This is a genomic window from Rhodococcus sp. NPDC057297, from assembly GCF_042667435.1.
GTDB lineage: Bacteria > Actinomycetota > Actinomycetes > Mycobacteriales > Mycobacteriaceae > Rhodococcoides.
On the sequence record NZ_JBHUZE010000001.1, the window covers coordinates 227,028 to 284,698 of the forward strand.

The following is a 57,671-nucleotide window of genomic DNA, read 5'->3' on the forward strand; positions in this document are numbered from 1 at the left end:
AGTGCACCGACGGTCACCACGACCACCGTTCGACGCGGCCACCTGCGTACGAACGTCATCAACGGCATCGTCATCACTGCGACTCCGTAGGCATAGAACGTCAGCAGCAGGCCGACGCTCGATTCGCTGACCCCCATGTCCGACGAGATCTCCGGGAGCAGCCCGACGGGCAGAGTCTCGGCGGTCACGTAGACGAAGGCCGCGGCCGCGAGAACCAGAAGCTTGACGAGAGATCTACCGTCACCCATGTTGTGTATCGTTACACATGCCGTCGAGGAACGCTAGGGTGAACCCATGCAACCCCGCCCGACCATGGCCGACGTCGCCGCCGCCGCGGGCGTGTCCACGATGAGCGTCTCCTACACCTACAACCAACCCACTCGCGTCTCAGACACCACCAGGACGCGAGTCCTCGCCGCCGCGGAGCGCCTCGGATACACCGGCCCGCACACGGGCGCACGGTCGCTGCGCAGCGGCAAGACCAACAACGTGGGCGTCGTCCTCACCGAGAAACTGACGTACTCGTTCGAGAACCCCCAGGCCCGCGCTTTCCTGACCGGAATCGCCGAGGCCTGCCTCGACACCGACTCCGGACTCGTGCTGTTACCCAATGGAGGCCGCTCCCAGCCGAATTCGCCGGCGAAGGCCGATCTGGAGCGCATACGCGGCGCTCAGATCGACGGGTACGTGTTGTGGACCACGGTGTCCGACGACCCGATGCTGGACGTCGTGATCGGCACCGGCAAGCCCGTCTGCATCCAGGGCGGGCCTATCGTCCCGGGTGCGGCAATCATCGGAATCGACGACTCCGCAGCAGCGTTCGCCGTCGGGAAAGAGGGACTGCGACAGTCGACTGCGCCTGCGGTGATCAGCTTTCCGCGCAATCGCGACCGCGTCGTCGAGATCGTTCACGGCCCCGATCCGGCCGACGCCACCTTCCCGGTCACCGCCGCACGCCTCGCCGGCTTCCGCCGGGCCGTCGTCGACGCGGGTTTCCAGTGGGAATCCACTCCCGTTGCCTTCGTCGGGACGAACGCGTCCGCCGACGGCGCCGACGCCGCACGCCGACTCGTCGGCGCCGACGCACTTCTTTGTTGCAGTGACGATCTCGCGCTCGGAGCGTTCGATGTCGTCGGCCCGCTCGACGGCGGCAACGGCGTCGCGATCACCGGCTGGGACGATTCCGATGCGGCCAGAGCAACCGGTCTGACGACCGTCGCGCAATCACTCTTCGATCAGGGCTGCAACGCTGCGCGCTGGGTGCTCGGCTCCCTCGACCGCATCCCCGAAAGCCCATGGTCGGTGCAGGTCCGGAGTTCGACGAGACCCTCGCGTCCGTGCTAACCGGGCAATTCACACTCGTTCTCGCGCCAAAACGGGGAAGACGACCTGTTTGTAGCGGATAAGCAAACTTCGGGTTATGGTGAATCGCGGCCGACCGGCCACGGGGGGGAAGTATGAACCGAGAGACACCCATGCCCCGCCCTGCCGTCGAGAATCCTTTTGCCGTTCCTCGGGCGGAGCTGGATCTGCTGTCCGACCCCCTCGTGCTGGTCGATCGAGACTTCGTCGTCACCTACGCCAATCCCGCCGCCGCGGCGCTGCTCACGGCACCATTGGACACCCTCGTCGGACGCTGCATCGACGCCTGGTTCTCCGATCCCGCCTGGACCGCGTTCGTCTCCTCCTGCAACGGACCGGGAGTGTACGAGGACTTCTCGTACACCCTGCAGAAATGGCTGTCCTACCGCACCGTCAAGGGCACTTCCGGGCACGCGATCTGGGCAACGGACATCACCAGCGAGCGACTCGGGGACACCCGCGTCGAATGGACCGACGACCTCGCGCGCACCATGCTCGACGCCGTTCCGTCCGGCGTCGTCGTCCTGGACGTCGACGGCATGATCGTCCTGGTCAACAGCGTGTGGTCCGCGTTCTGGGCGGATCGACCACACACCGACGGGTGCCTTCCCGGAGCCAGCTACTTCGACCTGTGGGCTCCGGCGATCGCCCGAGGTAACGACGCGGCAATCTCACTGGTCGACGGCCTGCGCGCACTGATCTCCGGATCCGGGCAGGTCTTCTCCTCCAACCACAGATTCGGGTCGGTGGTCTACCGAATCCGAGCCACCCGCCTCGCCGACGGCGGCATCTACCTCACCCATACCGACATCACCGCGCAGGCCGCGGAGGCTCCCGTCCGCCAGGATCCCCTGACCGGTCTGGCGAACCGCGACGAGATCGAGGCGCTCCTCGCCACCGAACTCGCGGTGCGCTCCGACGAGAACGAAGTAAGCATCCTCCTCGTCGACATCGACGGTTTCCGCGAATTCAACGACGCACTCGGCCCCGTCCACGGCGACGAGCTTCTCCAGCAGGTCGCGAACAGAATCGCCGCCTCCACCCGGCCCAACGACACCCTCGGCAGGCTCACCGGCGACGAGTTCGTCGTCATCGCCCGAGGCTGCCAGTCGATCGCCGCTCGCGCCCTCGCCGCCGGATTTTCCAGCGTCCTCGAGCCTGCATTCACCATCGACGACCGTCAGCTGACCGTGACCGCGAGCGTCGGCGTCGCCACCTCGGGGCCGGACTCCGACGACCCGGTCCAACTCATCCACGACGCCACCACCGCCATGCACGCGGCCAAGAACTTCGGCCGCAGCAGCCACCAGGTGTTCTCGGAGGATCTGCGCGACAGCAATCGCACACGCCTCGAACTCGTCGAACGCCTTCGCGGAGTCGCGATGGCCGAACACGAGCTGCAAATGGTCTACCAACCCATCGTCGAACTCGCGTCCGGCGCAGTCATCGGCGCCGAAGCACTGATCCGGTGGAACCACCCGGAACTGGGCCTGCTGATGCCGGACAGCTTCATCGGTCTCGCCGAGGACGCAGACCTGATCATTCCGCTCAGCAACTGGATCCTCTCGCAGGTCTGCCGCACCCTCGCGGCTTGGCAGTGCAAAGGCCTGAACATTCAGGTCGGCGTCAATGTGAGTCCACTCCACTTCGCCGCAGGCACACTAGCCACCGACGTCAACAGCATCATCGACTCCCTCGGAATCGAGCCGGGGCGGCTGGTCCTCGAACTCGCAGAGTCGAAATCGCTGCACGACCTCGACGCAGTGCACTACCAACTGATGGACGTCCGACGCCACGGCTCCCTCATCGCCATCGACGATTTCGGCTCCGGCTTCTCCTCCCTCGAACGCCTCGCCACCCTGCCCGTCGACATCCTCAAGATCGACAAATCACTCACCCAACACCTCGACAGTCGCGACCTACAGCGCAGACGAGCCATGACCTCGCTCTGCAAAGCCGTCGTCGACGTCACACACGATCTCGGACGCGACACCGTCGTCGAAGGCATCGAAACCAAAGACCAACTCGCCAGCTGCGTCGACATGGGCGTCACATTCGGGCAGGGTCATCTATTGGGCAAGCCCATGACCGCCACTCAGCTCGAAACGATCCTGCTGCCGAACGACGCACACAGCGCGTCGGCCTGACACGAGGAAACGACGCACCGTGAAGATCGACGACGAAATAGGACGCTTCAGCGAAGCCCGACGCGCCATCCTCTCCAGCGTCAACGCCGACGGCACCCCGCACCTCGTGCCGATCGTCTTCGCTCGCGTGGACGACACCCTCGTCACCGCCATCGACTGGAAACCCAAAAGCACCCAGAAACTCAAACGACTCGAGAACATCCGCGCCGACCCGGCCGTCAGCCTCATCGTCGACAACTACTCCGAGAACTGGAAAGACCTCTGGTGGATCCGCGCCGGCGGTTCGGCCGAAGTCATCGACGCCGACACCGATCGCGGCCGCACCGCCATCGCCGCCCTGGTGAAGAAATACGAGCACTACACCCCCACACCTCCCGACGGCCCCGTCATCGTCATCAGCAAACTCACCTGGCGATCCTGGCAAGCGTCCTAGAATTCAGCAGCCCCCTTCCGTCCCGTTCTGGCCCCCCTTCTTCCCCCTTCGACCCCGTTCTACCCCCTTTCTGGAGCGAACGTCCCGTTCGGTCAGTCTGACTGACCGAACGGCACTTTCGCTCACGGGTTGACGAAAAATGACTCGCAATGAATCAGCAACTGATGCAAACTGCACGAATGCAACCGATCCCCCCGGAACTGATCGAGTTCGACGACTTCGTACTTCGTCGGGAAACGCTTGCCGACGCTGCACCGGTGGCCGAGGCGATAAAGTCGAACATCCCGCGGCTTGCGCCGTGGATGGAGTGGGCCGTCGAGGACGCCACACCCGTCGCAACCCAGGAAAGTCGAATTGCCGACTCTCTCGCACAATGGGATTCGGGTTCTATGTTCGACTACATGATCGCCGGTCTTGCCAGCGATGAATTCTTCGGCAAAGCGGGGATTCGATTAGCGGGACCGGATCACGCGACCATCGGTTATTGGGTCACTGAAGATGCGGAGGGACGAGGAATCGTCACTCGTGTCGCGCGAGCCCTGACGGCCCTCGCCGCAGAGCTCGACGGCATCGTTCGAGTCGAAATCCATTGCGATGCTGCGAACGACCGCAGTCGGGCGGTACCCGAGCGCCTCGGATACCGCCTCGACCGCGTGATCGATCACCCGATCACGACGTCGCATCAGACCGGCCGTCAAATGATCTGGATCTACGACGCGTCCTGACGCCACTCCGATCGTGGGATTGCAACTACCCTCGGCCGCGGGCGGTTCCGGGCTCTGTCGTAAGCGTGTCGCAGGTCGTCGATTACTGTATTGGGTTGAGAACGAATCGCTTTGGGAGTATGCGCGACGAGGACGACATCATGGCTTTCGATGTATGCGCGTCGTTCCAGCGTCTTCTCGAACGCCTCAGGAGAAGAGTGGTGTTTGAAGGATTCGATTTCCTGAGCCATTCCTACCGCATCCCACCAGTTGTCGACGATTGCAATGAAATCACCGTGGGCAGTCAAGAGCACCTGGTTGGACACCACCGGAGGCAGGCCACTACTTCTGCAGAGTGCCTGAGCGTCGACTTCCGCCACCGAATGCGCGCCGTCTCCGAGTTCGTACAGCACCCTCCTCGGCATGGACGTTCCCCGTGATGACCCGTCGTCGAGTTCTTTCATCAACGCGCCGACGTCAGCTGCGCCGCGCTGCACCACCTCGGCGACGAGGGCCGTGCATTGCTTGCGATCGGACATTCGGCGGGCTGCATCGAGCAAACACCGATCGACCGGTGCGACGGGCAATCCTGCTTTCCTCACCGCCAGCGGTAGACGCGTCGTACGCTCGACACTCACAAATCCGGTAGCTTGACGATTTCGGGCATTCGGTATCAGGAGTACGCAGTCCGTCGGTTGCGTCGAAGACCCGAACCCATGCAACGCCAGACCAGCACGACCGGACAGCATGGAATCCTGCCCGCCGTACATCACCGCCGCCGTGTTTCTTTGTTGCCTGGTTGGCTGACCATTGTGCAAAAGCACCAATCCGGGCAGGATCCGCTGCCACGGCCCACCGGCGGTTCTGTCCACTACCGTTTGCGCCCCCACTCCGAGCCTCCTCAAATCTGCCGTACGGATCACGCCATTCCGTGCATGACGCATCAGTAGTTCCCGGTCGTCCGCCCACTCGCCCCGTTTCATGCTGAGCATCGAATACCAAGGGTCGGACAATCTGCACCGCAAGTTCGCCTGCCTGTGGATAACTGCCCGATGCTGTGGATAAGTGTCCGAAGTACAGGTTGACCGAACCCCACGTTCGCTCCGAAACGAGCGCGCACGAACACAGCACGAGGCCGCACCCACCCGAGCGAAAGTGCCATCCAGTCCGTCAGACTGACCGAACCCCACGTTCGCTCCGGAACGCCGGGGCAAACTCCGCCGGAAACAGGCGGAAACTGGGGGGTAACGGACACCGGTCGACGGCTGGGCCGGGGGTACGTAGGGTCGGGGTGGTGACCGGGGACACTCGGGTTCGCATGTGGAGGGGAATCATGGCGATATCGGATATTCAGGAATATGCCCATTTGACCGAGGCGGATATCGAGGCGCTCGGTGCGGAGTTGGATGCGATCCGGCGTGATGTCGAGGATTCTCGTGGTGAGCGGGATGCCAGGTATGTCCAGCGGACCATCGCGTTTCAGCGGTCGTTGATGGTTGCGGGCCGGGCTGTGTTGTTCGCGAGCAAGAAGAGGCCTGCGTGGTTGCTCGGGACTGCGTTGCTCGGTGCGGGGAAGATCATCGAGAACATGGAGTTGGGGCACAACGTCATTCACGGTCAGTGGGATTGGATGAACGATCCCGAGATCCATTCCAGTAACTGGGAGTGGGACAACACGTGTCCGTCTTCGGGGTGGAAGCATTCGCACAACTTCACGCATCACAAGTACACCAACATCGTCGGCTTGGACAACGATGTCGGGTACGGGATTCTGCGCATCACTCGCGATCAGGAATGGCATCCGAAGTATGTTGCGCAGCCGCTGGTGAATGCGTTGCTGGCGACGTTCTTCGAGTGGGGCGTGGCGCTGCATCACCTCGAGACCGACAAGCTTCGGACCGGCGAGGTGAAGTGGGAGGACAAGAGGGAGATGGCGGTCGACGTCGTCCGCAAGATCGGAAAGCAGGTGGGCAAGGATTACGTTCTTTTCCCGCTGCTGACCGGTCCTGCGTGGAAGTCGACGCTCACGGCGAATGTCGTCGCCAATCTCATTCGCAATTACTGGTCGTACGCGGTTATTTTCTGCGGCCATTTTCCGGATGGTGCGGAGAAGTTCACGCTGGAGGAATACGAGACCGAGTCGCAGCCGGAATGGTATCTGCGACAGATGTTGGGCAGCGCCAATTTCGAGGCCGGCAACACGTTGGCGTTCATGAGCGGCAACCTCTGCTATCAGATCGAGCATCACCTGTTCCCGGATCTGCCGAGCAATCGCTACGCGGAGATCGCTCCCAGAATTCGCCAGTTGTGCGACAAGTACGACCTTCCGTACACGACGGGTTCGCTTGCCCACCAGTACGGGCAGACGCTGCGCACCATTCTGAAACTGTCGTTGCCGAATCGGTTGCTCTCTGCGACGTCGGACAACGCTCCGGAGACGTCGTCCGAGCTGAAGTTCCGCATTCGCGGCGGGATCAAGGAAGTGTTCGGCGTGGATCCGGCGACGGGTCGGCGTCGTGGCCTGAAAACTGCATTGGGAATGCTGAAGGAGCACACACCGGTCCGTTCCGCCTGATCCGCGGCGGGTGATTACCGCGCCGCGAGGCGCCGAATGATCACTCGAAGTCGGTCCTCGGCGCTACCGTTACCTCGGCTGTTTTCGAAGCAGTCGACAGTGACGGCAAGTGCCGAGGGCAGGAGCGGATCGTGACGAGCACACCGGTGGCATCGGAGTCGACGAAGAATTCAGAACACCGAACTCCGCGGGCATTCACGCCGCCGGAGCACGGGCGCCTGCGCGAGGTGCCGCACATCTCCGGGCTCGTCCTCGGGGTGTTCGCGGTACTGGTGTTTCTCTGGAGTCTGTCGCCGGCGCTGCGGGCCGTCATCCGTGTGCCGCGAGAGTACATCGACAACTACTACATCGACGCACCGGACACCTCGCTCGCGTGGGCTCTGGTGCTCGGGCTCACCGCAGCCGCCCTGGCGAGTCGCAAACGCATCGCCTGGTGGTTCCTGACGCTGTATCTCGTGCTCGTCGCGGTCAGCAACCTGGCGGATGTGATCGACGGCAACAACGTCAGTGCGTGGATCGCGCTGGGCGTGCACATCGTGATCATCGGTGTGCTCATCGCGGCTCGCAAGGAGTTCTACACCCGTGTTCGGCGCGGTGCGGCGTGGAAGGCTCTGGGTGTACTGATCCTCGGCGCGGTGGTCGGAACGCTCGTCGGCTGGGCACTGGTCGCTCTGTTCCCCGGTACGCTCCCGGAGAACCAGACGTTCCTGTGGGCGTTCAACCGAGTCACCGCCCTCGCGACCGTCGACAACGAGCAGTTCGACGGCCGCACACACGTTTTCGTCAACACGCTCCTCGGCTTGTTCGGGGCGCTCGCGTTGTTGGCGGCCGTCGTCACGTTGTTCCGTTCGCAGCGCTCGTCCAACGCACTGACCGGTAGCGACGAGTCCGCGCTTCGCGGCCTGCTGGACAAGTGGGGTGCCGAGGACTCGCTCGGGTACTTCGCGACCCGCCGCGACAAGGCCGTCGTGTTCGCACCGAGTGGCAAAGCCGCCGTGACCTACCGTGTCGAGATCGGAGTGTGCCTCGCCAGCGGCGATCCCATCGGCAACCCGGAGGCATGGCCGCACGCGATCGATGCCTGGCTGGACCTGGCGGAGAAATACGGGTGGACGCCTGCGGTCATGGGCGCGAGCGAGACGGGCGCCACGGCGTTCAAGCGGGCCGGGCTCAGCGTCCTCGAACTCGGCGACGAGGCCATCCTGGACACCAAGAAGTTCAATCTCGCCGGCCGGGAGATGCGGCCGGTCAGGCAGGCGGTCAACCGCGCCCGCAAGGCGGGCGTCACAGTGCAGATACGACGCCACCGCGACATCCCGGCTCAGGAGATGGCCGACATCATCCGGTGCGCCGACGAGTGGCGTGACACCGAGACCGAGCGTGGGTTCTCGATGGCGTTGGGGCGCCTCGGCGATCCTCTCGACGGCGACTGCCTTCTGGTTCAGGCCCGCGAGGGCGAGAAGACCGTCGCGGTGCTCTCGCTCGCTCCGTGGGGCCGTACCGGTGTGTCGCTGGACCTGATGCGCCGCGATCCGCAGGCACCGAACGGCGTGATCGAGCTTCTGGTCACCGAATTGGCGACCGGCGGGGATCAATTCGGAATCAGCAGGATTTCGTTGAACTTCGCTGTGTTCCGTGCGGTCTTCGAGGAGGGCAGCCGCATCGGCGCGGGGCCCGTTCTACGGATCTGGCGTTCGGTACTGGTGTTCTTCTCCCGCTGGTGGCAGCTGGAGGCTCTGTATCGCTCCAATCTGAAGTACTTACCGGACTGGGAGCCGCGGTACCTGTGCTTCGCGGACAACCGTGAGCTTCCCAAGGTCGGCATCGCGTCGGCCATCGCCGAAGGGTTCTTGACGCTTCCCAGCTTCCGGCGCGCCCACAAGCACACCGGTTCTCACACGGCGGTCCCGGCGGCGCTGGCGGACACCGCGGACATCCACGCGGACGGCAGCGGTCCCGATCAGGTCGACGAGGACGACGAGCCCCAGCGGGGCCCCAAGCGTCCCGACCAGGTGCGCGTGCGGCTGGCGAAGCTCCAGCGGTTGAACGACGAGGGCACCGAGGGATATCCCGTCGCCTATCCTCCGACGCATTCCGTCGCCGAAGCACTGGCCGCCCCACAGGGGACGACGGTTCGCATCGCCGGCCGTATCCTGCGCAACCGCGATTACGGCGGCGTCGCGTTCGCGGTCGTGCGGGACTGGACGGACGACATCCAGGTGCTGTTCGACCGCGAACGGGTCGGCGACCGGTTGGACAGTTTCGACTCCGACTTCGACCTCGGCGACCTCATCGAGGTCAGTGGCATCATCGGTCGCAGCAAGAAGGGTGAACTCTCGCTCCTGGCCGCGGAGTGGCGGATGAACGCCAAATGCCTGCACCCGCTGCCGGACAAGTGGAAAGGACTGCAGGACCCGGAGTCGCGCGTGCGTCAGCGTTACGTCGACCTCGCGATCAACCGCAGTGCCCGTGACCTGATGATCGCGCGCAGCAACGTCGTGAAGTCTCTGCGGGATTCACTGTCCGACCGCGGCTACATGGAAGTCGAGACGCCGATCCTGCAGCAGGTGCACGGAGGTGCCAACGCAGCGCCGTTCATCACCCACATAAACGCGTACAACCTCGACCTCTATCTCCGTATCGCACCGGAGCTGTACCTGAAGCGTCTGTGCGTCGGCGGCATGGACAAGGTGTTCGAGATCGGTCGGGTCTTCCGCAACGAAGGCGCGGACTTCAAGCACAATCCGGAGTTCACGATCCTCGAAGCGTACGAGGCACACAGCGACTACGAGCGCGCAATGGTGCTGTGCCGCGAACTGATTCAGAAAGCAGCCGTCGCGGCACACGGGCGCGAGATCATCCTGCGTCCCGACGGTCCGAACGGCGAGATGATCGAGATCGACATCTCCGGGGAGTGGCCCGTCAAGACACTGCACGGGGCCGTCGCGGAGAAGCTCGGCGTCGACGTCGCACCCGGTACGCCGCTCGCTGAACTGCAGCGACTCTGCGACGAGAACGACATTCCCTACGAGAAGGACTGGGACGCAGGTGCCGTCGCGCAGGGAATGTACGAGCACCTGGTGGAGGACTACACCGAGTTCCCGACGTTCTACAAGGACTTCCCGACGTCGATGTCGCCGCTGACCCGGCCGCACCGGTCCATACCGGGCGTTGCGGAGAAGTGGGACCTCGTCGCCTGGGGCGTGGAGTTGGGTACCGCGTACAGCGAACTCACCGACCCGGTCGATCAACGTCAACGTCTCACCGAGCAGTCGTTGCTCGCAGCAGGCGGCGACGAGGAGGCGATGAGTCTCGACGAAGACTTCCTGCAGGCCCTCGAGTACGGCATGCCGCCCACCGGTGGACTCGGCATGGGCGTCGACCGCGTCGTCATGCTCATCACCGGTGGCTCCATCCGCGAGACCCTCGCGTTCCCGCTCGCCAAACCCCGGCAGTGATTGTTTCAACGTGAAACAATGTGCGCCCGGGCAGTTCGTGACCGTCGACGACCTGACAACGCACGTCGTCCTGTCTCACACGCGGGGCGAGGACGGATTCGGAGCCGCGCCGACGGTGGTGCTGTGCGGCGGCCTGGCGAGCAATTGGTTCGACTGGGACGACTGCGTCCGAATTCTGTCCCCGTTCCATACCGTCGTGGTGTTCGATCGGCCGGGCTTCGGGCTGAGTGAACCGCTTCCCGACGACCGGGTCCCGACGGTTGCCGACGAGGCCGCCCGCATTCTCGCCGTCCTCGACACGCTGGAGCTGACGAGCCCAGCGGTGATCGTCGGGCACTCGATCGCCGGTTTCTACGCCGAGGCCTTCGCGAGGCTGTATCCGCAGCGAACCGCCGGTGTGCTGTTGCTGGACTCCAGTGCCGAACGCGACCCGTGGGTCGTCCTCCCGAAGCCCTGGCGAGTTGCCGGGGCCCACCTGCTCGCGGCGGTGGCGTCGGGCAGCGGTCTTCAATTCGTCCTGGGACCGACCGTCCGAAGGATTCTGAACCACGCCGTCCCACCCGACGGCATTCCGCTCGAGACGCTGGACTGGACCCGGCGGATCTACCGGAGGCGGTCGTACCTGAAAGCCGCCCTGATCGAGGACTTCGTCTACCCGGACATGGCTGCGGAGTTGAACGAGATCCGGCGTCGAACACGGTTCGAGACCGCGGCGATCGTCGCGGCCGCGCACACCGGCAGGCAAACGCCGTGGGGTCGCTGGTGGCTGCGCAAGCAGGCCAGGCTCGCGAGATATCTGGGTGCCGAGTTCGCAGTGGTGGACGACGCACATCATCACGCGATGATCGATCAGCCCGCCGATGTCTCCGCACTCATCGTGAGGTTGGTGTCACATCACAGGAGCATCGACACGTAACGTGTTCTGTCGAGCCCGTTGCCCAAGACCCGAGCCGAAGCCCGGCGATGGCACGGTAGCCACCGAGAGGAACTGAAGATGGGTGCGATCAGCACAACGCAAGGCCGGCAGACCAAGCTCCTCGGCTTGGGAGTCCACCGACCCGAGCGGGTGGTGACCAACGACGAGATCTGCGAGTTCATCGACTCGAGCGACGAGTGGATCCAGACTCGATCGGGCATCAAGAACCGCCGGTTCGCAGAGCCCGAGGAGAACGTCGTCCAGATGTCGATCTCCGCAGGTAAGAAGGCGCTCGAAGCCAGCGGCATCGCCGCCGAGCAGATCGACACCGTCATCGTCGCGACGTCGACGCACCTCGAGTTGACGCCTCAGGCTGCCGCGAAGGTCGCACACGGCCTCGGCACCAAGGGCCCCGCCGCGTTCGACATCTGCGCCGGATGCGCAGGCTTCTGCTATGCGCTCGCTGTCGCATCGGACCTGGTGAAGGCCGGAACGGCACAGTACGTCCTCGTCATCGGCGCCGAGCAGCTCAGCCTGACCACAGACCCGTACGACCGCACGACGCGCTTCATCTTCGCGGACGGCGCAGGCGCGGTAGTCGTCGGACAGAGCGACGAGACCGAGATCGGCCCCGTCGTCTGGGGTTCGGATGGATCGCAGTCCGACGCCATCGTCCAGACCATCGACTGGTACGACTACATCACCGGCGAAGACGTCGAACGTCCGTGGATCAAGATGAACGGCATCTCCGTCTTCCGTTGGGCCGCGTTCGAGATGGGCAAGGCAGCACAGAAGGTCCTCGACGTCGCCGGCATCAAGGCCGACGAACTGCACGCCTTCGTCCCGCACCAGGCCAACAGCCGCATCACCGAACTCCTCGCCAAAAGCCTGAACCTGAACGACGAGACCCCTGTCGCCAACGACATCGCCGAGACCGGCAACACGTCGGCCGCGTCGATCCCCCTGGCCATGGAGGAACTCCTCCGCACCGGCAAGGCCAAGGAAGGTGACACCGCGCTGCTGCTCGCATTCGGTGCAGGCCTCTCCTACGCCGGGCAGGTCGTCAAACTCCCCAAGCTGTAGCAGGCTCCACTGCCGCCCAACTGGGTCATTCCGCAGGCTCCACTCCCGCCCAACTGGGTCATTCCGCAGGCTCCACTCCCGCCCAACCGGGTCATTCCGCAGGCTCCACTCCCGCCCGAGGTTGTGGACGAGATTCTGCTGATTCTCGTCCACAACCTCGACCTCGTCGGCGGTTAGGCTGGGCGTCATGCCGAAGCCACCGTTGCCTGCAGATGCCATCGAACTTCTGAAGAAGCCCAATCCCGCTGTCATGGCGGTTGTTCGTGCCGACGGAACGCCCATCACGGCGCCGACGTGGTACCTCTGGGAGGACGACAAGATCGTTCTGAACTTCCAGGCGGACCGCAAGCGTCTCGAGCACATCCGGGCGAATCCGAAGGTGTCCCTTTCCGTGCTGGACGAGGCGAGCTGGTACACGCACGTCACCGTCCACGGCACCATCACGCTGCAGGACGATCCGGGCCGGGTCGACATCGACCGCATCGCCACTCATTACACCGGCAAGCCGTATCCGGTCCGGGACCAGGAGCGCGTCACCGGTCTTCTCGAGATCGACGCCTACGTCGGTTGGGGCAAGATCAGCTCCTGACGCCCGGTTGGATTGCCCGATTTGTCCGACAGTGCAACACTCGGGCATGACCTATCCGCAGGGCACCCCGTACGGGCACTATGCGGGGCCTGTGTCCGGCCCGCCCAGGACCAACTCCACCGCTGTCGCGGCGCTGATCTGCGGCCTGGTGGGGTTGTTCACCGGGCTCGTCGGTTTCGTCGCCATCGTTCTCGGCCATATCGCTCGGAGTCAGATCAAGCGGACGGGCGAGGACGGCGCCGGAATCGCGCTCGCCGGGTTGATCCTCGGTTACGTCAGTGTGGTGCTTCTGTTCGTCGTGATCGCCGTCTTCTTCTGGATCGCGGTCCTGTTCGTCAACGCGTGATGCGAGGCCGCCGCGATCAGGGCCAGTAGCGCGAGGCCCATGACGAACAGTGCCATCGCGGTCCACCCGAACTGCTGGTACACCACGCCGCCGAGCCACCCGACGACGGACGAGCCGCCGTAGTAGAAGAGGTTGTACAGCGACGTCGCCTGCGCACGCCCGACGGTCGCGCGTTGACCGGTCCAGCCCGACGCGATGGCGTGGGCCGCGAAGAACCCGATGGTCAGTATCACCAGGCCGACGAGGATGACGATCAGGTTGCTGCTGATCGTCAGGCCGATGCCCGCGATCATCAGCAGCGTGGACCCGGCGAGAACCCCGACCCGACCGTGACGGACCGCCAGCTGACCAGCGACACGTGAGGACACCGTGCCACTGAGGTACGCGAGGAAGATCAGGCTGATCAGCGACTGCGGCAGGCCGAACCCGGATCCTTCGAGGCGGAACCCGAGGAAGTTGTAGATCGCGACGAATCCGCCCATCAGTAGAAACGCCTGCGCGTACAGCACGAGCATCCCCGGTTCTTTCAGGTTGGCCCACAGGCGGGTGCCGAGCGACGGTCCGGCCGAGTCACCGGCCCGGAAGCGTCGGGGCGCCGGTGCGAGGACCAGGAACAACGTCGCGGCGACGGCGGCGAGGATCGACACCGTGAGGGTGCCGATGCGCCAGTTGGTCACCTCCGCGACCGGTCCGGCGACGATGCGGCCGAGCAGACCCCCGAGTGTCGTGCCCGAGACATAGGTGGCTGCGGCGAGTGCCGTGTGGTTGCGATGGACTTCCTCGCTCAAGTACGCGATCGCGATGGCGGGGAGTCCACCGAGCGCCGCACCCTCGAAGAAGCGGATCGACAGCAGCAGAGGCAGCGACGACGACAACGGCACCACCAGACCGAGGATCGTCGCGACGACGATCGAGATGCTCATCGCCTTGACCCGGCCGATTCGATCGGCCACGACGGACCACGGCAGTACCGAGACCGCGACTCCGACGGTCGCCAATCCGACGGCCAACGAGGACTGCGACGGGGTGACGTCGAGACCCGAGGCGATCAGAGGCAAGATTCCCTGGACCGAGTAGAGCTGAGCGAACGTGGCGATACCCGCGAACAACAGGGCCGCCACCAGGCGCTTGTACTCGCGCGATCCACGAGGGTGGCCTTCCCATTCCAGTCTCACGTCGGTCGTCGCAGTCATGACGACAACGTTAGGCCGGGAAACTATCACGGTCCAATGCATGATCGGGTTCGAATTCATGCATCAGCGTTATGATTTGCTCATGCGCGACGAGGCCCGTCACCTGCTTCCACTGATTCCGGCACTCCTCGCGGTCGCGGAGACCGAACACATGACCGAGGCGTCCGACCTCCTCGGCATGCCGCAACCGACCGTCAGCCGACAGATCGCCCGGGCGTCGAGCATCCTCGGGGTACGCCTCGTCGAACGAAGCGGACGCGGTATCGCGCTGACCACCGCGGGCCGAATCCTCGTCCCGTACCTTCAACGCGTCGCCGTGGACCTCGAAGCCGGCCTCGACGCCGCGGGCGAACACGACGCGAACGCCCGGGGCCGCATCGCCATCAGCTTCCAGAACACTCTCGGTGAGGACATCGTCCCCGCGCTGATCAAGCAATTTCGCGGTGACCATCCGGCGGTGACGTTCGACCTGGATCAAGGCGCTCGGGCCCGGTGCCTGGACCGCCTCGACGACGGCGTGGCCGATCTCGCGTTCGTCTCGCTCAGCGCCGAACACACCGAGGACAACTCGTTCCAGCTCTACGACGAGCGACTCGTTCTCGTCGTACCCGCCGACCACCGTCTGGCACGTGCGCGATCGGTCCACGTCCGGGACACCGCAGGCGACAGCTACATCGCGATGGGTCACGGCTACGGCATGCGGTCGATCTGCGAAGACCTGTGGGCCGACGCCGGGATAGCGCCGGACATCGAATTCGAAGGCAGAGACATCCACACCGTGCGGGGCCTGGTCGGGGCGGGCCTGGGCATCTCGATCCTGCCTCGATCCCGTGGCCTGGGTCCCGAGGTCGTCGAGGTGAAGATCTCCGATCCCGCGGCCAGACGACGGATCGGCATGGTGTGGTCCGGCAGGACGGCAGCCGGGCAGGTGCATGCTTTCCGGACGATGGTGATCCGCAGCGGTAGATCGCTCGTGGTTAGGTGATCGTGTGCAGCTGATCCTGATTCGACACGCGCTCCCCCTGCGATCCGACGAATCCGCCGATCCGCCCCTCGCCGAACTCGGCCGCGAGCAGGCCGGTCGCCTGCCCGATGCCCTGTCCCGCTTCCCCATCACCCGGACGGTCGCGAGCACTCAGCTCAGGGCAGTGCAGACCGGTACCCCGGTGGCGGCCGAACTGGGACTGGACCTGGGCACCGACGACAGAATCACCGAATACGACCGCGACTTCGGCGGCTACATCCCCATCGAAGATGCGCGCACCGAGCTCCGCGACGCGTTCGACCGCATCAAGGCGGGCCATCTGCCCGAGCAGGTCGACGAGGCCGCCTTCCGCGCCCGAGTCCTCGGCGGTATCGCGGCCGCGGTCGACGGAATCGAACACACCGACACCGTCGCCCTGTTCGCGCACGGCGGGGTCATCAACATTTTCCTCCAGGACATCCTCGGCACTCCGAAAGCTCTCGGTTTCCCCATCGACTACTGCTCCATCACCCGAGTGCTGTTCTCGCGCAACGGCACCAGATCCGTGTCGTCGGTCAACGAAACCCACCACGTCTGGGACCTGCTTCCACGCAACCGGTAGCGCGCTGGAATCCTCATAGACCTCTTAAACAGGCAGTTCAGAGACGGTTTCGACGCCGTTTCCGCTCGTCGGCTGGTCAGCCGGCCCGCGGAAGGCAGTTAGCCTCAGGATCACTATGGGTAAATTCAGTCTCGCTCGTCGGCCGTCCGTCGCACTTCTCGCCATCGCTTTTCCGCTGGTGGCTGCCGGTTCGTTCGCGCTCGGCGCCGGCGTCGACCTGACTGCGGACACCCAGCCGACCACGGTCGCGTCGACGGCCGAGGCCCCGACCGACACTCCCACCGGTGATCCGCTGGCCACCTCGCGGAAGAACCTGCAGGAAGCCGGACTGCCCGTGAGCTTCCTGTCTGCAGGCGTCAGCCAGCTCACCGACGGCGGCAACCAACTCAACGACGGGGTCGTGCAGCTCACCGACGGCATCACCCAGGCACACGACGGCACCGTCCAACTCGCCGACGGGTTCGTGGAGTACCGCGCAGGCATCGGCCAACTCGGTGACGGCGCGTCGCAGATCAGCGGAGGCGTCGACGAGGTCGTCGACACCCTCGCCGGATTCGGTGCCCAGCAGGCTCAGTTCACCGCGTCACTCGAAGCCGCTGCGCAGCAGGTCGACGCGTTCCCCCACCCCGGATCCGACGGCATCTCCGGCCAGATTCGCGGGGTCATCGACACTCTGAACACCCAGGGTTTCGGCCCCGACACTCTGGATCAGTTGCAGACACTCAAGGCGGGAGCGCGCCAGCTTTCTGGTGAGCTCAACGACCCGTCGAGCCAATTCCTCTCGGCCACAAGCCAAATCGGCGACGCCACAGTTCAGCTCCGGGACGGGCTGGGACAGCTCGACGACGGCGGTGGCCAACTGCGTGCCGGCACCGATCAACTCGTGACCGCGGTGGAACCGGTCTCCGGCATCGTCAGCGGCATCCAGACCAACGTCCAGGAAGCAACAGCCGGCCTCCCAACCGCCAAGCAGTTGAACAGCGGGGAATTGAACAGCGGGAACGCTGTCGCCACCGGCGATTCGACCGACGTGGCAGCAGCCTCCGGCACTTCCGGCTCCACGACCTCGGTCGCTCCGTACCTCATCGCCGCACTCGTCGCCGTCGGCGCGGTCGGTGCCGTCAGCCTCGTACGAGTCCTGAGCCGCGACTCCCGTCTGCGGTCGGTTGCCGCCGCCGTCGCAGTGGCAGCCGTGGGCGCGTGCGCAGCCCTCGCGTTCGCCTTCACCGCACCCGACGCCTCGATCGGTGCCCTGATCGGAGCAGGAGCGTTCCTCGTCGTCTCGGCAGGCGCCTACCTCGCAGCTGCGGGTGCCATCCAACGGGTACTGGGACCGGCCGTCGGGCAGGCGGTGAACGTGGTGCTGCTCGTCGTCCAGGTCGTCGTCTGCGGCGCCGCCTCGGCCAGTAGCGCGGCGATCTGGGGACACCTGTCGGCCTTCATGCCGATGGCGTACACCGCGGCGGGTGCTCGCGAGATCGGTTACTCGTCGATGACGTCGACCGGCTGGCTGGCGTTGGTGCTGACCGCCGCGCTGCTCGTCGTCTCCGGCGTCGTGTATCGGGCGTCGACGCGCACCGAGGGAAGAACTGCGGAGCTACCGAACCACGCGTAGCGGATGGATGGCGGGCGGGGCTGCCAAGTGCTCGCCGAATTCGCTCAGCGCCTTCTGTAGGTGCGGGGTCTTCATGTGCGCGTCCAGATCGTCCTCGGACCGCCACACCTCGATGGTCACGAACGTTCCCGGTTCGGCGGCGGATTCGAACAGTTCGTAGGACACGTTGCCGTCCTCGTGCAGTGACTCCGCCGCGAGTTCGGCCAAGCCTGCGCGGACGACGTCCACCGATTCGGGTTTCGCGGTGATCGTTGCGACGACCTTCAGATCACTGAGCACAATTCTCCCTTTCGCCAGTGGTGGGGTGTACGGCAACCACCGAGTCCGACGGTACCGTCATGAACGCATCCGCATCGGCTGAAACAGATCAAAGGGGAATCGTGAGCGACGTGCACGAGAAGGCGACGCGGAAGGACTGGCTGGGGCTCGCTGTCCTCGTCGTACCCATTCTGCTCGTCTCGATGGACATCTCGGTGCTCTACCTCGCGTTGCCCGCGGTGACCGCCGACCTGGAGCCGAGCAGCAACCAGACTCTCTGGATTCTGGACCTCTACGGGTTCTTCCTCGCCGGACTTCTCATCACGATGGGGTCGGTAGGTGACCGGATCGGCCGACGGCGACTGTTGATGGTCGGCGCCCTCGTGTTCGGTGCCGCCTCGGTACTGGCCGCGTTCTCCACCTCACCGGAAATGCTCCTGATCGCCCGCGCTCTTCTCGGTGTCGGCGGTGCCACCATCGCGCCGAGCACACTGTCCCTGATTCGCAACATGTTTCGCGACGCGGCGCAACGCAAGGAAGCAATCGGGTTGTGGACGGCCGGTTTCGCCGGCGGCGGGGCGATCGGGCCCGTCATCGGCGGTTTCCTGCTGGAGCACTTCTGGTGGGGATCGGTCTTCCTCGTCAACATCCCGGTGATGATCGTGATCCTGGTCGCGGCGCCCCTGCTGGTTCCCGAGTTCAAGGACCCCGAGCCAGGCAAGTTCGACCCCATCAGTGTCGCCCTGTCCATCGTCGCGATGCTCGGCATCGTCTACGCGATCAAACACGGTGCACAGGAAGGTTTCGACGTCGCCACCGTCTCCACCGCGGCAGGTGGGCTGGTGCTCGGCTTCCTGTTCGTCCTCCGGCAACGCAAGGCCAAGGACCCGCTGATCGACGTGACACTCTTCGGCGAACGCGCGTTCAGCGCAGCCGTCCTGGTGCAATTCCTGGTGATCTTCGCACTGACCGGCTTCAGCCTGTTCGCCTCGCAGTACCTCCAACTCCTCGTCGGCCTCGGCCCGCTGGCTGCCGGACTGTGGTTGCTGATCCCCGCTGCGGCAGCGGCAGTCGGTGCCGTCTTCTCCCCGACGCTGAGCAAGATCATCCCGACGGGCACCATCATCGCCGGTGGATTGGTGCTCATCGCCGTGGGTTCGCTGGCTCTCCACTTCGTCGGTTCGAACTCCGGCATCCCGCTGCTGATCACCGGAATGTCCCTGATCACCCTCGGTGTCGGTGCCGCGTCCACCCTCAACTCCGACATCGTCCTGACCGCCGCCGCACCCGAAAAGGCCGGTGCCGCATCGGCACTGTCCGAGACCGGAGCCGAGCTCGGAGGTGCCGTCGGAATCGCCATCCTCGGCACCATCGGATCCACCGTCTACCGCAACGGCGTCTCCGCCCAGGTACCTCCGGAAACACCCGCGGACATCGCCGGACCCGCCACCGAAACCGTCGGCGGCGGAATGGCAGTGGCCGAGCTACTGCCACCCCCACTGAACGACATGCTGCGCGAACTCGCCGCGCAGAGCTTCGTCGACGGCCTGAACCTGGCCGCCGTGTGGAGCGCAGGCCTCATGGCCGTCTCGGCCGTCGTGGTCTACGGCCTCCTCCGTCGCACCTGATTCATACAGGTGCAGGGGTGCGCTCGCGGTACGCCCGCCAGCCACCGAATTTCGTGATGTCCACACCCGCGCCGGCCGCCTCGTACGAGCAGCAGAATCCCGTGACCCACCGGCCGTCGGACAGTTCCACCGACGTCAGACCCATCGGAACCGGAAGACCGGCCAGGAACGTGCCCACACCCGCCGCGGACATCCGATACAACTCCCCGGCAATCGCAGCCCCGGCGCCGGAGGTATGCCGCACCAGACCGGGTTTCGGCGGCGTCGTCCCCAGATCGACCAGGCGATACGCGTCGGACGTCAGGACATCGCCGAGGAAGCGCGCCCCGCGATCGGTCAGCTGGTGGTGCACCGGAAAGCCCTTCAGATGCGCTCCCACGACGAGAACATCGATGCCGTCGGCGACGAGGACGGGTGCCGGGGCCGAGGTGAGCGCAGCAGCGAGGTCCACGGCTACCTGATCGTGGAAGCCCGGTACGACGACCATGACTCCGAACGGGTCGCCGGCACCGGTCGATTCTCCGGGAACCGCGACGGCCGCCATGTCCAGTAGGTTGCAGAAGTTGGTGAACGTCCCCATTCGCCTGTTGACGGCAAGCGGATCCGCTTGTACTGCAGCGATCGTCGGGTGCTCGGTAGTCGTCGGCAGCAAAAGCCCGTCGTACCCGTCCAGCAGGCCCACGGCGATGCGCTTGCCTGCGGCAATCGTCGACAGATCGTCGACGTACCGGTGCGCCGACGGCTCGGCGGCCCCGGAGACGATGCGCGCCACCGTGGCGTCCGCTGACGCAGGATTCGAGTCCAGGAACTCTCCCACCGCCGAATACCTCTGCGCAACAATCGCTCCGTCGTACAGCAACGTCGCGATGTCCAGAAGCGACGAGATGTCCACGGTGTCGTACTCGATCCCCCGTACCCGCAGGCCGGCCACCGTTCTGTCGAACGCATCGCGGTACTCGGGACTCAGTGCGGCGAGATCCTCGGCTCGGGGCACCGCCACCCTCGGGCTCGGCGACGCAGCCAGTCTCACGTCCGCCGGCCACGACCGGCTGCGTGGATCGGCGTCGTCGAACCCGGCCATGACGCGGGTGGCCAGGGTCGCCGTGTCGAGGTCGGTCGCCATCACCGTCACGCAGTCGTAGTCGACGCATGCCGGGACCACACCGGTCGTCGGAACGATCCCGAGAGTCGTCTTGATCCCGACGAGACCGTGGAACGACGCCGGTACGCGCCCCGAACCTGCAGTGTCCGTCCCGATTCCGATATCCGCGATTCCCAGCGCGACCGCGACGGCGGAGCCGGAACTGGAACCGCCCGACACTCGCTCGGGATCCCACGCGCATCGCACTGCCCCGTACGGGCTCCGCGTCCCGACGAGACCGGTGGCGAACTGGTCGAGATTGGTCTTGCCGAGCACCAGAGCACCTTGCTCGACGAGGCGGGCCACCGCCGTCGCGGACACCTCGGGCACGTACGAGAACTCGGGGCACGCAGCCGTCGTCGGCAGCCCGGCTACGTCGACGTTGTCCTTCACCGCGACGAGCATTCCCGCGAGGGGCAACGATGCGTCGACGAGGTCCGCATCGGCAAGAACGTCGGCCTCACTGCGCAGCGTGATCCACACCTCGGGACGATCGACCTCGGCAATTCGCTCGTACGCCTGACGAATCCTGTCATGCAGCTGCATCGGACCCCTCCTTCTTGCTGAACTCGCCCGCTGCCGACCATGCAGCACGCTCGGCATCGAACGCTGCCGCCTGAATCGTGCGGAACTGCTCGATCGACTCGTGTTCGGCGGCGAGGAACTTGTCGTGCTCGGCAAGGGAGAATTCACCGTCGGTGATCTCCACTCCCCCGTTACCCCGCCCGGCTGCCGTGTCCGCGCGCAGATCCATCAGTTCCTCGGGCTCGACCGGATACCAGGAAATCCGGTCGAAAAACCTGAGTAGCCAGGGGCTTTCGGGTTGGAACTGGCTCGAAGAGGCAGGAGCGGAGCCTGCGGAGTGACCCGGTTGGGCGAGTGAGGAGTCTGCGGAGTGGTGTGTTTCGCCAGAAAAGCGGTGGTTCCAGACTTGCGTGGTGCGGCCGACGAACTGGTAGCCACCGGGGCCTTCCATTCCGTAGATGCAGAGGTATGCCCCGCCGATTCCGACGGCGTTCTCGGGGGTCCAGGTACGTGCGGGATTGTATTTGGTGGTGACGAGCCTGTGCCGCGGATCGAGTGGGGTGGCGACGGGTGCCCCGAGGTAGACGTCACCCAGTCCGAGAACCATGTAGTCGGCTGCGAAGACGGTGTCGAACACGTCTGCGACGGAATCCAATCCGTTCATGCGCCGGATGAATTCGATGTTCCACGGGCACCACGGTGCGTCGGACCGGACGCCGTGCATGTAGCGGGCGATGGCTTCGCGGGTCGACGGGTCGTCCCAGGACAGAGGCATACGGACGGTGCGAGACGGAACGACGAGCTCCGATGCGGCGGGGAGGTCGGATTCGACCTCGTCGAGCAACCCCATCAGCGTCGTGATCGGCAGTACGTCCGGGTCGACCTTGACCTGCAGCGACCGGATTCCGGGTGTCAGATCCAGCAGTCCCTTCGGGGCGATCGCTTCGATACGCTGGTGCAGCGCATGTGCCCGTGCGCGCAGTGCGAGGTCCAGTTTCATGTCTCCGTACTCGACGAGCACGTTGTCGTCGCCGGAGCGCCGATACGTCACCGCGGTCTCACCGTCGCGGCGCGCGATGACGCCGTCGTCCCCGTCTCCGCCGGCGGAGAAGACGACCGGAAGCGATGCCCTGCGTTCGAGTCCCAGTGCGCCGAGTGCGGCCGCATGGGCGGCCTTCACCGGTACGAACCGGATGGTGTCCCCCGGCTTCAACTGCCCGAGCTTCCAGCGTTCGGCCGCAACGACGGTGACCGGGCAGACGAACCCACCGAGGCTCGGGCCGTCGGGTCCCAGGAGGATCGGCGTGTCACCGGTGAAATCGAGCGCTCCCACCGAGTACGCGTTGTCATGAATGTTCGACGGGTGGAGCCCGGCCTCACCGCCGTCCTCGCGCGCCCATTCCGGCTGCGGACCGATGAGGCGCACACCGGTGCGGTCGGAGTTGAAGTGGACCTCGTACCGCGTCGCGTACAGGGTGTCCATGTCCGCGCGGGTGAAGAACTCGGGCGCGCCGTGCGGCCCCTCGGTCACCGCGATGTCCCACGTCGTCGTCAGGACGGGACGATGTTCCATGGGAATGGATCGAATGCCGTCTCGACCGGCGCCCCCGGCGACCTCGAGGACATCTCCTTCGGCAAGGGTGCCGCCGCGGTGGCCACCGAATTTGCCGAGCGTGAACGTGGCCGCGCTGCCGAGATAGTCCTCGACTTCGATCCGTCCCTGCACCGTCACGTAGACGCGCAGGCCTGCGCCGGTGGTGGGTCCGACGTCCAGCACCGCACCGGCCGGGACCAGGACGGGCCGCCACTGAGGCACGTCGGTCCCGTCGATCCGCACACGAGCGTCCGCACCGGTGACACACACGTAGATATCGGCGTCGAACGTCAACGCAGGGCCGGCCATCGCGGACTCGAGGCCCGGGGCGCCCTCGGGATTCCCGAGGGCCACATTGCCCAGGCGGAACGACAGATCGTCCATCGGCCCCGACGGAGGAACCCCCACCTTCCAGTAGCCGACGCGTCCCGGCCAGTCCTGCACCGTCGTCAGCATGCCCGGCCGCACGACGGTCATCTTGGTGGTGCTCATGGCCTGCTCACCACCATACGAACCGACGTCGGGTCGAACCCGTTGCAGGGATTGTTGATCTGCGGGCAGTTCGAGACCAGAACGAGGGTGTCCACCTCGGCGCGCAAGGACAGCGACTTCCCGGGCGCCGACAAACCGTCGACGATGCCGAGTGTGCCGTCCGCGTCGACGGGCACGTTCATGAAGAAGTTGATGTTGGACACCATGTCTCGCTTGCCGAGTCCCCACTTGGCTCCCTCGATCAGGAAATTCTCCACGCACGCGTGCTGGTGCCGAGTGTGGTGGCCGTAGCGCAGGGTGTTCGACTCCTGCGAGCAGGCGCCGCCGACGGTGTCGTGGTTACCGACCTCGTCGGCGACGATCGTCATCAGCGGTGACGAATCATCGCTGCGCAGCACGGTTCCGGTGGTGAGGAACAGGTTGCGCTGGGCAGTGACCGTCGCTGCTGCCGAGTACCGGACGGCGTGATCGTCGGCGGCGTAGAGCAACGTGTCCACGGCCTGGTTGCCGTGCAGGTCGATCATCGTCAGGACATCGCCCGCCTTCACGATGGCCGACCACGGGCCACGAGCGTCGGCGACCTGGTCGAGGACTACCGATCCGAGTGTCGTTGTCATCATGCACCTTTCGGGTTCAGCGCGGTCCAGGCGCTCTCGGTGTTCCATACCGCGCGCTCGTACTCCGGTTCGGAGTTCGGGAGTGCGAGCAGCTCCTCCGACGCATCCCAGGCGGTCACGTCGAGTGCCGTCGTGCCGAACGAGTCCGCGGGATCGAGTGGGTGCGCGGTGTTCGCGAGCAGCACGACGACCGGCAGGTGGATCAACAGATCGACTTCGGTACCGGGACCGGCCGAGCCGGTGCTGGTGAGGGTTCCGTCGGCGTCGACACGCACTCCGTGGAAGAACGAGATCGACGGGGGGAGATCACGTGGCTCCAGGCCGTTCTTGGCGGCGCCGACGGTGAACATCTCGCGGCCCGCGGGCGACGCGGAATGCAGGGCCCCTGCCCCGTACTTCGCCGCATTCGTTGCTGCCGAGGTGGTTCCGCACAGCGCGTCGTGACGGCCCGAACTGTCCGCGACCACGGTGGCGAGGACTCTGCCCTGATCCGACAGCAGCGGATGCCCTGTCGTGATGTACGCCTGCCAGGGGACCTTGACCGTGTCGGCCGCATTGAGTCTCTCCCACGGCGCGTCGGCGCGGTAGAGCAGCAGATGGGCGCAGGCGGCGCCGTCGACGTCGCGCAACCTCAGCCGTGTCCCGCGGGCCAGGACCTTGGTGGAATACCGGCCGCCGGGAATCGTCTCGGCCCAGGTGAGCTCCACACCGTCGGGGCCGGTAGGGGCGTCGACCTCAGCGGCCTGCGAGCGAGCATGTTCCTTGGCGGCGTGGGTGGTTGCTGTGCTCATGTGTTCTACGCTCCGATCGTGACGGGTCGTGGGTGTGCTTTGGCGCGGGGGAAGCAGGCGATGCCCACCACCACGACGGCCAGCACGGTCAGTGGGGCGGCCCACTGCAGAATCGGGTATTCCCCAGTGGGATTGAAGATTTCGGCACGCGGCCAGGACAGGTTGATCACCATCAGTCCGCCGTACAGAACGGCTGCGATGTTCACGGGGATGCCGAGCCAGCCGAGGGTGAAGAGTTTCTTACCTTCGGCGTCCACCTGCACTCCACCGCGGGGCCAGCCTTTCAGGCGCTGGACCAGCAGTGGGACGGTGACCATCATGTAGGCGAGGTAGATCAGCACGATGCAGACACTGGTGAGGGTCGTGAACAGGGCGGCGTTGCCGACGTTGACCGCGAGTACTGCAACACAGGCCAATCCGATGAGAACTGAAGGGGCAATGGGTGTTCCGGTCTTCGAGTTCACCTTGGACAGAATGTCCGACGCGGGAAGCCGTCCGTCGCGGGCCATGGAGAACATCAGCCGTGATGCAGCGGTCTGGATGGCCAACGTGCAGATGAAGACTGCGATGGCGACATCGATCAAGAGGACCGTGCCCCACGGCGACGTCAGGATGGAGTCGATGACATAGGGAAGGCCGAGCGTCGCGAGATTGCCGTCGGTCAGCGACGGTGCCGCCATCAATGCGCCGACGATCATCAGCCCACCGCCGAGGGCCGACGCGGACAACGCCAGCCTGATCGTACGGGGTGCGACCCGACGCGGGTTGTGGGTTTCCTCGGCAAGCTCACCGGCAGAACCGAATCCGACCATCACGTAGGCAGCCATGAGTCCCGAGACGATCCACGCCCAGATGTAACCGGGTTCGGCTCCCGCGGCACCGGTGTCGAGGACGACCTGGGGTCCGCGCTGTGCGTGGGTGAAGAACACGAGTACCAGGGCGATGACGCCGACAATCTCGCACGTGACGCCGATCGAGTTGATGCGCGACATCCAGTTCACGCCGATCGAGTTGATGGTCGTCGTGAGGACAAGCAACACGGACCCGAGGATGACTGCGTTGGTGGCACCGCTGGGGGACGTCAGTGCCGGATCGTCGCCGACGATCTGGAATCCGCTCCACACGCTCGGCAGAACCACCTGCAAAGCGATGGCCGCGGCCGACGCCGTGACGATTTGCGCGATGATCATGAACCAGCCGGCGAACCAGCCGACGATCTCTCCGCCCATCCTGCGCGCCCACTGGTAGATGGCGCCTGAAATGGGATACCGGGCAGCAAGTTCCGCGAAGTTGAGCGCGACCATGAACTGACCGAGGAACACCAGCGGCCAGGTGAAGAAGAACGCGGGTCCGCCGAAACTGAAGCCGAGGGCGAACAACTGGAAGATCGTGGTGAGTATCGAGACGAACGAGAATCCGGCAGCGAACGATGCGAACTTGCCGAGCGAACGGTGCAGTTGCTGTTCGTATCCGAGCTCCGCGAGATCGGAGTGGTCACTGCGTAGTGGCGAGGACCCTTCGGGTGCGGGCAGAGTAGTCGAGCTCATGGATGTCTCCTCGAGAGAAAGAGTGACTGCGGGAAGGTGCATGACCGCCCGTCTGCGCTGCCGGTGCGGGCTTTTCTGTCAGTCGATAGTTTTCCGGCCCGAGGTGCCCCGCGAGTGACGGCGATGAAACAACTACGTTTCGCAGGTTTCTATCGAATGACAGAAACTTCACGGCCGCGTCGTCGATGCCAGGATGGACCCATGACCACCGCAGGCCGACCGAGGCTCAGTACCAAGAAGCGGCCAGGAGACACTGCTCTCGACGAAATACTCGACGCCGCGGCAGAGCTGTTCACCACCCGCGGCTTCACCAACACGTCCACGCGCATGATCGCCGACGCCGTCGGCATGCGTCAGGCATCGCTGTACCACCACTTCGCCAACAAGGACGAGTTGCTGAGCTTGTTGCTCAGCGGAACCGTCGACGGTCCACTGGCCGTCGCACAGCGCATCGCCGATTCCGACGCGGCCCCCGCGGTGAAGATGTACGCGCTCGCATTGTTCGACGCCGACCAGCTCTGCCGATCTCGCTGGAACCTCGGTGCGCTGTATCTACTCCCGGAGATCCGCGAGCCTCGCTTCGACACCTTCCGGGCACACCGGCACGCACTGATGGACCGGTACGCCTCGATTGCAGCGGATGTCCTCCGCGGAACGACAGCCGCACTGCCCGGCACCGAGGAGTTGCCGTTCCGGCTCGTCGAAACCGTCGTCAACGGCCGCGCCGACGCCGAGAGTGGCCGCGACGCGTCAGGCGAGGACTACGCCCGCGTCGTCGCGGAAGCAGCGGTCCGAGTACTGGGCTGGAGCGGCTCGGTAGACGAGCTGCACACCGAGGCGACGCCGCTACTGGCGCATGCGGCCGATCACGTACCCGACGCACCCACGAGATAGTTCGCCAGCCACGTCGTTGCGCTCACACCGCTCGAATCCACCGCGTACGACGCGTACTCCTGGTGGATCCCCGAGCGGTAGAACGCCTCGATCTCTCGGCGCCGCTGCTCGTTCGCCTGGTCCGACAGTTGCCCCTGCAGAACCGGAAGCCCGCCGGCCGACGCGATATCACCGAGCAGAATCTGCGCATCCTGCTGCGCTTTCGCCGCCACGTCCGGGCTCGGATCCGAGGACACCGCAAGGAAACCCGCGAGCCGCGCCACGTAGTCGTCCTTCGGCGTCGAGCAATACAGGTCGCCGACCGCGCAGAACGTACGGACGACCGGGCTGACGTATCCGAACCCGCCCACCCGAGGCCCACCGACACCGGTGCCGACCACCTCGGGCCCGACCAGCGCGTCGGCGTCGGACCGCTTGGGATCGGAGATCAACCCCACCGCGACGACCTTGTCCGCCGGAACCACGCCGAGGCCGGTACCGATCGACGCCGCGAGGTCTCCGGCAGCATCCGCCCCCTGGCTGTATCCGATGATGCCGAATCTCGTTGCGCCACAACGGTCTGCCATCGACTTCAGCATGCCGCCCGCGTTGGCGGTGGCGATTGCACGCGACTCGCCGTAGATGCCGCCCTCCCACGGAAACGCCGTCGCCGGATAGGACACGTACTCCGTGCGGATCTCGCTGCTCGCGATGCGGTCGGTGACGGCAGTCAGCATCCCCGGCCGCGGCGCGGCGCCCGAACTGGTCTCCCACGTGCCCGGAATCGCGACGACGTACATGCTGGGGCACGACGCCGGATCCGCCGCCGCCGTGGTGGCAGTGGCGGTGGACATCGCCGCCGACCCAGCAGCGACCGTCACTACGGATCCGATGGTGGCGACAAGCTTCTTCACGCGCATGGTGCGGCCTCACTGCGTCAGCGGACATTCGACTACTGGCTATGAGAATTCCAGTGCCTGATGTCGAATCGATGCCCAATCGGTAAACGCAGGTTACCTAAATTCGTGACGGTTCACATACGGGAACGAAAACGAGGTTTCAGCGCTCGAAACATGCATTTCGACCGTCCCCCAACGCATGAATGGCGCCACCGCAGCCGTCTGACGGTTGCGGTGGCGCCATTCATGCCGAAGCGAGAAGAAACTACCTCTGCGGCGCCTGGGTGGGGACGATCGGCGCGGGCAATGCAGTGGCACCCTGCAGGAAGGTGTCGACGGCGGCTGCGCAGGAGCGACCCTCGGCGATGGCCCACACGATGAGCGACTGGCCGCGGCCCATGTCACCGGCGACGAAGACGCCAGGCACATTGGTGACCCACTCGTTCGAGCGCTTGACGTTGCCGCGCTCGTTCAGGTCCACACCGAGATCGGTGAGCAGGCCTGGCTTCTCCGGTCCGACGAAGCCCATGGCGAGGAGGACGAGATCGGCCTCGAGGGTGAACTCGCTGCCCTCGACCTTCTCGAACTTGCCTGCCTTGAACTCGACCTCGTGAGCTTCGAGTCCGGTGACCTTGCCGTCCTTGCCGAGGAAACGCTCGGTGTTGACGGAGAACACGCGCTCGCCGCCCTCTTCGTGCGCCGACGCGACACGGAACATCAGCGGGTACAGCGGCCACGGAGTGGACGTTGCACGCTCTTCCGGCGGACGCGCCATGATCTCGAACTGATGGACGCTTGTCGCGCCCTGACGGTGCGAGGTACCGAGGCAGTCCGCACCGGTGTCGCCGCCGCCGATGATGACGACCTTCTTGCCCTCGGCGCTGACGGGAGGCTCGGCGAAGTCGCCCTGCTGCACGCGGTTGGCGTGGGGCAGGAACTCCATGGCCTGGTAGATGCCCTCGTTCTCACGGCCTTCGATCGGCAGATCGCGCCACGCGGTGGCACCACCGGACAGAACGACAGCGTCGAATTCCGCGCGCAGTTCGTCGGCCGTGATGTCGACGCCGACGTTGACGCCGGTGCGGAACACCGTGCCCTCGGCCTCCATCTGCGCCAGACGGCGGTCGATGTGGCGCTTCTCCATCTTGAACTCGGGGATGCCGTAGCGCAGCAGTCCACCGATGCGGTCGGCGCGCTCGAAGACCGTCACGGTATGGCCGGCACGCGTCAGCTGCTGCGCTGCAGCGAGACCCGCAGGACCGGAGCCGACGACGGCGACCGTCTTGCCGGTCAGGTGCGTCGGGTAGACCGGGGTGACCCAGCCTTCCTCGAAGGCCTTGTCGATGATCTCGACCTCGACCTGCTTGATCGTCACCGGATCCTGGTTGATGCCCAGGACGCACGACGCCTCGCACGGCGCCGGGCACAGCCGCCCGGTGAACTCCGGGAAGTTGTTGGTGGCGTGCAGTCGGTCGATTCCTTCACGCCAGCGGTCCTTGAAGACCAGGTCGTTCCACTCGGGGATCAGGTTCCCGAGCGGGCAGCCGTTGTGGCAGAACGGAATTCCGCAGTCCATGCACCGACTGGCCTGGGTCTGCAGAGTGTCCTTCGAGAAGTCTTCGTAGACCTCTTTCCAGTCCATCAGTCGCAGGTCGACCGGCCGACGCTTCGGCAGTTCGCGGACAGTGTTCTTCAGAAATCCCTGTGGGTCACCCACGAGCTGCCTCCATGATCGCCTCGTCCACGTCCGCGCCGTTCTTCTCGGCCTCGGAGATGGCAAGCAGTACCTTCTTGTAATCGCGAGGCATGACCTTCACGAAGTGGTTCACCTGCTGTGACCAGTCCGCCAGGATGCGCTCCGCGACATCGGATCCCGTTTCCTCGTGGTGGCGAGTGACGATTTCCTTGAGCCAGGTGAACTCGTCGCCCTCGATGTTCTCGATGTCGACCAGCTCGGTGTTGAGGTTCGCCTCGAACGTCTTGTTCGGGTCGAAGACGAACGCCACGCCGCCGGACATACCGGCACCGAAGTTGCGGCCGGTCTCACCGAGGATGACGACCTTTCCACCGGTCATGTACTCGCAGCCGTGGTCGCCGACACCTTCGACGACGGCAACGGCACCGGAATTGCGGACCGCGAAACGCTCGCCGACGACGCCGCGGATGAGAGCCTCACCCTGCGTCGCGCCGAACAGGAAGACGTTGCCACCGATGATGTTGTCCTCGGCGACGAATCCTGCAGGAGCGTTCAGCGACGGCCGCACGATGATGCGTCCACCGGACAGGCCCTTGCCGACGAAGTCGTTGGCGTCGCCGTTGAGGCGGAGAGTCATGCCCGACGGCACGAACGCGCCGAAGCTGTTACCGGCCGAACCCGTGAACGTGATGTCGATGGTGTTGTCCGGCAGGCCGACTCCGCCGTACGCCTTGGTCAGCTCATGGCCGAGCATGGTGCCGACGGTGCGGTTGACGTTGGTGATCTTGGACTCGAACGTGACCTTCTCGCCCTTGTCCAGAGCATTGCGACTCTGAGCGATGAGCTGCTGGTCCAGCGCCTTTTCCAGCCCGTGATCCTGGACGCCCGTGTTGTAGAGGTCCTGGTTCATGAACGCCGACTCGACCTCGTCGAGGATGGGCGACAGATCCAGCTTGGACGCCTTCCACGCTTCCTTCGCGGCGGTGGTGTCCAACAGGGCGACCTGACCGACGGCTTCGTTGAGCGTGCGGAAGCCGAGCTCGGACAGAAGCTCGCGAACCTCTTCTGCGATGAACATGAAGAAGTTCTCGACGAACTCGGGCTTGCCTGCGAAACGCTTGCGCAGCACCGGGTTCTGCGTCGCGACACCGACGGGGCAGGTGTCGAGGTGGCAGACGCGCATCATGATGCAGCCCGACACGACGAGAGGCGCGGTCGCGAAACCGAACTCCTCGCCACCGAGCAGTGCGGCGACCATGACGTCGCGACCGGTCTTGAGCTGTCCGTCGACCTGCACGACAATGCGGTCACGGAGACCGTTGAGCAGCAGCGTCTGCTGGGTCTCGGCGAGACCGAGTTCCCACGGTCCACCTGCGTGCTTGACCGACGTCAGCGGCGTGGCACCGGTGCCGCCGTCGTGGCCGGAGATGAGCACCACGTCGGCGTGCGCCTTGGAGACACCGGCCGCGACCGTGCCGACTCCAACCTCGGAGACCAGCTTCACGTGGATGCGTGCCTGCGGGTTGGCGTTCTTCAGGTCGTGGATCAGCTGAGCGAGATCCTCGATCGAGTAGATGTCGTGGTGCGGCGGCGGCGAGATGAGGCCGACGCCAGGCGTCGAGTGACGAACCTCGGCGACCCACGGGTACACCTTGTGCGCCGGAAGCTGGCCGCCCTCACCGGGCTTGGCACCTTGGGCCATCTTGATCTGGATGTCGGTGCAGTTGGTCAGGTAGTGCGAGGTGACACCGAAGCGACCCGACGCCACCTGCTTGATCGCGCTACGACGCCAGTCGCCGTTCTCGTCGGGCTCGAAGCGGTCGACACTCTCGCCGCCCTCACCGGAGTTGGAACGTCCGCCGAGGCGGTTCATGGCGATCGCGAGGGTCTCGTGAGCCTCGGCTGAGATGGATCCGTAGCTCATCGCGCCCGTCGAGAATCGCTTGACGATCTCCGAGGCGGGCTCCACCTCGTCGATGGAAATCGACTGGCGCTCTTCGGTCTTGAAGCGGAACAGACCGCGAAGCGACGCGAGGCGCTCGGACTGATCGTCGACCATCTTCGTGTATTCCTTGAAGATGTCGTACTGACCGGTGCGGGTCGAGTGCTGCAGCTTGAACACGGTGTCGGGGTTGAAGAGGTGGTACTCCCCTTCACGGCGCCACTGGTACTCGCCGCCGACCTCGAGTTCACGGTGTGCACGTTCCTGACGGTTCTCGAGGTACGCCATGCCGTGGCGGGTGGCCACGTCCTGTGCGATCTGCTCGAGTTCGATACCGCCGAGGTGGCTGTTCAAACCGGTGAAGTACTCGTCGACGAGACCCTGCGACAGGCCGATGACCTGGAACAGCTGAGCGCCGGTGTACGAGGCGAGGGTGGAGATGCCCATCTTGGACATCACCTTCAGCACGCCCTTGCCTGCTGCCTTGATGTAGTTGGAGACGGCCTTGTCGAACTCGATGCCCGTCAGTGCACCGCGCTCGATCATGTCCTCGATGGACTCGAACGCCATGTACGGGTTGACCGCAGCGGCACCGAAGCCGATGAGCAGAGCCATGTGGTGCACCTCGCGTGCATCACCGGACTCCACGATCAGACCGACCTTGGTACGCGTCTTCTCACGCACGAGGTGGTGGTGCACCGCCGAGGTCAGCAGCAGCGACGGGATCGGGGCCAGCTTCTCGCTCGACTCACGGTCCGACAGCACGATGATGCGCGCGCCACCGGAGATGGCGGCGGACACCTGAGCGCGGATGGCCTCCAACGACTTCTGCAGACCTTCGCCGCCTTCGGCGACGGGGTAGAGGCCGCGCACGACGACCGAGCGCAGGCCTTCCTGGGTGCCCTCGTCGTTGATGTGGACGAGCTTGGCCAGGTCGTCGTTGTGCAGGATCGGCTGCGGGAGCACGATCTGCTTGCACGCGTCGGGGCCGGGGTTGAGCAGGTCGCCCTCGGGTCCGATCGTTCCGCCGAGGCTGGTGACGATCTCCTCGCGGATCGCGTCGAGCGGCGGGTTGGTGACCTGCGCGAAGAGCTGCGAGAAGTAGTCGAACAGCATCCGAGGACGAGCCGACAGCACGGCGATCGGAGTGTCGGTACCCATCGAACCGATGGCCTCGGCGCCGGTCTTCGCCATCGGCGAGACCAGAACGTTCAGCTCCTCGGTGGTGTAGCCGAAGATCTGCTGACGGATGAGAACGCGGTCGTGCGGCATGTGCACGTGCGGACGGTCCGGCAGGTCGTCGATCGAAGTCAGACCTTCGTCGAGCCACTGCTGGTACGGGTGCTCGGCGGCGAGCTCGTCCTTGATCTCGTCGTCGGAGACGATGCGGCCCTGCGCGGTGTCCACCAGGAACATACGGCCGGGCTGCAGACGAACCTTGCGGACGACCTTCGCCGGATCGATGTCCAGGACGCCGACCTCGGAGGCCATGACGACCAGACCGTCGTCGGTGACCCAGAGTCGGCTGGGGCGCAGACCGTTTCGGTCCAGGACCGCGCCGATGACGGTGCCGTCGGTGAAACACACCGACGCCGGTCCGTCCCAGGGCTCCATCAGCGAGGAGTGGTACTTGTAGAACGCCCGGCGAGCGGGGTCCATCGACTCGTGACGCTCCCAGGCTTCGGGAATCATCATGAGGACGGCATGCGGAAGGCTGCGTCCGCCGAGGTGCAGAAGCTCGAGAACCTCGTCGAAACGTGCAGTGTCGCTTGCACCTTCGGTGACGACCGGGAAGATCTTCTCGAGGGCGTCGGATCCACCGAACACGTCGGAGGTGATGAGCGCCTCGCGGGCGCGCATCCAGTTCTCGTTACCGGTGGCGGTGTTGATCTCACCGTTGTGCGCGACGCGGCGGAACGGGTGCGCCAGCGGCCACGACGGGAACGTGTTGGTGGAGAAACGCGAATGCACAAGGCCGAGAGCGCTTTCCACACGCTCGTCCTGCAGGTCGAGATAGAAGCCCTTGAGCTGAGGCGTCGTCAGCATGCCCTTGTAGACGAAGGTCTGCGAGGACAGCGACGGGAAGTAGACGGTCTCGCGGCCGGGGCCGTCCTTGCCCGCGCCCTCTTCGCCGAGCTCGTGCTCGACGCGCTTACGGATGACGAAGGCAGCGCGCTCGAGAGCCAGATCGGTAACGGAGTTGTCCGGCGAGGCGAAGAACAATTGACGGAACGTCGGCATCGCGTCGCGCGCGAGCGCCCCGAGGGAGGAGTCGTCGGTGGGAACCTCACGCCACCCGAGGACCTTCATGCCCTCTTCTTCGACGATGCGGACGACGTCGTCGCTCGCACGGGCGGCGTCTTTCTTGCCCTGCGGCAGGAATGCGATTCCGGTGGCGTACGAACCAGCGGCGGGCAGCTCGAAATCGACCACGGCACGGAAGAACGCGTCCGGTACCTGGATCAGGATTCCGGCGCCGTCACCGGTGTTGGGTTCGGAGCCGGCGGCGCCCCGGTGCTCGAGGTTGACCAGCGCGGTGATGGCCTTCTCGACGATGTCTCGACTACGACGACCATGCATGTCCACCACGAACGCGACACCACATGAGTCGTGTTCGTTGCGGGGGTCGTAGAGGCCTTGGGGGCCCGGAGTGTGCTTCATACCTAGCCTTCGGATAAGTCCAGCCTTCAAGTACGTCGGATCGGCGCGGTGCAGATAACCGGCCGTCGCGGACGGCTATTCGGTGCCGTTCGCCGTTGAAGCAGCACCACCGGAGGCGATCTTCGGATAACGTCGAGCGGGTGCGCTCGAAACGGTGAAACGAAGGTGCCTTTCGGGCGGATCGACAATTGGGTACGTCGGTCCAACAACAAACGATAAGTCAGCACCTAGGCCAACCTGCAAATAAGGTAAGCCTATTCAGGCTCTCTACCTGGACTTTTACAATTCCCTGACCCTTGCATTGCGCCCCCCTGGCTCGTTCGATGATCGTTCGAACCCGAAAAATACCCTCATCGACCCGCGTTCGCGGCGAGTTCTGCGGTACTGGAAGAGGATCCGGGAATTACACGGACGACATTCGAGTCTCGTGGACACGTATCGGGGGCGATCACCCCGAAAAAGACTACCCGAAAAAGACTACTGGCCGCAGCGAGTGAATCAGCTGCGGCCAGTGTTGTGGGCGGAGGGGGACTTGAACCCCCACGTCCCGAAGGACACTGGCACCTGAAGCCAGCGCGTCTGCCATTCCGCCACCCGCCCGGGCGACCGGTGAACATTAACACGCAGATATCGCTGCATGAAAATCGTGTCCGTTCGTCGGCCGACCGCAGCACCGACAGGCTCCGAGCGGCAACGTATATCATGCTGAGACGACGACCTGTAGGCGACACGCGCCTGAGGCGCAATCCAACGAAGCACGACCGGGAAGTGAGGTCACCATGGGCATTGTCCAGCGTTTCGAGCGAAAGCTCCAAGGCGCAGTGGGCGACGTCTTCGCCCGAGTGTTCGGCGGTGGTGTCGTCCCTCAAGAGGTCGAGGCGGCGCTTCAGCAGGAGGCGTCGGACAGAGTCCGCCCACTCGACGGTGGTCATTATCTCGCGCCGAACAGCTATGTGATCACCATCAACAGCTCCGATCACGAGGAACTGGCTGCGGACCAGGACCTGACCATGAAGGCATTCTCCCGCCACCTGGGCGACTACATACGCGATCAGGGCTGGCAGACGTACGGAGAGATCGCGGTTCGCTTCGAGCCGTCCCCTACTTTGCACACCGGCCAGTTCCGGGCCAGTGGTTCGGTCGACCCCGATGTGGGACGATCACCGACTGCAGCCGGTGCCGCGCCACAGAAACCTGCAGCACCCGGTCCGCGACCCCCGCGCCCGTCCGCCACACCTAAGTCGACATCAGGAGCCGGCCACATGACGCAGAACCCAGGTTACGACCCGCAACGCGACCCGGCCGACGGCTCTCGCCCCGACCCTCGCGCACGCGGTGGATACCCGGCGCCGGGTCAGGATCCTCGGTACGCACAGCAGAACGGGCGCGATCCGCGCGCAGCAGCTCAGGACTACCGCAACGGTGCGCCGTACGGGGGCGGCTACGGCGCCCCGGCAGCGCAGGCACCCGTACAAGAAGGCCAGTACGACCCTCGGTCCTACGGTCAGGGCCACGACGACCAGGCGTACGGCGACCAGCAGTACGCAGATCAGGGCTACGACCAGCAGTATTCCGATCAGGGTTACGACCAGCAGGCATACGGCCAACAGGCGTACTCGGATCAGAACGGGTACGAGCAGGCGGGGCATGAGCAGGCTGCACGTGATCAGGGTGGCCAGGCCTACTCCGATCCGTCGTACGGACGCCAGGGTTACGAACAGCAGGGTTACGACCAGCAGGCATACGGTCAGCAGCACTACGGTCAGCAGGCGTACGCGGACCAGGGCTACGACCAGCAGGCGTACGCAGAACCGGCCGGCTACCAGCAGCCCGCGTACGACTACCCGCCGCAGCAGAACGGCTACCCGCAGGGCCAGTACCCCACCGCGGGATACCAGCAGCCTGCTTACGGTTACGACGAGCCCGCGTACTCCGACAGCCAGGGTCTGACGGCAACGCTGCAACTCGAGGACGGCAGCGGACGGTACTTCCAGCTCCGTGACGGCCAGAACATCATCGGTCGTGGCCAGGATGCCCAGTTCCGTCTACCGGACACCGGCGTGTCCCGCCGACACGTCGAGATCCGCTGGGACGGCCGGGTGGCAATGCTCTCCGACCTGGGCTCCACCAACGGAACGACGGTCAACGGATCCCCGGTCCAGGATTGGCAACTCGCCGACGGCGACGTCATTCGCGCTGGTCACTCGGAGATCCTCGTCCGCATCGTCTGACGCACCTCACCCGTATGGTGATCGACACGCGCAGCTTCCCCTTAGGATGCTGCGTGAGACGTCGTGTCATTACGATCGCTGGCGACTCGGGGGGAGATCCCGGCGTACGCCCGCGACGCCGACCAAGTACGACCTGCGAAGGAGGTGGACGGCTGTGCAGGGCTTGATTCTGCAGTTGACCAGGGCAGGCTTTCTGCTGTTGTTGTGGTTCTTCGTCTGGGCCGTGCTTCGCACACTTCGCAGCGATATCTACGCGGCGTCGGGCATGCGGATGCCTGCGCGGTACTCGGGCGGATCGAAGGTCCTCCCGTCGTTCAACAAACAGAAGGTTGCCAAGAATCTAGTGGTGACACAGGGCGGTCTCGCCGGAACACGAATTTCACTCGGTACACAGCCTGTTCTCATCGGCCGCGCGGACGACTCCACGCTCGTGCTGACCGACGATTACGCGTCGACTCGCCATGCTCGAATCTCGCCACGCGGTGGTGATTGGTACGTCGAGGATCTGGGTTCGACCAACGGGACCTATCTCGATCGCGCGAAGGTGACGACGGCAGTTCGAGTTCCGCTCGGCACTCCGGTGCGTGTCGGTAAGACCGTGATCGAGCTGCGCCCGTGACACTGGTACTGCGATACGCCGCCCGCAGTGATCGCGGCTTGGTGCGCTCGAACAACGAGGATTCCGTCTACGCCGGTGCCCGTCTTCTCGCCCTCGCCGACGGCATGGGCGGGCACGCGGCAGGCGAGGTGGCGTCGCAGTTGATGATTGCAGCGCTCGCGCACCTCGACGACGACGAGCCGGGCGACGATCTCCTCGGCAAGCTCGAGGCCGCGACGCGCGAAGGCAACGCGTCCATCGCCGATCAGGTCGAGGAAGAGCCCGAGCTCGACGGCATGGGCACCACCCTCACCGCGATTCTGTTCGCGGGCAGGAAGATCGGGCTCTGCCACATCGGCGACTCCCGCGCGTACATGCTCCGCGAGACCAAGCTGACCCAGATCACTCGCGACGACACGTTCGTCCAGTCCCTCGTCGACGAGGGCAGGATCACTGCCGAACAGGCACATACGCATCCGCAGCGTTCGCTGATCATGCGTGCACTGACCGGCAACGAGATCGAGCCGACGCTGACCGTGCGGGAAGCGAAGGCCGGAGACCGTTACCTCCTGTGCTCCGACGGATTGTCCGACGTCGTGAGCGACGAGACCATCGAGAACACGATGAACGAGGGCGATTGCGCGTCGTGCGCGGACCGCCTCATCGAATTGGCGTTGCGCAGTGGCGGTCCGGACAACGTGACTGTCGTCGTCGCCGACGTCGTCGACATCGACTACGGGCAGAGCTCACCCATTCTCGGCGGCGCAGCCAGCACCGAGGACGAGGAAGACGCTCCGCCGCCGAACACGGCAGCCGGACGCGCTGCGGCAATGCGCCCACCCCGGACCACACCGAAGCGGGTGACGACGCCTGCGCCGGTGCCGGAGAAGAAGTCGCACAAGCTGCGGTGGACGCTGGTTGCTCTCGCCGTCGTCGCACTGCTCGTCGGTGGCGCTTTCGTTGCCAACGCGGCCATCCGTGGCAACTACTACGTCGGCGAGGACAACGGCCGCGTCGCCGTGATGCGCGGTGTGCCCGGTTCGATCCTCGGATACTCGCTGCAATCCGTGCACAGCGTCGGATGCCTCGGCGACGAGGGCGCACTCACGTTGAGCGCACCCGACACCGTTCCCGCCGACTGCACCGTCTTCCAGGTCGACGACCTCGCACCTGCCGCACGCGAGCAGGTGCGCGCGGGGCTGCCGTCGGGCAAGCTGGACGACGTCAACAGCCAGATGAACCGCCTCGCCTCGGGAGATCTTCTCCCGCCGTGCGACGAGGTCGCTGCGACGACGAGTCAGACCACACCGTCGCCGACGCCTGCCGCGCCTCCCGCGGATCCGGCCGCACCTCCCGCCGACCCGGCCGCGCCGCCTGCCGATCCTGCCGCGCCGCCGACCACGACCACTCCGGCGCCCACGGTTACCCAGTTGCCGGGTCAGAACTGCAGGACCGGTACTTGATGAGCTCCAATCCATCTGTGGGGGCGTCCTTTCCGAGCCCACCGGGCGGATTCGCGCCTGCTCCGGTCCAGTCCAATCGCCGCAACATCGAGTTGCTTCTGCTCGGTATCGCAGTGCTCATCACGACGCTGTCGCTCGTTCTGGTGGAAGCCAGCCAGGAACAGGCGATCACGTGGGATCTGGCGAAGTACGGTCTGGCGTACCTCGCTCTGGTCACGGTCGCTCACCTGGCCGTGCGTCGGTTCGCTCCGTACGCGGACCCGCTGCTGCTTCCGATCGTGGCGCTGCTCAACGGGCTCGGATTGGTGTTGATCCATCGCCTGGATCTCGCGGACCAGCAGTCGGCTGCATATCTGGGACAGGAGATTCCGTCTCCCGACGCCAACCAGCAAGTGCTGTGGACAACACTGGCTATCGCCGGTTTCATCGCGCTCCTCGTGCTCCTTCGCGACTACCGCACTCTCGCTCGGTACAGCTACACCGTCGGATTGTGCGGTTTGGTGCTGCTCGCCATCCCGGCCGTCCTGCCATCGGCGTTCTCCGAGGTCAACGGTTCGAAGATCTGGATCCGGCTGCCCGGGTTCAGCATTCAGCCGGGTGAGTTCGCCAAGATCCTGCTGCTCATCTTCTTCGCGTCGCTGTTGGTCGCCAAACGAGAACTGTTCACCACCGCCGGCAAGCACTTCCTCGGCATGGACTTCCCGCGTGCCCGCGACCTGGGGCCCATCCTTCTGGTGTGGATCGTCTCCGTCGGTGTTCTCGTGTTCGAGAAGGATCTCGGTTCCTCGCTGCTGATCTTCGGCACCGTGCTGGTCATGATCTACATCGCGACCGAACGCGTCGGATGGCTCATCATCGGTTTCGGCCTGCTGCTCGTCGGGTTCCTGTTCGCGTACCAGGTGTTCGGCCACGTCAAGATCCGTACCGACACGTGGCTGCACCCGTTCGACGACTACAACGACACCGGCTACCAGATCGTCCAGTCGATGTTCAGTTTCGCCACCGGTGGTCTCGCGGGAACAGGCCTCGGCAGCGGACGTCCGTCGCAGGTGCCGTTCGCGAAGACCGACTTCATCATCGCGGCCATCGGCGAGGAACTCGGTCTCATCGGACTCACCGCGGTGCTGGTCCTGTACCTGGTCTTCATCATCCGTGGTCTGCGGACGGCGTTGGCGGTGCGTGACAGCTTCGGCAAGCTCCTCGCCGCAGGCCTGTCCTTCACCGTCGCGATCCAGTTGTTCGTCGTCGTCGGCGGCGTCACCAAGCTCATCCCGCTCACCGGCCTCACCACGCCGTACCTGTCCTACGGAGGATCGTCGCTTCTCGCCAACTACCTGCTCGTCGCCCTGCTGATCAAGATCTCCGACGCCGCGCGTGAACCCGCGACGCCGAAGAAGAAGCCGGCACCGGCCGCCCCCATCGCCGAGGCGCCGACCGAGATGGTGAAGCGCTCATGAACACTCCGCTCCGCCGCGTCTCCGTCGCCGTCATGGTGATGGTCGTCGCGCTGCTCCTCAACGCCACGTACCTGCAGGTCATCAAGGCCGACGACCTGCGGTCCGATCCACGCAACTCCCGAGTCCTGCTCGACGAGTACTCCCGCCAGCGCGGTCAGATCTCGGCCGGCGGCCAGGTCCTCGCCGCGTCGATCGCCACCGACGATCGGTACAAGTACCTGCGTACCTATCCACCGAACCAGTTGGCGCCCAACAGCCCGATGGCCAACGCCCCGATCACCGGTTTCTACTCGATGCTGTATTCGAGCACCGGCCTCGAGCGGACCGAGGATCAGGTACTCAACGGTTCCGACGACCGCCTGTTCGGTCGCCGGCTGTTCGACCTGATCTCCGGGCGCGATCCACGCGGCGGCAACGTCGTCACCACGATCGATCCCGTCGTTCAGCAGGTCGCCTACGATCAGCTGTTCTCCCGGGGATACACCGGATCGGTCGTGGCGATCGAACCGTCGACCGGCAACATCCTCGCGATGGCCAGCTCGCCGAGCTACGACCCGAACCTGCTGGCCAGCCACGACGGTGCGCAGACCACCGAGGCCTGGGACGCACTGAACGCCGACCCCGCGAAACCGCTTCTGAACCGCGCCATCTCGGCGACGTACCCGCCCGGGTCGACGTTCAAGGTGCTCGTCACCGCCGCGGCCCTGGAGAACGGTGCAACACCCGACGACCAGTTGACGGCGGCGCCGACCATCACCCTGCCCGGCACCGAGACCACCCTGGAGAACTACAACGGCAGCACCTGCGGCGGCGGCCCGACGGCGACACTGCGCGAGGCCTTCGCGCGCTCGTGCAACACCGCCTTCGTCGAGCTCGGTATCGCAACCGGCGCCGACGCGCTGAAGGACACGGCCAGCGCATTCGGCATCGGCAGCGAGACGACGTCGCTTCCGTTGCCTGTCGCGGACAGCACCATCGGCCAGATCCCCGACGACGCTGCTCTCGGCCAGTCCAGCATCGGACAGCGCGATGTCGCGCTGACGCCGTTGCAGGACGCGGTGATCGCGGCGACCGTCGCCAACTCCGGCGTACGGATGGACCCGCACCTGGTCAGTCAGCTGCAGTCCCCTGACCTGTCCAACCTGTCGACGACGGTCCCGCAGTCCGCAGGCGACGCGATCAGTCCCGAAACCGCGAAGACGCTCACCGACCTGATGATCGGGTCGGAGAACAACACCGGCGGCGAAGGCAAGATCCCGGGTGTGCAGATCGCGTCGAAGACCGGAACCGCCGAACACGGCACCGATCCGCGGAACACGCCGCCGCACGCCTGGTACATCGGGTTCGCGCCCGCCGACAATCCGAAGATCGCAATCGCAGTAATCGTCGAGGACGGCGGTGACCGCGCCCTCGCCGCAACCGGTGGGTCGGTCGCAGCTCCGGTCGGTCGTGCCGTCATCGCTGCCGGATTGCAGGGGAGGTGACCATCTCGTGCCACTGAAGAACGGTGCAGTCATTGCACAGCGCTACCGCCTGCTACGACTGATCGCGACAGGCGGAATGGGCCAGGTGTGGGAGGCGATGGACAACCGCCTCGACCGCAAGGTCGCCGTCAAGGTGCTCAAGGCCGAGTTCTCCGAGGACCCGGAGTTCTTGCAGCGCTTCCGTTTCGAAGCCCGGACCACCGCCCAGCTCAACCACCCCGGCATCGCGGGTGTCTACGACTACGGCGAGACGCGCGACGAAGCAGGCGAATCACTCGCGTACCTGGTGATGGAACTCGTCAATGGCGAACCACTCAATGCCGTCCTCGGACGCATCGGCCGGCTCCCCCTGGGTCATGCCCTCGACATGCTCGAGCAGACCGGGCGTTCACTGCAGGTCGCCCACACCGCGGGAGTGGTACACCGCGACGTCAAGCCGGGAAACATCCTGATCACTCCGGCCGGCCAGGTGAAGATCACCGACTTCGGAATCGCGAAGGCCGTCGACGCCTCCCCGGTCACCAAGACCGGCATGGTGATGGGCACCGCGCAGTACATCGCGCCGGAACAGGCCCTGGGCGAAGAAGCCACCTCGGCTTCCGACGTCTACTCCCTCGGAGTCGTCGGATACGAGGCGTTGTCGGGGACACGTCCGTTCGTCGGTGACGGGGCCCTGACGGTCGCGATGAAGCACGTCCGCGAGACACCTGCCCCGCTGCCCGCCGACCTCCCCGCAGGTGTCCGAGAGCTCATCGAGATCACGATGGCGAAGGACCCGGCACAGCGCTACGCCAACGGTGGTGAATTCGCCGACGCCGTCGCCGCTGTCCGCGCAGGCCGCAGGCCGCCGGCTCCCGGTACCAGTCGGGGGCCTGGCACGGGTCGCGTGATGATGCCGGGGGTCGTACCGGCGCCGACGCCGACCAGCACACAGATGATGCCGACGTCGCAGAACCGCTACACCGGCCCGCAGACAGGTGCCGCTGCGCCTGCCGTACCCGAACAGACCGGCATGTCCTCGGCGCAGAAGGCTCTCGCCTGGGGCGGTGGAGGCCTGTTGCTGCTCGCGATCGTCATCGGAGGGTTCGTGCTGCTGAATCGGGAGGACGAAACTCCCGCTCCGTTCGTCCCGCCGACGACGTCTCAGCAGCCGGTAACCACCACCACGACCACCACACAGCCGACCACCACCACGACCGAACCGACGACGACCACCACGGAACCGACCACCACCACGACGACCACCACCACGGAACCGACGACGACCGAACCGACCACCACCTCGGAGACCACGACGACGAGCCGCGGCGGGATCACCATCCCGTCGTTCACGTTGCCGTCCATCCCCGGAATCGGCGGCGGCCAGGAGGAAGAACCTCAGGCGTCGGGCGCCACGGACGGCGCAGCCGCCGCGGACGAATTCTCGGATCGACCCCCCACCGATCGACCCTTCTTTGATCGACTAGGACAGCCATGACGACTCCCCGCAACCTCTCGTCCCGCTACGAGCTGGGCGAGATTCTCGGATTCGGTGGCATGTCCGAGGTTCATCTCGCGCGCGACAATCGCCTCGACCGCGACGTCGCCATCAAGGTCCTGCGGGCGGACCTCGCCCGCGACCCCACGTTCTACCTGCGTTTCCGCCGGGAAGCTCAGAACGCGGCCGCGCTGAACCATCCCGCGATCGTCGCGGTCTACGACACCGGTGAAGCCGAGACGGAAGCAGGACCGCTTCCGTTCATCGTCATGGAGTACGTCGACGGCAGCACGCTGAGGGACATCGTTCGCGCCGAAGGCCCCATGCCTGCCAGGCGCGCGATGGAAGTCATCGCCGACGTCTGTGCTGCGCTGGATTTCTCGCACCGCAACGGAATCGTCCACCGCGACGTCAAGCCGGCGAACGTGATGATCAACAACGCCGGCGCCGTCAAGGTCATGGATTTCGGCATCGCCCGTGCCATCGCCGACAGCTCGAGCCCGATGACGCAGACCGCCGCCGTCATCGGAACCGCGCAGTACCTGTCGCCGGAACAGGCCAGAGGCGAGCAGGTCGACGCACGGTCCGACGTGTACTCGCTGGGCTGCGTCCTGTTCGAGATCCTCACCGGTGAGCCGCCGTTCAAGGGTGACTCGCCCGTCGCCGTCGCCTACCAGCACGTCCGTGAGGATCCCGAGCTTCCGTCACGCGTCAACTCCGACGTTCCGCGCGAACTCGACTCGATCATCCTCAAGGCGATGGCCAAGAACCCGGCCAACCGTTACCAGTCCGCCGCGGAGATGCGTACCGATCTGGTCCGCGTACTCGGTGGGCAGCGCCCCAGTGCACCGACGGTCATGAACGACGAGGACCGCACCACGATCCTCGGCGCCATGGATGCACGCGCACCGCAACCGCGAGCGAAGGCGACGGCCGACTCCACCGGCAGTGCGAGCACCGGACGCCATGCGGACTCCGACGATTCGGAGCCGCGGCATCGCGGTGTCAGGATCGCCCTCCTGTCCGTCGCGGCACTGGTGATCGTCGGAATCGTAGGTGCGTTCCTGTGGTCACTCGGCCCCGGCTCCTCACCGGACCGCGTCGCAATCCCCGACGTGTCCAACCTGTCCGCGTCCGACGCCGAAGCGCGTCTCCAGGAGGCGGACCTGCGGGTCGCGATCCAGGAGAAGCCCGACGCCACCGTCGCATCCGGCAACGTCATCACCACCAGACCGGGCGCAGGCGCCGAGGTGGACTCGAAGAGCACCGTCAACCTCGAAGTGTCGACCGGCCCCGAGCAAGTTCAGGTGCCGCAGCTGACCGGCAAGACCGAACAGCAGGCCGCGCAAGCCCTGTCCGCGCTGGGCCTCGAACTCGACGGCACCCGAGCGCGTGCACCGTCGACGCCGGAGAACCTCGACAAGGTCGTCGAGCAGAATCCGTCGTCGGGGGTCGGCATCACCGTCGGATCGTCCGTGAAGATCACTCTCGGCTCCGGTCCTGCGCAGATCCGCGTGCCGGACGTCGTCGGCCAGCAGGTCGCCGTCGCGCAGCCGAACGTCGAAGGCGCCGGATTCAGAGTTCAGGTAGAAAACATCGACTCCAGCCAGCCCGTCGGAGAGGTCGTCTCGACCAGCCCGGCAGGTGGGTCCAACGCAGTCGAAGGTGACACCGTCACTCTGCGGGTGTCCAACGGCGACAAGATCCCGATGCCGGACTTGTTGGGCCTGACGGTGTCCCAGGCACTGTCCGCCCTCGAGTCCGCGGGTTGGACGGGCACGACGTCGAACATCAGCACCACGACCGAGGTCCAGCTCGACCCGACCGTCGTGAACCGCATCGTCAATCAGGCCGAACCAGCCGGGTCGGAGATCACCAAGACCCAGACCGTCAACGTCACGGTCGGCGCCCTGGGAATTCCGGGGCGCTGACCGTCCGCTGTCTGTCCGTATCGCGCGATTACCTACTCGCCTCGTGTATCCACGGATGCGGCGTACGTATCCCGATCAGGCGCGACATGGCACTGAAGTTCGGCCACTGTCGCCGACATCAGCTGGATCGGCATGGAAAGCGCTACGCAGCCATGGTGTTCTGCCGACGCCAAATGAGCCAGCGTCCAGAACGGCGAACGACGATGTATAGAGCGTTCATCTCCGGCGCGCGGCCGTCCTCGGCGCTCTCTTGGGTCGACCAAGCATCTTTCCGGGCGGAAATGACGTCCACGGACAAGGCCACAACGTCGGCCAGCTGATAGTAGGCGGTCGCGTCCCGCAGAAAGTCCGAGGCAAGAGCTTCCCGCGTGGCGTTCTCGATCGCGAGACGACCTTCGAGTACCGCGCCACGGGCGGTCACCACCACGGCATCGTCGGCTAGGTGCGCGTTCATGAGCGCAGAATCTTTGTTGTTGAAGCCGAGCTCGACGTCTTCGAGGATTGTTCGAATAGCCCTGAGGTCAGGGCCGCTCACCGTTCCGAAGCCAGTGGAAGAATTCATGGGTGGAGGCTAAAACCTCGAGTTGACTTCGGGTCAAGCGCCGCACATCCGAGCCGGGGCTAGTTGTACCAACGCCATTCGCTGCGCATTGCCCGGTCCGGCATTTCGCTCCGGCCCGTCGCCCACAGGAGCAGCGTAAACGGATCCACATCCGGTGGGGCGTCGACATCGGGGAACAGTCTGACCAGCACCCGACGGCACAGCAAGCCGTCCGGATTCCACTCGATATCCGTACCGTCGAACAGGTCGTGACCATGCACGATCAATTCGACGGCGGCCATCGCCGCGAACCCTTCGCCGTTGGTCTGGCCGAACACATGAGCAACACTGATGGCCGGCGGGCTCACCGCCACCACCGCGATCAGAATATTCGAGGCGGCCTCGATCATCGCGGCGAGGCCATCGGGGCCGGCTTCGCGGTCGCAGTGCATCAACTCGTCGGGCGATCCGGGGCGACGCTGCGTCGTCTCGAACGGGATATCGCCAGTGACGGTCGGCGCGGCCACGGTTGCCGCGTACACCATCAAATCGTCGGCAACGTGCTCTGCTGTCTCCCAGCGTGTCCACGACAGCGAACCAGCCGGCTGATCCCACAAGCCCGGTTCCAAGGCGGCGATCCCATCGAGCAGGCTCGATGCGAGAAGTCGGACGTCACCGACAAACGACTGTCCTCGTTCCGTCATGTTCATGATCCTGTCAACAGTGCCTCGCGTGGTTCAGAATCGGGTGGCGAACCAATTCTCCTGCTCGAGACGCTGCAGTTCTTGTGACGCTGCTATCGGAACGCCAGCGCCACCTCGGCCTCGAGCCGATCCACCAACGCGTCGTCGGCTTCCGCCCCGCATACCTTCAACCAGTTCGCCAGCATCCGGTGTCCGCCCTCGGTCATGATCGACTCCGGGTGGAACTGGACACCGTGGATCGGAAAGTCTTTGTGCCGCATGGCCATCACCAGACCCGAGTCGGTTCGGCCCGTCACCTCGAGCTCGTCGGGAATGGTGTCGGCGAGCACCGTCAGCGAGTGGTACCGGGTAGCGGTGAACGGTTGCGGCAGCCCTTCGAGGACACCGATGCCATCGTGATTCACCGAGCTGGTCTTGCCGTGCAGCAGTTCCGGCGCGCGGTCGACCGTCGCGCCGAACGCGGCCCCGATCGCCTGGTGCCCGAGGCACACACCCAGCAGAGGGGTCCTTTCCTTCGCCGCGGCGGTGACGAGATCCATCGTCGCTCCTGCACGCTGAGGAGTGCCTGGTCCCGGGCTGAGCAGAATGCCGTCGAAGTCGCGGGCCACGGCGTCGCGGTCGTCCAGGCGCGGATCGTCGTTGCGCCACACCGTCGCGTCGACTCCGAGCTGGCCCAGGTACTGGACGAGGTTGAAGACGAAGCTGTCGTAGTTGTCGACGACGAGGATGCGCATGCGCCCCAGAATAGGTCACGGCCTGTCGCTCATCCTGGCTGGGCGAACTGCAGCCGAAGAGACCCCTGGTAGGCGGGCACCGTCAGATCGTCGGAGGCGCCGACGGTGAGACCGAGGCCGTAACGGACCGAGTACTGCCGAAACAGTTGCACACCCGGCTCGGCGTCGAGAGCGGCGTTCAGTGCGGCCGCATCGCCCAGCGCGGTGACGATGTACGGCGGGCTGTACGTCCGCCCGCCCAGCAGCAACGTGTTTCCGATGCATCGGGGTGCGACATTGCCGGCGACCCGCTGGTCCTGCATCGCGAGCGCCGTCGCGCCGCCGGACCACAACGCGTTGAGAACGCTCTGCACATCCTGTTGATGGACGACGAGATCGTCCGGGGATGCGTCCGACGCGTACCGCCCGTCGCTTCCCCTCGGTGCATCGGTCAACGTCACCACGACTCCCGGGCCCGATTCCGCCTCGAGCCCGGCAGGCGCCAACAGTGGGCCGACGCCGGCGAGCGCGTCGGCGACGTCCGAGTCTCCGGCGCCGGCCTCCCGCTGGAGTTGCTCGACCTGCACCGCCAACTCGTCCCGCGTGCTCTCGGCCTGGTCCGCACTGTCCTGAGCTGATCTGACCAGCGTCGACAGGCGTGTGGTGTCGGTCCGACGGATCTCGTCACCGCTGGAGAACTGCCGCGTGGTGGACAGCAGCACACCGACGAGAAGGCACACGACGACCACCATCACCTGCCATGCGCGCGATGCAAGCACGCCCGAGCGGTCGTTGTCCGAAGCCATGAAATCCTCCGGTGCTCTCCCCAGCGTTTCCGCTGAGCTAGCGTGTACAGGGCATGTGCACGCAGTTGGGCCTTCAGGCTGCCGTGATCATGTGACAGCACCGAACGCTACCTGCTCGGGGGATCTCCGCGGGCCGCAAGGTCACGCAGTGGCGACTCGGCCGTGTTCATCCACAGGCCGGTCCGCGATTGTCCACAGCTGTTCACAGTCCGGTATCCACAGGCACCGCTTCCGTGCACAACACAGACGAAGACCGTGACGACGAAAGGGCGAGGAATGCCGAAATCGAAGGTACGCAAGAAAAAGGACTATGTGATCGCTCCCGGGACGCGTACGCCCGGTTCGGTGGCGTCGGGCCCGTCCAGCCCGTTCTACGTTGCCGTGATGCTCGGATTCATGCTGGTGGGGCTCCTGTGGCTGCTCGTCTACTACTTGGCCGCCGAGGACATCTCGTGGATGAACAGCCTCGGAGCATGGAACTTCCTGATCGGCTTCGGGTTCATGGTGGTCGGTCTCGTCATGACGATGAAGTGGCGATGACGGCGTCGCCCACTCATCGTCCGGCCGAGCTACTTACACACATGTTATTCATCCCCAATGTGGATAAAGCCTGTGGATGAATCGGCCGGCCATCCACAGAATGTGGACAACTTGTCGTGGGCGACACCCATGCCCGCGGTGATAGCACTGACCGTCGGCGGGTTTGCCCTGCTCGTGGCCGCATTTCTCACCGACAACGATCCAGCGGGTCGTGTGTTGATCTCCGTCGGTGCCATCGGCCTGTGGATAATCGCGGGTCTCGCTGCGTACCAGCGACCGCGCCTGTGGATAGATTCGGCGGGACGGCTGTCCGTGAAGCGTTTGTCCGGCATTCACACGTACACACGCGAGGAGATCTCCCGGATCACCCTGGTTCCGTACCCCCGCCTGGGGCGACGTGTACCGATGCTCGAGCTGAACGTCCGCCACCCGGGCGAGGACGACGATCGCCTCGTGATCTTCGGCCGGTGGGATCTGGGGACGAGCCCACAGGACGTGTACGACGCCCTCGAGCAGCGCGGCTTCGTCGAGGAGCGCTGACAGCACTCCCGACACCGGACCCGGAAGACGGGTAGGGCGTCAGAGGCCCATCTGGGACCGGAAGTCGAGCACCCGCAGGACGATGGCCGCGAGCGCCGCCACTGCAACCGCGGCTACGGCCGCCCATCCGAGGTTGCTGCGGGTCCGACGGTTCTGCACCCGCGCGGGAACGAACAGAATGCCCGCTGTCGCGAGCGCACCAGCGACCAAGCCACCCATGTGTCCCCACAGCGAGATGCCAGGGATGGTGACACTGATGACGACATTGAGGCCGATCACGACGAGTGCGGGCGTCGGGCTCCGACGGAGTTTGAGCAGGATGATCGCCTGTGCGCCCAGAAGGCCGAAGATGGCACCGGATGCGCCGACCGTTGCAGTGAACGGGTCCTCGAGCAGCATCACCGACGCACTACCGCCGACGAGAGAGACCAGGTACACCGCGATGTAGCGGGTCTTTCCGAGAATTGCTTCCACGTCGCGACCGATGATGTACAGCGCGAACATGTTGACGAGCAGGTGAATCGGGCCGTAATGGAGAAATCCGCTACCGATCAGGCGCTCGTAGTCTCCGAGCGCGACAGCAGGCGGAAACAATGCCCAGGACTCGTACAGCGACGATGCGCCGGTGTTGTCCATGGCACTGCGGGACTGCAGGGCCGTCGCCGCGAACGCCAGAACGTTCAGAGCCATGATGACGTACGTGACCAGACCATACGTCGAATCGGCAGACCCGCCTGCCACGGTGCGTGCACGACGGACCTGCGCATTGCCTGCACGTACACAGTCGACGCAGTGCTGCCCGACGGCCGCTGCCTGCAGGCACTGCGGACACGCGGGACGACCGCACCGCGAGCACGCGAGGCCCGTGGGTCGGTCCGGATGCCTGACACACCTCGACTGAGGTGGAGTGGGCTGATCGCCGTACGCGCCACCCCAGCCGGGGTTCGTCATCTACCGATGCTCCTCTTCGAGAAAGAGTTCGAAACTCGAGGTATCAGGCCAGCGTGACGCTGGTGATGACGACCTCGTCGACGGGACGGTCCCCGCGTCCGACGGGAGTGCCGGAGATGGCGTCGACGACCTTCTTCGACGCCTCGTCGGTGACCTCACCGAAGATGGTGTGCTTGCGGTTGAGGTGCGGCGTCTTCGTCGTGGTGATGAAGAACTGCGATCCGTTGGTTCCCGGTCCGGCATTGGCCATGGCCAGCAGGTAGGGGCGGTCGAACTGAAGTTCCGGGTGGAACTCGTCGGCGAACTTGTAGCCGGGGCCACCTGCACCGGTACCGGTGGGGTCTCCGCCCTGGATCATGAAGCCGTCGATGACGCGGTGGAAGACCGCGCCGTCGTAGAACGGCCCGGAATCGGAGCCCGACGCGTTGGACGTCGTGTACTCCTTGGAACCGTCCGCGAGGCCGGTGAAGTTCTCGACGGTCTTCGGCGCGTGGTTGCCGAACAGCTCGATGACGATGTCGCCGCGGTTGGTGTGCAGCGTTGCCGTTGATGTCTTGTTTGGTGTGCTCACCCCACCATCGTGCCACCCCGCACTCGTCGGCCGGTCGCGGACGGTCGGATGTGGCCGCACAGGATGTGGAACAGTGGGGGCATGACGAGCACAACGAAGTCTGCGCAGTTCCGGGATGTCGCCGTGAGCACCGGGGGCACCCTCGTCAAGGCAGCGAAAATTTTCGGAACCGGATCCGCAGGCGTCGGCCTCCAGCTGGCGACCCGAGCGTACGCACTGGCCCGCCGCGAAGCCGCGCGTCGCCGAGTCCGTCGGGCGACCTCGGCATCGTCGAAGATCCAGACGGCAAAGACCCGTGCGTCGAAGATCCAGACGGCGAAGACCTCCTCGGGCCCGTCGCTGCTCGGTACTCCGACACGCAAGATCGTCGCGGTCGGCGCAGTTCTGGGTACTGCCGGAGGCGTCGCCGTACTCGTGTCGAAGCGGCGCAACGCGTTCGACCCGCCGGCCGACGCACCGCCGAGCCTCGGGGACTACAGCGAGTCTCCGGTGAACGGATCGTCCGCACAGGCTGCGACGCGCGCGGACACCCCTCAGCAGACATAGCGTCTAGCCGCTCACCTCACCGGCTCGACCCGCGATCACCAGTCCGACGTTTCGCTGCGTGACGGTGCCGTCCGTCAGATACTCGCTGTGGCCTCGGCTGTCCGCGAGATCGCCGTCGGACCGGGTCGCCAGTGGCCTGACGCCGTCGAGCTCACTCGGATCCGATCCGAAGAACCCCGTATCGGCGACGACGTCCTCGCGGGCCTCCGCCACGAACGTGTGCCCCGGCGGGACCGACAGGGCCGAGATGTCGTCGAAGCCGAGACCGGGTGAGCCCAGCGCCACGAGATCGTCCACGCCGGACACCCCACGTAGAGCGAGCGCGGCAGTGAGAGAACCGTACGAGTGTCCCAGCAGCGTCAGATGCGGATCCTCCGTGCGTGAGGCGTCGAGACCATCCAGGAACGCCGCCAAACGGGGAGCCCCGACCGCGGCCGCCATCGGTGAGACGACGGTGCGCGTCGGATCGAGCAGGCTCCAGCCGAGATGGGGCGCCTCGTAGTTCATCCACGTCACGCAGGCCACCGATTCGTCCGGAGGCAGCACGCCTCGCAGTGTCGCCGCCAGCGCATCCATGTCGGCGTCGTAACGTTCGATGTCGCCGCCGACGTCCGAATCCAGTCCAGGGACGAACACGGCGACGTGGGTAGCCGTCGACACGTTGCCCACCGAAACAGCCGCCAACGTGTCCTCACCGCTCGTGTTGTCCAGCACCAGCAGTTGCCGATTTCCCTGTGCCAGAACGGCTTCGATCTCGTCGAGGGCTTTCAGTCGCTTCTCGGTCTGAGCGAGACCGGCGTCCGCGTCGTCGAACAACCCGCCGAAGACGTTGCCGTCCAGCGTCCGAGCAAGCTCGTCGGCAACCGATTCCAAACGCGCTCGCTCGGAGACCAGGAGCCTTCGATTCGCGGCGTCACGTACCTCGGCCGGAACGCCGTCGAGATTCCCGACAGCTCCGGGGTCACGGACGAGCAGTGCCGTTCGCTCCGCCGGACTCGCCATCTGCCAGGCCACGTTGTTCGCCGCTGCTGCCGCTGTGGGAGTGGGTAGCACGGCCGGGGCCGTATCGGCGTCCGCGGCAAGCGCAGCGGCCGTTGCGACGTCGATGTCGGTGGCGCGAACGATCACCTGCCGGGCTCGGGCCTCGAGCTCCCGTATCACGCCGAGGCGATCACGTGCGTGGTCGAACGCGTCCTCGGCTGCGACGGAGTACGTCGTCAGCGGATCGGCCACCGTTCCCGAATCGGAAATCTCGAGCCTGTGTTCGACGCCGATGCTGTCGCACTCTCGCAGCGCGGCCCGCACGGGATGGGCCTGTTTCGCGAACGTCGTCACAGCGCGGGCGATGCGGCCCAGCTCGTCGGCGTGAGCGCGGTAGTCCGCGATCAAGCGCGACACCGAGAACTGTGCGGCATCGGCCGCGTCTCCGCTCCACTCGAGCTGTGCAACGGCGACCTCGATCTCGCCGACCGTGGAGGCGAGAGAGTCTGCCCTACGTGCCACCCGCGCACCAAGCAGGGTGATCTCCGACGGTTGCCATCGCTGAATTTCGTTCCACAACAACACATCCACCCCGATGCCGGTCAAGTCGATGCGGACGCGATCGACATGACAGACAGTCAACCCCGGTCGGCGCCAGGCTGCGGAGCGTTGTCCACAGCCTGTGGATGAAATCTGTGGAGCAACGTCAGCGCGCTATTCTCCACTCCGACTGATCAGGCCCCGACGTGCCCGGGCGGGGCGGTGTGGACGGTTGGGGCGACGTCGATGGACGGGCTGACTTCGGAGGGCGGCTTCGCTTCGCCCGGTACAGATCGGCGTCGGCCGCGCGGTAGATCTCCGCCCAGCGTCGTGCAGCGGGCATGCAGACGATGCCCACACTCCACTCGGCACGATGAGCACGCCGAAGACGGTCGATGATCTGCCACGCCTCCGCCTCGAGCACTCCGGGCATGAAAAGCACGAACTCGTCGCCCCCCAACCGGCCGAGCACGTCCCGTCGGCTCAACTCCGCCTTCCATGCCTTCGACACGCGCGCCAGAAGGACGTCACCTGCGATGTGCCCGTACTCGTCGTTGATGTCCTTGAAATGATCCAGGTCCAGTACGGCCATGCTGACCGACAGACCGCGCGCCGCGCACGCCGGCAACATCTTGGCGACCTTGGACTCGAAGCCGAATCTGTTCAACAGACCGGTGAGAGCATCGTGAGTGGCGGTGTACCGCATGCGCCTGGCGAAGGCACCGAACACTTCGGTGGCACCCACGACGCCGAGGGCGATGAGAACGTACGCGATGAACGAGGACTCGAACGGGCCTGCCGCAGCACCGAGTACCGCGAACACCGCAAGCGCGCCCACCCACATCCCGGCGTTGCGCTCGGACCAGAAAGCGCCGATGTGCATGCCGAGAAACATCGTCGCCAGGACACAGATCAGGTACGTCGGCAAGGTGTTGCTGGCCGAGAAGGACAGCGCGACAGCGACGATCCCCATGAAGGTGACATGACCGATCGTGCGCTTGGGGCTCGGACCCTTCAAACGCATCAGCATGATCGTTGCCGCGATACCGAGAAGTAGAGACACGAGAACCGCACACCGCGCCCAGGTACTCGCGCTCGGCCAGTACGCACTCCCCCCTGCCGCGTACAGAACCGTTGTGCCCCCGATGTACACGAGAAGGGTGAGCGCGGATTCGTCCAGCTTTCGAGTCTTCGCCATCAGACGATCGAGCATTGCCGCCCCACCTCCCCCAGAACATCGCATCCAGCGTCGACGGCGACGTCTGTCGTGCGGGACTTTAACACCTTCCGCCGACGTCCGAACACGAAGCGAAGCCGGTGGACCGTGGGGACCGATCCGAGGGGAGAGAGCCTAGGACACCATCTCGGCTCGAGCCGACTCTCGGGCAAGGAGGCGATCGCGCGACTGTTCGAACTTGGTCGCCTTCACCCCGAGCTGTTCGACGAACGCCGCGAGACGGTCCCGGTCTCGCTCGCCATCGGGGCCGAAGTCGTTGCGCTCGAATATGCGCCACTTTCGGAGGACCGGCATCAGTACCTCGTCGAGGTGCTGGCGTAGATCGTAGATTCCGTGCTTGGCAAGGGACATCGCGTTCTTGCGGAAGTTGGGCATGTTGAGTCCCGGCATGGCGAAGTCCGTCACGACGTCGGCGATCGCCCGCACCGTCTGATCCGGTGTCAGATCGAGCGCGGCCTCGCCGAGGTTCCGGTAGAAGATCATGTGCAGGTTCTCGTCCGCGGCGATTCGAGCCAGCATTCGGTCCGCCACCGGGTCACCGCACGCATGGCCGGTGTTGCGGTGGGACACTCGCGTCGCAAGCTCCTGCAATGTCACGTAGGCGACCGAATGCAGAAAGTTCGCGCCGTCCATCGGAGCGTCGACGCCTGTGGTCATGTGCTGCATTCGTGCCCGTTCGAGCTCGACAGGGTCCACCGCTCGGGTCACGACGAGGTAGTCCCGCATCACGATGCCGTGCCGGTTCTCTTCCGCCGTCCACCGACCGACCCACGTACCCCAGGCACCGTCGAGCGAGAAGTTGTCCGCCAGACCGCGGTGATACGACGGCAGGTTGTCCTCGGTGAGCAGGTTCGTGATCATCGCCGTGCGCGCGAGGTCGGACAGTCCGGACTGCGACTCGTCCCAGTCGTCGCCGCCCATCGCAGCGAAATTTCTGCCTTCGTCCCACGGAATGTAGTCGTGGGGATGCCATTCCTTCGCTATCGAGAGGTGGCGATCGAGGTTCACCGCCATCGTCGCTTCGAGTTCGGTCAGCAGTTCGGTGTGATCGAGGTTGCGCATCGCTGATTCCTGTTCACGAGGTCGATACGCACGTCGCGTCCGAGGTGGCCTGATACGCGCTGACGCTAGAGCAGTCCCTGGCGCTCGGTCCCCCGTCCGCGGGTTGTCTGGGAATGTCCACATCCGGCTCGCGGCCGCTTGGTCGCCATCACAGACATTGGCAGTTTTTCGCGGAAGTATGACATAACTGCCACTGTTCGACGTGGCCTGCACCGATCGACACTTGCACCATGGCAACCTTCCTCGCACTGGTACTCGTACTCGGATTCATCCACGTCGCCGCCACCACCTACGTGCGACACCAGACCTCGAACTCGGTCAGCAGACTCTGGGCCGGCCCCTACCGATACAACTACTTCCGTCCCGAAGAACAATCCGTTCCCACCCACCGCATCCGGACGACCCCACAACGCAGTGACCCCGACACGCAATGACCCCGACACGCATTCGCGTATCGGGGTCATTGACGATCTGTGAAGCTATCCAACTGTCGAACTATCTAATTGTGGAGCCTAGGAGATTCGAACTCCTGACATCTGCCTTGCAAAGGCAGCGCTCTACCAACTGAGCTAAGGCCCCGGGGTGGTGCAAGCGAACAGTACCTTACGAAATCTCGAACTCGAAATTCCCTGGTCCTGACGCCTCCGTGCGGACGATCAGCGAGTGGAAACCTCGTGCCACACACCGTCGCTGTTGCGGAGGGACCGCACCTTCGACGCTGCCAACACGACTGCTACCGCTGCACCGATCAGAAGAAGGATTTTCATGACTATGTCCCTCTTCCGTATTGCTCGGTGTGGGCCTAGGAGGACTTGAACCTCCGACCTCTTCCTTATCAGGGAAGCGCTCTAACCGCCTGAGCTATAGGCCCGTGAACCTCGATTCGGGCAGAAGATTTCTCTTTCCGAACCGAGGAGAGAGATTACCGCATCGAACCGCCGTACTCCAAAACGGCTCGATCCGGCACTCTCGAGCGACCTGATTCAGTCCCGATCCGCGAGGGTTACTTCGACGCCCCCGACCAGGTCGGAAGACAGGTTGTAGATGAACGATCCGATGGTCGTCAACGCCGTGAACAACACCACGTTGATGACGCCGATCACTGCGGCGTAGCCGAATACCTGTCCGGCACTGACCAATCCACCGTCACCCGACTCGGACACGATGTCGGTGAACGCACTGTTCAAGCGATCCCAGACACCCATCCCGTCGAGAACCGCGTACAGCAGCCCGACTGCGACCATCCACACGAAGAACAGCGACACCGCTATGACGAGGGAGATCTTGAGCGTCGACCACGGATCGATCTTGCGCAGTTGAATCGTGGCACGCAGAGGAGTTCCGTCCTCGCGCGCCGCAATAGCGACCGGCTGAGCGATCTGCTGCGTTTCCGACGCCGGTGCCGTGTGCCGGACCTCCGACAGATCCGGCATGTCCTTCGCCAGATCCTTGCGTTCGATGTGCCGCGTCGGTCCGTCGATGCCTGCAGCCTTCGTCTTGGCGGCTTCGCGACGCTGTGAACTGTCCGCCGAACTCTCGGCGCTCACTGCGGCAGTGGCAGCCGCTGCGGACCCTGCCTGGGTCCCGCGACGATCGTCGCCTGGCTGTCCGGACTGTCCCGGCTGGCTCGGTTGAGCGCCCGGTCCGACGGGCGGGAGCGTTCCGCCGCGCGCCGACAGGTTGGTCTGCGGCTGGCTCTGTGCGGCGTTCGCCGGACCGCGCTGCCACGGAGGTGCGCCCTGACCCGTGGCACCGCTCTGACCCGAAGCACTGCCCTGACCCGAACCGTTCTGGACAGGGCCACTGCGCACCGGTCCCGGACCGTTCTGGTAGCCACCCGCCGGCGGCTGCGTGACGTCACCCGCACCCAGTGGATCGAACGGACGCTCGTTGTCCACCCGTGGCGCCGCCTCGGTGGGCGGCTGCTGGGTAGCAGCGGGGCGTGCCGGTGCGGGCGGGCGCGGCTGATTCTGCGGCGGCGCCTTCGGTGCCTCGGCAGGACGCTGGTTCTCCGGGGAACGCTGGTTCTCCGGGGAACGCTGAGGTGCCGATGCCGGAGCTTGCTGAGTCGTCGGAGCCTGCTGAGTCGTCGGAGCCTGCTGAGGTGTCGGCGGCTGAGGCGCAGTCGGCCGCTGGGGAGACTGAGCTTGGGACTGCTCGCGCGCCGAGCCGTCGGATGTCCTCGAGGTTTCCGAAGCACCTCCCTGACGTTCGGGTGCCTGACGTTCGGGTGCTTGACGCGCCGGCTGATTCGGCGGTTGCCGATCGCCACCGGCGGGACGCGCACCGTTCCCCTGTTGAGGGCCGGCCTGCTGAGAACCGGGCTGCTGTGGAGCGCCCTGCTGGGACCCCGCACCCTGTTGAGGGCCGGCCTGCTGTGGGGCCGGGGCACCGGGTCGCGACGGAGGACGCCCGCCACCGTTCTGCGGCGTTCCGGGGCGAACCGCCGGCTGCGGCCGCGCAGAGGTGCGTGGCTGCTCGGCGTCGCTGGGCGGAACGGGCCTGCTGCCAGGCCTGTTGGGAGTGCTCACTTACGACTCCTTCGGTGCGTCGTCTTCGTCTCCGGCGGCGCCGGGCTCGGGTTCGGCTTCGTCGGCGTTACGGGCAATAGCGAGCAGTGTGTCGCC

Annotated in this window: 50 protein-coding genes and 3 tRNA genes (2 of these 53 cut by a window edge); 26 read left to right on the plus strand and 27 right to left on the minus strand. The window is 65.2% G+C overall.

The features are described 5' to 3' along the window. A protein-coding gene (locus ACFULT_RS01085; RefSeq protein WP_378480394.1) for an MFS transporter crosses the window boundary here: on the minus strand, positions 1–248 show its start. The gene continues 985 nt to the left of window position 1, outside the view; the window shows 248 of its 1,233 coding nt (coding positions 1–248); it begins with the start codon at positions 246–248; its stop codon lies beyond the left edge, outside the window. Positions 249–294: 46 nt separating this feature from the next. Between ACFULT_RS01085 and ACFULT_RS01090 the strand changes: the two genes are divergently transcribed. The 4 genes from ACFULT_RS01090 (at position 295) to ACFULT_RS01105 (ending at position 4,667) form a co-directional block, all read left to right on the plus strand. Beyond that, positions 295–1,344, plus strand: coding sequence for a LacI family DNA-binding transcriptional regulator (locus tag ACFULT_RS01090; protein WP_378480395.1), 1,050 nt, complete (start codon positions 295–297; stop codon positions 1,342–1,344). Between the two features lie 113 nt (positions 1,345–1,457). Beyond that, positions 1,458–3,509: a putative bifunctional diguanylate cyclase/phosphodiesterase gene (locus tag ACFULT_RS01095; protein ID WP_378480396.1), complete on the plus strand. Its 2,052-nt coding sequence runs from the start codon at positions 1,458–1,460 to the stop codon at positions 3,507–3,509. A gap of 19 nt (positions 3,510–3,528) precedes the next feature. Next, positions 3,529–3,942, plus strand: a complete 414-nt coding sequence (locus tag ACFULT_RS01100) for a TIGR03668 family PPOX class F420-dependent oxidoreductase (protein ID WP_019665002.1) — start codon at positions 3,529–3,531, stop codon at positions 3,940–3,942. Positions 3,943–4,121: 179 nt separating this feature from the next. Then, the gene (locus ACFULT_RS01105) at positions 4,122–4,667 is read left to right on the plus strand and encodes a GNAT family N-acetyltransferase (protein ID WP_378480397.1); all 546 of its coding nucleotides are present in this window, start codon (positions 4,122–4,124) and stop codon (positions 4,665–4,667) included. On the opposite strand, the gene ACFULT_RS01110 is transcribed toward ACFULT_RS01105, so the two are convergent. Then, a complete protein-coding gene (locus tag ACFULT_RS01110; RefSeq protein ID WP_255122794.1) occupies positions 4,652–5,185 on the minus strand; it encodes a hypothetical protein in 534 nt (177 codons plus the stop codon). The genes ACFULT_RS01105 and ACFULT_RS01110 overlap by 16 nt on opposite strands. A gap of 794 nt (positions 5,186–5,979) precedes the next feature. Here ACFULT_RS01110 and ACFULT_RS01115 point away from each other — a divergent pair. The 6 genes from ACFULT_RS01115 to ACFULT_RS01140 all read left to right on the plus strand — a co-directional run bounded on the left by ACFULT_RS01115 (position 5,980) and on the right by ACFULT_RS01140 (position 13,613). Then, on the plus strand, positions 5,980–7,221 hold the full coding sequence (locus ACFULT_RS01115) for a fatty acid desaturase family protein (RefSeq protein ID WP_378480398.1): 1,242 nt from the start codon (positions 5,980–5,982) through the stop codon (positions 7,219–7,221). A 131-nt stretch (positions 7,222–7,352) separates the two neighbouring features. Continuing rightward, positions 7,353–10,679 (plus strand): bifunctional lysylphosphatidylglycerol synthetase/lysine--tRNA ligase LysX, encoded by a 3,327-nt coding sequence (lysX, locus tag ACFULT_RS01120; protein WP_094720166.1) that lies wholly within the window; start codon positions 7,353–7,355, stop codon positions 10,677–10,679. Positions 10,680–10,731: 52 nt separating this feature from the next. After that, positions 10,732–11,595 (plus strand): alpha/beta fold hydrolase, encoded by an 864-nt coding sequence (locus ACFULT_RS01125; protein WP_176459976.1) that lies wholly within the window; start codon positions 10,732–10,734, stop codon positions 11,593–11,595. Between the two features lie 78 nt (positions 11,596–11,673). Continuing rightward, on the plus strand, positions 11,674–12,678 hold the full coding sequence (locus ACFULT_RS01130) for a beta-ketoacyl-ACP synthase III (protein ID WP_037104249.1): 1,005 nt from the start codon (positions 11,674–11,676) through the stop codon (positions 12,676–12,678). 187 nt (positions 12,679–12,865) lie between these two features. Beyond that, entirely contained in the window at positions 12,866–13,267 is a 402-nt protein-coding gene (locus ACFULT_RS01135; RefSeq protein WP_094720164.1) for a PPOX class F420-dependent oxidoreductase, read from the plus strand. Positions 13,268–13,313: 46 nt separating this feature from the next. Next, a complete protein-coding gene (locus tag ACFULT_RS01140) occupies positions 13,314–13,613 on the plus strand; it encodes a DUF4190 domain-containing protein (protein WP_037104072.1) in 300 nt (99 codons plus the stop codon). Here the strand turns inward: ACFULT_RS01140 and ACFULT_RS01145 are convergent. Continuing rightward, positions 13,538–14,806 (minus strand): MFS transporter, encoded by a 1,269-nt coding sequence (locus ACFULT_RS01145; RefSeq protein WP_378480399.1) that lies wholly within the window; start codon positions 14,804–14,806, stop codon positions 13,538–13,540. The two genes, ACFULT_RS01140 and ACFULT_RS01145, sit on opposite strands and share 76 nt — an antisense overlap. Positions 14,807–14,888: 82 nt before the next feature. Between ACFULT_RS01145 and ACFULT_RS01150 the strand changes: the two genes are divergently transcribed. The 3 genes from ACFULT_RS01150 to ACFULT_RS01160 all read left to right on the plus strand — a co-directional run bounded on the left by ACFULT_RS01150 (position 14,889) and on the right by ACFULT_RS01160 (position 18,007). Further along, the gene (locus tag ACFULT_RS01150) at positions 14,889–15,791 is read left to right on the plus strand and encodes a LysR family transcriptional regulator (protein WP_241483574.1); all 903 of its coding nucleotides are present in this window, start codon (positions 14,889–14,891) and stop codon (positions 15,789–15,791) included. 4 nt (positions 15,792–15,795) lie between these two features. Next, entirely contained in the window at positions 15,796–16,392 is a 597-nt protein-coding gene (locus tag ACFULT_RS01155) for a histidine phosphatase family protein (protein ID WP_037104064.1), read from the plus strand. Between the two features lie 115 nt (positions 16,393–16,507). Beyond that, on the plus strand, positions 16,508–18,007 hold the full coding sequence (locus tag ACFULT_RS01160; protein ID WP_378480400.1) for a phage infection protein: 1,500 nt from the start codon (positions 16,508–16,510) through the stop codon (positions 18,005–18,007). On the opposite strand, the gene ACFULT_RS01165 is transcribed toward ACFULT_RS01160, so the two are convergent. Beyond that, a complete protein-coding gene (locus ACFULT_RS01165; RefSeq protein WP_037104058.1) occupies positions 17,990–18,286 on the minus strand; it encodes a putative quinol monooxygenase in 297 nt (98 codons plus the stop codon). The two genes, ACFULT_RS01160 and ACFULT_RS01165, sit on opposite strands and share 18 nt — an antisense overlap. 101 nt (positions 18,287–18,387) lie before the next feature. Here ACFULT_RS01165 and ACFULT_RS01170 point away from each other — a divergent pair, with 101 nt between their 5' ends. After that, positions 18,388–19,893, plus strand: coding sequence for an MFS transporter (locus ACFULT_RS01170; protein WP_378480401.1), 1,506 nt, complete (start codon positions 18,388–18,390; stop codon positions 19,891–19,893). 1 nt (position 19,894) lies between these two features. On the opposite strand, the gene atzF is transcribed toward ACFULT_RS01170, so the two are convergent. The 5 genes from atzF to ACFULT_RS01195 are packed head-to-tail and all read right to left on the minus strand — an operon-like array spanning position 19,895 to position 26,600. Then, positions 19,895–21,580, minus strand: a complete 1,686-nt coding sequence (gene atzF, locus ACFULT_RS01175) for an allophanate hydrolase (RefSeq protein ID WP_378480402.1) — start codon at positions 21,578–21,580, stop codon at positions 19,895–19,897. Continuing rightward, the gene (locus ACFULT_RS01180; protein ID WP_378480403.1) at positions 21,567–23,645 is read right to left on the minus strand and encodes a 5-oxoprolinase/urea amidolyase family protein; all 2,079 of its coding nucleotides are present in this window, start codon (positions 23,643–23,645) and stop codon (positions 21,567–21,569) included. Before ACFULT_RS01180 ends, atzF begins: the two co-directional genes overlap by 14 nt. After that, positions 23,642–24,262: an urea amidolyase associated protein UAAP2 gene (locus tag ACFULT_RS01185; RefSeq protein ID WP_170945202.1), complete on the minus strand. Its 621-nt coding sequence runs from the start codon at positions 24,260–24,262 to the stop codon at positions 23,642–23,644. The genes ACFULT_RS01180 and ACFULT_RS01185 overlap by 4 nt, the downstream gene beginning before the upstream one ends. Continuing rightward, positions 24,262–25,053, minus strand: a complete 792-nt coding sequence (locus tag ACFULT_RS01190; protein ID WP_037104045.1) for an urea amidolyase associated protein UAAP1 — start codon at positions 25,051–25,053, stop codon at positions 24,262–24,264. Before ACFULT_RS01190 ends, ACFULT_RS01185 begins: the two co-directional genes overlap by 1 nt. A 5-nt stretch (positions 25,054–25,058) precedes the next feature. Further along, on the minus strand, positions 25,059–26,600 hold the full coding sequence (locus ACFULT_RS01195; protein WP_378480404.1) for an amino acid permease: 1,542 nt from the start codon (positions 26,598–26,600) through the stop codon (positions 25,059–25,061). A 201-nt stretch (positions 26,601–26,801) separates the two neighbouring features. Between ACFULT_RS01195 and ACFULT_RS01200 the strand changes: the two genes are divergently transcribed. Continuing rightward, the gene (locus ACFULT_RS01200; protein ID WP_378480405.1) at positions 26,802–27,494 is read left to right on the plus strand and encodes a helix-turn-helix domain-containing protein; all 693 of its coding nucleotides are present in this window, start codon (positions 26,802–26,804) and stop codon (positions 27,492–27,494) included. Here the strand turns inward: ACFULT_RS01200 and ACFULT_RS01205 are convergent. From ACFULT_RS01205 to ACFULT_RS01220, 4 genes are all read right to left on the minus strand, one after another. Then, positions 27,467–28,393, minus strand: coding sequence for a cutinase family protein (locus ACFULT_RS01205; protein ID WP_378480406.1), 927 nt, complete (start codon positions 28,391–28,393; stop codon positions 27,467–27,469). The two genes, ACFULT_RS01200 and ACFULT_RS01205, sit on opposite strands and share 28 nt — an antisense overlap. 244 nt (positions 28,394–28,637) lie before the next feature. Next, positions 28,638–30,089, minus strand: coding sequence for a glutamate synthase subunit beta (locus tag ACFULT_RS01210; RefSeq protein WP_037104035.1), 1,452 nt, complete (start codon positions 30,087–30,089; stop codon positions 28,638–28,640). Then, a complete protein-coding gene (gene gltB / locus ACFULT_RS01215; protein WP_378480407.1) occupies positions 30,082–34,671 on the minus strand; it encodes a glutamate synthase large subunit in 4,590 nt (1,529 codons plus the stop codon). Before gltB ends, ACFULT_RS01210 begins: the two co-directional genes overlap by 8 nt. Before the next feature lie 517 nt (positions 34,672–35,188). After that, a tRNA-Leu gene (locus ACFULT_RS01220) sits at positions 35,189–35,271 on the minus strand. A 179-nt stretch (positions 35,272–35,450) separates the two neighbouring features. Between ACFULT_RS01220 and ACFULT_RS01225 the strand changes: the two genes are divergently transcribed. The 7 genes from ACFULT_RS01225 to pknB all read left to right on the plus strand — a co-directional run bounded on the left by ACFULT_RS01225 (position 35,451) and on the right by pknB (position 45,312). Beyond that, positions 35,451–36,902, plus strand: coding sequence for an FhaA domain-containing protein (locus ACFULT_RS01225; RefSeq protein WP_378480408.1), 1,452 nt, complete (start codon positions 35,451–35,453; stop codon positions 36,900–36,902). 154 nt (positions 36,903–37,056) lie between these two features. Then, positions 37,057–37,521: an FHA domain-containing protein gene (locus ACFULT_RS01230; RefSeq protein ID WP_020112263.1), complete on the plus strand. Its 465-nt coding sequence runs from the start codon at positions 37,057–37,059 to the stop codon at positions 37,519–37,521. Then, positions 37,518–38,963: a PP2C family protein-serine/threonine phosphatase gene (locus ACFULT_RS01235; protein ID WP_378480409.1), complete on the plus strand. Its 1,446-nt coding sequence runs from the start codon at positions 37,518–37,520 to the stop codon at positions 38,961–38,963. Before ACFULT_RS01230 ends, ACFULT_RS01235 begins: the two co-directional genes overlap by 4 nt. Next, a complete protein-coding gene (locus tag ACFULT_RS01240) occupies positions 38,963–40,420 on the plus strand; it encodes an FtsW/RodA/SpoVE family cell cycle protein (protein ID WP_026347777.1) in 1,458 nt (485 codons plus the stop codon). The genes ACFULT_RS01235 and ACFULT_RS01240 overlap by 1 nt, the downstream gene beginning before the upstream one ends. Next, a complete protein-coding gene (locus ACFULT_RS01245) occupies positions 40,417–41,904 on the plus strand; it encodes a penicillin-binding protein 2 (protein ID WP_094720152.1) in 1,488 nt (495 codons plus the stop codon). Before ACFULT_RS01240 ends, ACFULT_RS01245 begins: the two co-directional genes overlap by 4 nt. A 7-nt stretch (positions 41,905–41,911) precedes the next feature. Further along, complete coding sequence (locus ACFULT_RS01250) at positions 41,912–43,381, plus strand: serine/threonine-protein kinase (protein WP_193748923.1); 1,470 nt, start codon at positions 41,912–41,914, stop codon at positions 43,379–43,381. Further along, a complete protein-coding gene (gene pknB / locus ACFULT_RS01255; protein WP_037110019.1) occupies positions 43,378–45,312 on the plus strand; it encodes a Stk1 family PASTA domain-containing Ser/Thr kinase in 1,935 nt (644 codons plus the stop codon). Before ACFULT_RS01250 ends, pknB begins: the two co-directional genes overlap by 4 nt. A 142-nt stretch (positions 45,313–45,454) precedes the next feature. Here pknB and ACFULT_RS01260 read toward each other — a convergent pair whose 3' ends face one another. From ACFULT_RS01260 to ACFULT_RS01275, 4 genes are all read right to left on the minus strand, one after another. Then, positions 45,455–45,874: a YybH family protein gene (locus ACFULT_RS01260; RefSeq protein ID WP_378480410.1), complete on the minus strand. Its 420-nt coding sequence runs from the start codon at positions 45,872–45,874 to the stop codon at positions 45,455–45,457. A gap of 59 nt (positions 45,875–45,933) precedes the next feature. Next, positions 45,934–46,563 carry a maleylpyruvate isomerase N-terminal domain-containing protein gene (locus ACFULT_RS01265; RefSeq protein ID WP_378480411.1) on the minus strand — a complete coding sequence of 210 codons (630 nt, stop codon included), beginning with the start codon at positions 46,561–46,563 and terminating at the stop codon, positions 45,934–45,936. An 86-nt stretch (positions 46,564–46,649) separates the two neighbouring features. Continuing rightward, positions 46,650–47,291, minus strand: coding sequence for an aminodeoxychorismate/anthranilate synthase component II (locus ACFULT_RS01270; RefSeq protein WP_019665036.1), 642 nt, complete (start codon positions 47,289–47,291; stop codon positions 46,650–46,652). 29 nt (positions 47,292–47,320) lie between these two features. Continuing rightward, positions 47,321–48,076 carry a DUF881 domain-containing protein gene (locus ACFULT_RS01275; protein ID WP_037110017.1) on the minus strand — a complete coding sequence of 252 codons (756 nt, stop codon included), beginning with the start codon at positions 48,074–48,076 and terminating at the stop codon, positions 47,321–47,323. A gap of 276 nt (positions 48,077–48,352) precedes the next feature. On the opposite strand from ACFULT_RS01275, the gene crgA reads away from it, so the two are divergent. After that, positions 48,353–48,616, plus strand: a complete 264-nt coding sequence (gene crgA / locus ACFULT_RS01280) for a cell division protein CrgA (protein WP_019665038.1) — start codon at positions 48,353–48,355, stop codon at positions 48,614–48,616. A gap of 57 nt (positions 48,617–48,673) precedes the next feature. Continuing rightward, entirely contained in the window at positions 48,674–49,156 is a 483-nt protein-coding gene (locus tag ACFULT_RS01285) for a PH domain-containing protein (RefSeq protein ID WP_378480412.1), read from the plus strand. Positions 49,157–49,195: 39 nt separating this feature from the next. On the opposite strand, the gene ACFULT_RS01290 is transcribed toward ACFULT_RS01285, so the two are convergent. Then, positions 49,196–50,107 (minus strand): rhomboid family intramembrane serine protease, encoded by a 912-nt coding sequence (locus ACFULT_RS01290; protein WP_094720147.1) that lies wholly within the window; start codon positions 50,105–50,107, stop codon positions 49,196–49,198. Positions 50,108–50,150: 43 nt separating this feature from the next. Next, the gene (locus tag ACFULT_RS01295; protein ID WP_037110007.1) at positions 50,151–50,678 is read right to left on the minus strand and encodes a peptidylprolyl isomerase; all 528 of its coding nucleotides are present in this window, start codon (positions 50,676–50,678) and stop codon (positions 50,151–50,153) included. An 81-nt stretch (positions 50,679–50,759) separates the two neighbouring features. Here ACFULT_RS01295 and ACFULT_RS01300 point away from each other — a divergent pair, with 81 nt between their 5' ends. Then, the gene (locus ACFULT_RS01300) at positions 50,760–51,224 is read left to right on the plus strand and encodes a hypothetical protein (protein ID WP_378480413.1); all 465 of its coding nucleotides are present in this window, start codon (positions 50,760–50,762) and stop codon (positions 51,222–51,224) included. A 3-nt stretch (positions 51,225–51,227) separates the two neighbouring features. On the opposite strand, the gene ACFULT_RS01305 is transcribed toward ACFULT_RS01300, so the two are convergent. The 3 genes from ACFULT_RS01305 to ACFULT_RS01315 form a co-directional block, all read right to left on the minus strand. After that, on the minus strand, positions 51,228–52,727 hold the full coding sequence (locus ACFULT_RS01305; RefSeq protein ID WP_378480414.1) for an alpha/beta hydrolase: 1,500 nt from the start codon (positions 52,725–52,727) through the stop codon (positions 51,228–51,230). 184 nt (positions 52,728–52,911) lie between these two features. Beyond that, entirely contained in the window at positions 52,912–53,958 is a 1,047-nt protein-coding gene (locus ACFULT_RS01310) for a GGDEF domain-containing protein (protein ID WP_037110001.1), read from the minus strand. A gap of 138 nt (positions 53,959–54,096) precedes the next feature. Next, a complete protein-coding gene (locus ACFULT_RS01315; RefSeq protein ID WP_037109998.1) occupies positions 54,097–55,044 on the minus strand; it encodes an acyl-ACP desaturase in 948 nt (315 codons plus the stop codon). A gap of 230 nt (positions 55,045–55,274) precedes the next feature. On the opposite strand from ACFULT_RS01315, the gene ACFULT_RS01320 reads away from it, so the two are divergent. Next, the gene (locus ACFULT_RS01320; RefSeq protein WP_378480415.1) at positions 55,275–55,478 is read left to right on the plus strand and encodes a hypothetical protein; all 204 of its coding nucleotides are present in this window, start codon (positions 55,275–55,277) and stop codon (positions 55,476–55,478) included. 72 nt (positions 55,479–55,550) lie between these two features. On the opposite strand, the gene ACFULT_RS01325 is transcribed toward ACFULT_RS01320, so the two are convergent. The 5 genes from ACFULT_RS01325 to gyrA all read right to left on the minus strand — a co-directional run. Beyond that, positions 55,551–55,623: transfer RNA gene (locus ACFULT_RS01325), tRNA-Ala, on the minus strand. 77 nt (positions 55,624–55,700) lie between these two features. Then, complete coding sequence (locus ACFULT_RS01330; protein ID WP_378480416.1) at positions 55,701–55,811, minus strand: DLW-39 family protein; 111 nt, start codon at positions 55,809–55,811, stop codon at positions 55,701–55,703. Positions 55,812–55,841: 30 nt separating this feature from the next. Then, positions 55,842–55,915, minus strand: a tRNA-Ile gene (locus ACFULT_RS01335). A gap of 112 nt (positions 55,916–56,027) precedes the next feature. Then, a complete protein-coding gene (locus ACFULT_RS01340; RefSeq protein ID WP_378480417.1) occupies positions 56,028–57,575 on the minus strand; it encodes a DUF3566 domain-containing protein in 1,548 nt (515 codons plus the stop codon). Beyond that, positions 57,576–57,671, minus strand: the 3' end of a protein-coding gene (gene gyrA, locus ACFULT_RS01345) for a DNA gyrase subunit A (protein WP_378480418.1). 2,451 nt of this gene lie beyond the right edge of the window; only the last 96 of its 2,547 coding nucleotides appear in the window; the start codon falls outside the window, past its right edge; the stop codon is at positions 57,576–57,578.

Coding starts and splice junctions, on each gene's coding strand:
- ACFULT_RS01160 (WP_378480400.1), top strand. CDS start 16,508: ATGGGTAAATTCAGTCTCGCTCGTCGGCCGTCCGTCGCACTTCTCGCC.
- ACFULT_RS01190 (WP_037104045.1), bottom strand. CDS start 25,053: ATGAGCACAGCAACCACCCACGCCGCCAAGGAACATGCTCGCTCGCAG.
- ACFULT_RS01185 (WP_170945202.1), bottom strand. CDS start 24,262: ATGACAACGACACTCGGATCGGTAGTCCTCGACCAGGTCGCCGACGCT.
- ACFULT_RS01265 (WP_378480411.1), bottom strand. CDS start 46,563: ATGAACATGACGGAACGAGGACAGTCGTTTGTCGGTGACGTCCGACTT.
- ACFULT_RS01145 (WP_378480399.1), bottom strand. CDS start 14,806: ATGACTGCGACGACCGACGTGAGACTGGAATGGGAAGGCCACCCTCGT.
- ACFULT_RS01130 (WP_037104249.1), top strand. CDS start 11,674: ATGGGTGCGATCAGCACAACGCAAGGCCGGCAGACCAAGCTCCTCGGC.
- ACFULT_RS01105 (WP_378480397.1), top strand. CDS start 4,122: ATGCAACCGATCCCCCCGGAACTGATCGAGTTCGACGACTTCGTACTT.
- ACFULT_RS01090 (WP_378480395.1), top strand. CDS start 295: ATGCAACCCCGCCCGACCATGGCCGACGTCGCCGCCGCCGCGGGCGTG.
- ACFULT_RS01225 (WP_378480408.1), top strand. CDS start 35,451: ATGGGCATTGTCCAGCGTTTCGAGCGAAAGCTCCAAGGCGCAGTGGGC.
- ACFULT_RS01240 (WP_026347777.1), top strand. CDS start 38,963: ATGAGCTCCAATCCATCTGTGGGGGCGTCCTTTCCGAGCCCACCGGGC.
- crgA (WP_019665038.1), top strand. CDS start 48,353: ATGCCGAAATCGAAGGTACGCAAGAAAAAGGACTATGTGATCGCTCCC.
- ACFULT_RS01200 (WP_378480405.1), top strand. CDS start 26,802: ATGACCACCGCAGGCCGACCGAGGCTCAGTACCAAGAAGCGGCCAGGA.
- ACFULT_RS01180 (WP_378480403.1), bottom strand. CDS start 23,645: ATGAGCACCACCAAGATGACCGTCGTGCGGCCGGGCATGCTGACGACG.
- ACFULT_RS01285 (WP_378480412.1), top strand. CDS start 48,674: ATGTGGATAAAGCCTGTGGATGAATCGGCCGGCCATCCACAGAATGTG.
- ACFULT_RS01330 (WP_378480416.1), bottom strand. CDS start 55,811: ATGAAAATCCTTCTTCTGATCGGTGCAGCGGTAGCAGTCGTGTTGGCA.
- ACFULT_RS01140 (WP_037104072.1), top strand. CDS start 13,314: ATGACCTATCCGCAGGGCACCCCGTACGGGCACTATGCGGGGCCTGTG.
- ACFULT_RS01260 (WP_378480410.1), bottom strand. CDS start 45,874: ATGAATTCTTCCACTGGCTTCGGAACGGTGAGCGGCCCTGACCTCAGG.
- ACFULT_RS01195 (WP_378480404.1), bottom strand. CDS start 26,600: ATGAGCTCGACTACTCTGCCCGCACCCGAAGGGTCCTCGCCACTACGC.
- ACFULT_RS01115 (WP_378480398.1), top strand. CDS start 5,980: ATGGCGATATCGGATATTCAGGAATATGCCCATTTGACCGAGGCGGAT.
- pknB (WP_037110019.1), top strand. CDS start 43,378: ATGACGACTCCCCGCAACCTCTCGTCCCGCTACGAGCTGGGCGAGATT.
- ACFULT_RS01300 (WP_378480413.1), top strand. CDS start 50,760: ATGACGAGCACAACGAAGTCTGCGCAGTTCCGGGATGTCGCCGTGAGC.
- ACFULT_RS01315 (WP_037109998.1), bottom strand. CDS start 55,044: ATGCGCAACCTCGATCACACCGAACTGCTGACCGAACTCGAAGCGACG.
- atzF (WP_378480402.1), bottom strand. CDS start 21,580: ATGCAGCTGCATGACAGGATTCGTCAGGCGTACGAGCGAATTGCCGAG.
- ACFULT_RS01135 (WP_094720164.1), top strand. CDS start 12,866: ATGCCGAAGCCACCGTTGCCTGCAGATGCCATCGAACTTCTGAAGAAG.
- ACFULT_RS01095 (WP_378480396.1), top strand. CDS start 1,458: ATGAACCGAGAGACACCCATGCCCCGCCCTGCCGTCGAGAATCCTTTT.
- ACFULT_RS01290 (WP_094720147.1), bottom strand. CDS start 50,107: ATGACGAACCCCGGCTGGGGTGGCGCGTACGGCGATCAGCCCACTCCA.
- ACFULT_RS01310 (WP_037110001.1), bottom strand. CDS start 53,958: ATGCTCGATCGTCTGATGGCGAAGACTCGAAAGCTGGACGAATCCGCG.
- gltB (WP_378480407.1), bottom strand. CDS start 34,671: ATGAAGCACACTCCGGGCCCCCAAGGCCTCTACGACCCCCGCAACGAA.
- ACFULT_RS01110 (WP_255122794.1), bottom strand. CDS start 5,185: ATGTCCGATCGCAAGCAATGCACGGCCCTCGTCGCCGAGGTGGTGCAG.
- ACFULT_RS01150 (WP_241483574.1), top strand. CDS start 14,889: ATGCGCGACGAGGCCCGTCACCTGCTTCCACTGATTCCGGCACTCCTC.
- ACFULT_RS01205 (WP_378480406.1), bottom strand. CDS start 28,393: ATGCGCGTGAAGAAGCTTGTCGCCACCATCGGATCCGTAGTGACGGTC.
- ACFULT_RS01245 (WP_094720152.1), top strand. CDS start 40,417: ATGAACACTCCGCTCCGCCGCGTCTCCGTCGCCGTCATGGTGATGGTC.
- ACFULT_RS01320 (WP_378480415.1), top strand. CDS start 55,275: ATGGCAACCTTCCTCGCACTGGTACTCGTACTCGGATTCATCCACGTC.
- ACFULT_RS01270 (WP_019665036.1), bottom strand. CDS start 47,291: ATGCGCATCCTCGTCGTCGACAACTACGACAGCTTCGTCTTCAACCTC.
- ACFULT_RS01275 (WP_037110017.1), bottom strand. CDS start 48,076: ATGGCTTCGGACAACGACCGCTCGGGCGTGCTTGCATCGCGCGCATGG.